General features: G+C 63.3%; 55 protein-coding genes (1 of these 55 running past the window's edge). 14 read left to right on the forward strand and 41 right to left on the reverse strand.

Going from position 1 to position 55,616, the window contains the following annotated elements; genetic code table 11:
• The 6 genes from ACTNAU_RS06780 to hprK form a co-directional block, all read right to left on the reverse strand.
• A partial coding sequence (locus ACTNAU_RS06780) for a DNA polymerase III subunit alpha (RefSeq protein WP_441097951.1) occupies positions 1-3,242 on the reverse strand: 3,242 nt, incomplete at its 3' end.
• Positions 3,232-4,167, reverse strand: a complete 936-nt coding sequence (gene whiA / locus ACTNAU_RS06785; protein WP_441097952.1) for a DNA-binding protein WhiA — start codon at positions 4,165-4,167, stop codon at positions 3,232-3,234. The genes whiA and ACTNAU_RS06780, both read right to left, overlap by 11 nt.
• A gap of 3 nt (positions 4,168-4,170) precedes the next feature.
• Positions 4,171-5,031, reverse strand: coding sequence for an RNase adapter RapZ (gene rapZ, locus ACTNAU_RS06790; protein WP_185915327.1), 861 nt, complete (start codon positions 5,029-5,031; stop codon positions 4,171-4,173).
• 79 nt (positions 5,032-5,110) lie between these two features.
• Positions 5,111-6,016: a UDP-N-acetylmuramate dehydrogenase gene (gene murB, locus ACTNAU_RS06795; protein WP_185915177.1), complete on the reverse strand. Its 906-nt coding sequence runs from the start codon at positions 6,014-6,016 to the stop codon at positions 5,111-5,113.
• A gap of 31 nt (positions 6,017-6,047) precedes the next feature.
• Positions 6,048-6,770: a phosphatase gene (locus tag ACTNAU_RS06800; protein WP_185915178.1), complete on the reverse strand. Its 723-nt coding sequence runs from the start codon at positions 6,768-6,770 to the stop codon at positions 6,048-6,050.
• Between the two features lie 63 nt (positions 6,771-6,833).
• Positions 6,834-7,796 carry an HPr(Ser) kinase/phosphatase gene (gene hprK, locus ACTNAU_RS06805; protein WP_185915179.1) on the reverse strand — a complete coding sequence of 321 codons (963 nt, stop codon included), beginning with the start codon at positions 7,794-7,796 and terminating at the stop codon, positions 6,834-6,836.
• A 183-nt stretch (positions 7,797-7,979) separates the two neighbouring features.
• Between hprK and ACTNAU_RS06810 the strand changes: the two genes are divergently transcribed.
• Positions 7,980-9,140 (forward strand): glycosyltransferase, encoded by a 1,161-nt coding sequence (locus ACTNAU_RS06810; RefSeq protein ID WP_185915180.1) that lies wholly within the window; start codon positions 7,980-7,982, stop codon positions 9,138-9,140.
• Positions 9,141-9,360: 220 nt separating this feature from the next.
• Positions 9,361-10,740 carry an NAD(P)/FAD-dependent oxidoreductase gene (locus tag ACTNAU_RS06815; protein ID WP_256135646.1) on the forward strand — a complete coding sequence of 460 codons (1,380 nt, stop codon included), beginning with the start codon at positions 9,361-9,363 and terminating at the stop codon, positions 10,738-10,740.
• Between the two features lie 139 nt (positions 10,741-10,879).
• Here the strand turns inward: ACTNAU_RS06815 and ACTNAU_RS06820 are convergent, their stop codons facing one another.
• Genes ACTNAU_RS06820 through ACTNAU_RS06830 form a run of 3 tightly spaced genes read right to left on the reverse strand, consistent with a single transcriptional unit; the run spans position 10,880 to position 14,301 of the window.
• Positions 10,880-11,728 carry a hypothetical protein gene (locus tag ACTNAU_RS06820; protein WP_441097953.1) on the reverse strand — a complete coding sequence of 283 codons (849 nt, stop codon included), beginning with the start codon at positions 11,726-11,728 and terminating at the stop codon, positions 10,880-10,882.
• Entirely contained in the window at positions 11,712-12,824 is a 1,113-nt protein-coding gene (locus tag ACTNAU_RS06825) for a GerAB/ArcD/ProY family transporter (protein ID WP_441097954.1), read from the reverse strand. Before ACTNAU_RS06825 ends, ACTNAU_RS06820 begins: the two co-directional genes overlap by 17 nt.
• Positions 12,817-14,301 carry a spore germination protein gene (locus ACTNAU_RS06830; RefSeq protein ID WP_441097955.1) on the reverse strand — a complete coding sequence of 495 codons (1,485 nt, stop codon included), beginning with the start codon at positions 14,299-14,301 and terminating at the stop codon, positions 12,817-12,819. Before ACTNAU_RS06830 ends, ACTNAU_RS06825 begins: the two co-directional genes overlap by 8 nt.
• An 87-nt stretch (positions 14,302-14,388) precedes the next feature.
• Between ACTNAU_RS06830 and ACTNAU_RS06835 the strand changes: the two genes are divergently transcribed.
• Together ACTNAU_RS06835 and ACTNAU_RS06840 are read left to right on the forward strand one after the other, a co-directional pair.
• Complete coding sequence (locus tag ACTNAU_RS06835; protein ID WP_185915185.1) at positions 14,389-15,063, forward strand: DUF421 domain-containing protein; 675 nt, start codon at positions 14,389-14,391, stop codon at positions 15,061-15,063.
• Between the two features lie 63 nt (positions 15,064-15,126).
• Positions 15,127-15,504 carry a DUF4363 family protein gene (locus ACTNAU_RS06840; protein WP_216401223.1) on the forward strand — a complete coding sequence of 126 codons (378 nt, stop codon included), beginning with the start codon at positions 15,127-15,129 and terminating at the stop codon, positions 15,502-15,504.
• A gap of 111 nt (positions 15,505-15,615) precedes the next feature.
• On the opposite strand, the gene nrdR is transcribed toward ACTNAU_RS06840, so the two are convergent.
• From nrdR to ACTNAU_RS06890, 10 genes are all read right to left on the reverse strand, one after another.
• The gene (gene nrdR / locus ACTNAU_RS06845) at positions 15,616-16,077 is read right to left on the reverse strand and encodes a transcriptional regulator NrdR (RefSeq protein WP_021659088.1); all 462 of its coding nucleotides are present in this window, start codon (positions 16,075-16,077) and stop codon (positions 15,616-15,618) included.
• A 28-nt stretch (positions 16,078-16,105) separates the two neighbouring features.
• Positions 16,106-16,360 carry a DUF6514 family protein gene (locus ACTNAU_RS06850; RefSeq protein WP_216401222.1) on the reverse strand — a complete coding sequence of 85 codons (255 nt, stop codon included), beginning with the start codon at positions 16,358-16,360 and terminating at the stop codon, positions 16,106-16,108.
• A 531-nt stretch (positions 16,361-16,891) separates the two neighbouring features.
• Positions 16,892-17,863 carry a protein translocase subunit SecF gene (secF, locus tag ACTNAU_RS06855; RefSeq protein WP_216401221.1) on the reverse strand — a complete coding sequence of 324 codons (972 nt, stop codon included), beginning with the start codon at positions 17,861-17,863 and terminating at the stop codon, positions 16,892-16,894.
• The gene (gene secD / locus ACTNAU_RS06860; protein ID WP_185915189.1) at positions 17,853-19,268 is read right to left on the reverse strand and encodes a protein translocase subunit SecD; all 1,416 of its coding nucleotides are present in this window, start codon (positions 19,266-19,268) and stop codon (positions 17,853-17,855) included. The genes secF and secD overlap by 11 nt, the downstream gene beginning before the upstream one ends.
• Positions 19,269-19,928: 660 nt before the next feature.
• The gene (locus ACTNAU_RS06865; RefSeq protein ID WP_441097956.1) at positions 19,929-21,227 is read right to left on the reverse strand and encodes an aminotransferase class I/II-fold pyridoxal phosphate-dependent enzyme; all 1,299 of its coding nucleotides are present in this window, start codon (positions 21,225-21,227) and stop codon (positions 19,929-19,931) included.
• 306 nt (positions 21,228-21,533) lie between these two features.
• Positions 21,534-22,928: an asparagine--tRNA ligase gene (gene asnS / locus ACTNAU_RS06870; RefSeq protein WP_216401220.1), complete on the reverse strand. Its 1,395-nt coding sequence runs from the start codon at positions 22,926-22,928 to the stop codon at positions 21,534-21,536.
• A gap of 121 nt (positions 22,929-23,049) precedes the next feature.
• Positions 23,050-24,279, reverse strand: coding sequence for a class I SAM-dependent rRNA methyltransferase (locus ACTNAU_RS06875; RefSeq protein ID WP_441097957.1), 1,230 nt, complete (start codon positions 24,277-24,279; stop codon positions 23,050-23,052).
• A complete protein-coding gene (locus tag ACTNAU_RS06880) occupies positions 24,276-25,022 on the reverse strand; it encodes a 2-phosphosulfolactate phosphatase (protein ID WP_441097958.1) in 747 nt (248 codons plus the stop codon). The genes ACTNAU_RS06875 and ACTNAU_RS06880 overlap by 4 nt, the downstream gene beginning before the upstream one ends.
• Positions 25,023-25,156: 134 nt before the next feature.
• On the reverse strand, positions 25,157-26,161 hold the full coding sequence (locus tag ACTNAU_RS06885; RefSeq protein ID WP_185915193.1) for a carbohydrate kinase family protein: 1,005 nt from the start codon (positions 26,159-26,161) through the stop codon (positions 25,157-25,159).
• Positions 26,162-26,379: 218 nt separating this feature from the next.
• On the reverse strand, positions 26,380-27,336 hold the full coding sequence (locus ACTNAU_RS06890; RefSeq protein ID WP_441097959.1) for a hypothetical protein: 957 nt from the start codon (positions 27,334-27,336) through the stop codon (positions 26,380-26,382).
• A gap of 182 nt (positions 27,337-27,518) precedes the next feature.
• On the opposite strand from ACTNAU_RS06890, the gene ACTNAU_RS06895 reads away from it, so the two are divergent.
• Positions 27,519-28,193 (forward strand): HAD family hydrolase, encoded by a 675-nt coding sequence (locus ACTNAU_RS06895; RefSeq protein WP_441097960.1) that lies wholly within the window; start codon positions 27,519-27,521, stop codon positions 28,191-28,193.
• Positions 28,194-28,255: 62 nt separating this feature from the next.
• On the opposite strand, the gene ACTNAU_RS06900 is transcribed toward ACTNAU_RS06895, so the two are convergent.
• The 4 genes from ACTNAU_RS06900 to ACTNAU_RS06915 are packed head-to-tail and all read right to left on the reverse strand — an operon-like array spanning position 28,256 to position 33,036.
• A complete protein-coding gene (locus tag ACTNAU_RS06900; RefSeq protein ID WP_441097961.1) occupies positions 28,256-29,086 on the reverse strand; it encodes an alpha/beta fold hydrolase in 831 nt (276 codons plus the stop codon).
• Positions 29,083-31,473 (reverse strand): homocysteine S-methyltransferase family protein, encoded by a 2,391-nt coding sequence (locus ACTNAU_RS06905; protein WP_441097962.1) that lies wholly within the window; start codon positions 31,471-31,473, stop codon positions 29,083-29,085. Before ACTNAU_RS06905 ends, ACTNAU_RS06900 begins: the two co-directional genes overlap by 4 nt.
• A complete protein-coding gene (locus tag ACTNAU_RS06910; protein ID WP_441097963.1) occupies positions 31,454-32,155 on the reverse strand; it encodes a vitamin B12 dependent-methionine synthase activation domain-containing protein in 702 nt (233 codons plus the stop codon). Before ACTNAU_RS06910 ends, ACTNAU_RS06905 begins: the two co-directional genes overlap by 20 nt.
• Positions 32,152-33,036: a methylenetetrahydrofolate reductase gene (locus ACTNAU_RS06915; protein ID WP_441097964.1), complete on the reverse strand. Its 885-nt coding sequence runs from the start codon at positions 33,034-33,036 to the stop codon at positions 32,152-32,154. Before ACTNAU_RS06915 ends, ACTNAU_RS06910 begins: the two co-directional genes overlap by 4 nt.
• 216 nt (positions 33,037-33,252) lie before the next feature.
• On the opposite strand from ACTNAU_RS06915, the gene ACTNAU_RS06920 reads away from it, so the two are divergent.
• The 9 genes from ACTNAU_RS06920 (at position 33,253) to ACTNAU_RS06960 (ending at position 38,257) form a co-directional block, all read left to right on the forward strand.
• A complete protein-coding gene (locus ACTNAU_RS06920) occupies positions 33,253-33,429 on the forward strand; it encodes a hypothetical protein (RefSeq protein ID WP_185915200.1) in 177 nt (58 codons plus the stop codon).
• Between the two features lies 1 nt (position 33,430).
• The gene (locus tag ACTNAU_RS06925; protein ID WP_256135633.1) at positions 33,431-33,565 is read left to right on the forward strand and encodes a hypothetical protein; all 135 of its coding nucleotides are present in this window, start codon (positions 33,431-33,433) and stop codon (positions 33,563-33,565) included.
• A 115-nt stretch (positions 33,566-33,680) separates the two neighbouring features.
• Positions 33,681-34,142, forward strand: coding sequence for a VanZ family protein (locus tag ACTNAU_RS06930; RefSeq protein ID WP_441097965.1), 462 nt, complete (start codon positions 33,681-33,683; stop codon positions 34,140-34,142).
• A 64-nt stretch (positions 34,143-34,206) separates the two neighbouring features.
• The gene (locus ACTNAU_RS06935; protein ID WP_185915202.1) at positions 34,207-34,377 is read left to right on the forward strand and encodes a hypothetical protein; all 171 of its coding nucleotides are present in this window, start codon (positions 34,207-34,209) and stop codon (positions 34,375-34,377) included.
• Between the two features lie 161 nt (positions 34,378-34,538).
• Positions 34,539-35,333 carry a MerR family transcriptional regulator gene (locus ACTNAU_RS06940; protein ID WP_441097966.1) on the forward strand — a complete coding sequence of 265 codons (795 nt, stop codon included), beginning with the start codon at positions 34,539-34,541 and terminating at the stop codon, positions 35,331-35,333.
• The gene (locus ACTNAU_RS06945) at positions 35,334-36,206 is read left to right on the forward strand and encodes an ABC transporter ATP-binding protein (RefSeq protein ID WP_441097967.1); all 873 of its coding nucleotides are present in this window, start codon (positions 35,334-35,336) and stop codon (positions 36,204-36,206) included.
• A complete protein-coding gene (locus ACTNAU_RS06950; protein ID WP_441097968.1) occupies positions 36,203-36,925 on the forward strand; it encodes an ABC transporter permease in 723 nt (240 codons plus the stop codon). The genes ACTNAU_RS06945 and ACTNAU_RS06950 overlap by 4 nt, the downstream gene beginning before the upstream one ends.
• A gap of 165 nt (positions 36,926-37,090) precedes the next feature.
• Positions 37,091-37,762 carry a DUF2238 domain-containing protein gene (locus ACTNAU_RS06955; protein WP_256135628.1) on the forward strand — a complete coding sequence of 224 codons (672 nt, stop codon included), beginning with the start codon at positions 37,091-37,093 and terminating at the stop codon, positions 37,760-37,762.
• A 135-nt stretch (positions 37,763-37,897) separates the two neighbouring features.
• Positions 37,898-38,257 (forward strand): hypothetical protein, encoded by a 360-nt coding sequence (locus ACTNAU_RS06960; RefSeq protein WP_441097969.1) that lies wholly within the window; start codon positions 37,898-37,900, stop codon positions 38,255-38,257.
• Between the two features lie 70 nt (positions 38,258-38,327).
• Here ACTNAU_RS06960 and ACTNAU_RS06965 read toward each other — a convergent pair whose 3' ends face one another.
• The 18 genes from ACTNAU_RS06965 to ACTNAU_RS07050 all read right to left on the reverse strand — a co-directional run.
• Complete coding sequence (locus ACTNAU_RS06965; protein WP_441097970.1) at positions 38,328-38,894, reverse strand: flavodoxin family protein; 567 nt, start codon at positions 38,892-38,894, stop codon at positions 38,328-38,330.
• On the reverse strand, positions 38,891-39,535 hold the full coding sequence (locus tag ACTNAU_RS06970; RefSeq protein ID WP_441097971.1) for a TetR/AcrR family transcriptional regulator: 645 nt from the start codon (positions 39,533-39,535) through the stop codon (positions 38,891-38,893). Before ACTNAU_RS06970 ends, ACTNAU_RS06965 begins: the two co-directional genes overlap by 4 nt.
• A gap of 435 nt (positions 39,536-39,970) precedes the next feature.
• A complete protein-coding gene (locus ACTNAU_RS06975; RefSeq protein WP_441097972.1) occupies positions 39,971-40,828 on the reverse strand; it encodes a TIGR03915 family putative DNA repair protein in 858 nt (285 codons plus the stop codon).
• Positions 40,807-42,114: a putative DNA modification/repair radical SAM protein gene (locus tag ACTNAU_RS06980; protein ID WP_441097973.1), complete on the reverse strand. Its 1,308-nt coding sequence runs from the start codon at positions 42,112-42,114 to the stop codon at positions 40,807-40,809. Before ACTNAU_RS06980 ends, ACTNAU_RS06975 begins: the two co-directional genes overlap by 22 nt.
• A 1,257-nt stretch (positions 42,115-43,371) precedes the next feature.
• On the reverse strand, positions 43,372-44,307 hold the full coding sequence (locus ACTNAU_RS06985; RefSeq protein ID WP_441097974.1) for an alanine-tRNA synthetase second additional domain-containing protein: 936 nt from the start codon (positions 44,305-44,307) through the stop codon (positions 43,372-43,374).
• Between the two features lie 89 nt (positions 44,308-44,396).
• Entirely contained in the window at positions 44,397-44,714 is a 318-nt protein-coding gene (locus ACTNAU_RS06990; RefSeq protein ID WP_021659889.1) for a DUF4387 domain-containing protein, read from the reverse strand.
• 24 nt (positions 44,715-44,738) lie between these two features.
• Positions 44,739-46,097: an acyclic terpene utilization AtuA family protein gene (locus ACTNAU_RS06995; protein WP_441097975.1), complete on the reverse strand. Its 1,359-nt coding sequence runs from the start codon at positions 46,095-46,097 to the stop codon at positions 44,739-44,741.
• A 12-nt stretch (positions 46,098-46,109) separates the two neighbouring features.
• Positions 46,110-47,360, reverse strand: coding sequence for a methylaspartate ammonia-lyase (locus ACTNAU_RS07000; RefSeq protein WP_441097976.1), 1,251 nt, complete (start codon positions 47,358-47,360; stop codon positions 46,110-46,112).
• A 53-nt stretch (positions 47,361-47,413) separates the two neighbouring features.
• A complete protein-coding gene (locus ACTNAU_RS07005; RefSeq protein WP_216401201.1) occupies positions 47,414-48,865 on the reverse strand; it encodes a methylaspartate mutase subunit E in 1,452 nt (483 codons plus the stop codon).
• Positions 48,849-50,237: a methylaspartate mutase accessory protein GlmL gene (glmL, locus tag ACTNAU_RS07010; RefSeq protein WP_441097977.1), complete on the reverse strand. Its 1,389-nt coding sequence runs from the start codon at positions 50,235-50,237 to the stop codon at positions 48,849-48,851. Before glmL ends, ACTNAU_RS07005 begins: the two co-directional genes overlap by 17 nt.
• A gap of 15 nt (positions 50,238-50,252) precedes the next feature.
• On the reverse strand, positions 50,253-50,666 hold the full coding sequence (gene glmS / locus ACTNAU_RS07015; RefSeq protein ID WP_185915216.1) for a methylaspartate mutase subunit S: 414 nt from the start codon (positions 50,664-50,666) through the stop codon (positions 50,253-50,255).
• Between the two features lie 212 nt (positions 50,667-50,878).
• Positions 50,879-51,862, reverse strand: coding sequence for a GntR family transcriptional regulator (locus ACTNAU_RS07020; RefSeq protein WP_441097978.1), 984 nt, complete (start codon positions 51,860-51,862; stop codon positions 50,879-50,881).
• A 28-nt stretch (positions 51,863-51,890) separates the two neighbouring features.
• Positions 51,891-52,454 carry a Fe-S-containing hydro-lyase gene (locus tag ACTNAU_RS07025; RefSeq protein ID WP_185915218.1) on the reverse strand — a complete coding sequence of 188 codons (564 nt, stop codon included), beginning with the start codon at positions 52,452-52,454 and terminating at the stop codon, positions 51,891-51,893.
• 1 nt (position 52,455) lies between these two features.
• Entirely contained in the window at positions 52,456-53,295 is an 840-nt protein-coding gene (locus ACTNAU_RS07030) for a fumarate hydratase (protein ID WP_216401198.1), read from the reverse strand.
• Between the two features lie 243 nt (positions 53,296-53,538).
• Positions 53,539-53,862 (reverse strand): hypothetical protein, encoded by a 324-nt coding sequence (locus ACTNAU_RS07035; RefSeq protein WP_441097979.1) that lies wholly within the window; start codon positions 53,860-53,862, stop codon positions 53,539-53,541.
• A 124-nt stretch (positions 53,863-53,986) separates the two neighbouring features.
• Positions 53,987-54,202 carry a DUF3006 domain-containing protein gene (locus ACTNAU_RS07040; RefSeq protein ID WP_441097980.1) on the reverse strand — a complete coding sequence of 72 codons (216 nt, stop codon included), beginning with the start codon at positions 54,200-54,202 and terminating at the stop codon, positions 53,987-53,989.
• 4 nt (positions 54,203-54,206) lie between these two features.
• On the reverse strand, positions 54,207-55,181 hold the full coding sequence (locus ACTNAU_RS07045; RefSeq protein WP_441097981.1) for a ComEC/Rec2 family competence protein: 975 nt from the start codon (positions 55,179-55,181) through the stop codon (positions 54,207-54,209).
• Positions 55,127-55,616, reverse strand: partial view of a YgiQ family radical SAM protein gene (locus tag ACTNAU_RS07050; protein ID WP_441097982.1) — the 3' portion only. Its footprint extends 1,457 nt past the window's final position; 490 of the gene's 1,947 nt are visible here — the last part of the coding sequence; the start codon falls outside the window, past its right edge; the stop codon is at positions 55,127-55,129. Before ACTNAU_RS07050 ends, ACTNAU_RS07045 begins: the two co-directional genes overlap by 55 nt.

A 55,616-nucleotide genomic window follows, 5' to 3' on the forward strand; every position in this document is an offset into this window, starting at 1 on the left:
CCTCTGGGGGGCGGCGGGGATCCGGCCTCGGCGGGGGACTGCACGTACTCGCAGATGAGCTTGGGCGCCTCCTCCTCGCGGATGGAGAGGTGCCCGCCGATGACGACAATGGCGTTTTCCCGCAGCAGGGGCCTGTACTGCTGGAGGGTGGAGGGAAAGACCAGCATCTCCATGGTGCCGGTGCGGTCCTCCACGTCGGCAAACATCATGGTGGTCTGGCTCTTGGTGATTTTGGTGCGGGCGGCGGTGACCACCACCAAGAAGCGGACGTTGAGGCCGTCCTTGCTGTCGTCCAGTTGGAGCATGGAGGCGATCTGCGGGAACTTGCCCCGCTCGATGACCTCCCGGTACTCGTCCAGGGGGTGGGCGGACATGTAACAGCCGATGATCTCCTTTTCCATCTGCAGCTTTTCCCGCAGGGGGTAGTCCTCCACCGCGGGGAGGGTGAAGGGCTCCTCCTCCCCCTCCTCCCCGCCGCCGAAGAGGTTGAGCTGGCCCTCCACGTTGCGCCGGTCCCGCTCCTCGATGTAGTCGAAGAGGCCGTCGATGGCCTCCACCTGGGCGCGGCGGTTGGGGTTGAGCTTGTCCAGACAGCCGCAGCGCACCATGTTTTCAATGGCCTTTTTGTTCAGCTGCCGGGTCAAGATCTTCTTCATCCGGTCGACAAAATTGTAGAGGGAGGTGAAGGGCCCGCCCTTCTCCCGCTCCGCCACGATCTCTGCGATGACCCCCTCCCCCAACCCCTTGATGCCCAGGAGGCTGTACTGGATGGCGTCCCCCGACACGGTGAAGCGCTGGTAGCTCTCGTTGATGTAGGGCGGCAGCACCGGGATCTTCATCTGGTCGCACTCGGCAATGTACTCGGCCACCTTGTCGGTGTTGCCCAGCACGCTGGTGAGGAGGGCGGCCATGAACTCCTTGGGGTAGTGGCATTTTAAGTAGGCCGTCTGGTATGCCACATAGGCGTAGGCCGCCGCGTGGGACTTGTTGAAGGCGTAGGAGGCGAAGGAGGACATCTCGTCGAAGATGTCGTTGGCCGTCTTCTCGTCGATGCCGTTTTTGATGCAGCCCACGCACTGGCTGTCAGGGTCCTCGTCGCCGTAGAGGAAGCGCTGGCGCTCCCTCTGCATCACGTCGGCCTTCTTCTTGCTCATGGCCCGGCGCACCATGTCGGCCTGGCCGTAGGTGAATCCCGCCAGCTTGCGGCAGATCTGCATCACCTGTTCCTGGTAGACGATGCAGCCGTAGGTCACGTCGAGGATCTCCTCCAGCCAGGGGTGCTTGTAGGTGATGAAGGCGGCGTTTTTGCTGGCCTTTAAATAGCGGGGGATCGAGTCCATCGGCCCCGGGCGGTAGAGGGAGATGACGGCGATCAAGTCCTCGATGCGGGTGGGGCCCAGGTCGGTGAGCACCCGCTTCATCCCCTCCGATTCAAACTGGAACACCCCCCGGGCGTCGCCCGAAGCCAGCATCTCAAAGGTGGCCCGGTCCTGCTTGTCGATGGCCCCGATGTCAAAACCGGGCTCCCGGCGGCGAACCATCCGCTCGGCGTCGCTAATGACCGTCAGGGTGCGCAGGCCGAGAAAGTCCATCTTCAGGAGGCCCAGTTCCTCCAGGGTGGTCATGGTGAACTGGGTGACGATCTGCCCGTCGGTGCTCTGCAACGGCACGTACTCGTAGACCGGCAGCCGGCTGATGACCACCCCGGCGGCGTGGGTGGAGGCGTGGCGGGGCATCCCCTCCAGCTTCATGGCCATCTCCAGCACTTCGTGGGCGGTCTGGTCGCTGTCGTAGAGCTGCTTGAGGTCGGAGGAGATCTTCAGCGCCTCGGCGATGGTGATGTGCAGCTGCATGGGGATGAGCTTGGCGATCTGGTCGCAGGTGGAGTAGGCGATGCCCAGGGCCCGCCCCACGTCCCGCACGGCGGCCCGGGCCGCCATGGTGCCGAAGGTGATGATCTGGGCCACGTGGTCGGCGCCGTACTTTTCAATGACGTAGTCGATGACCAGCTGCCGCTTTTCATAGCAGAAGTCGATGTCGAAATCGGGCATCGAGACCCGCTCCGGGTTTAAAAACCGCTCGAAAATCAGGTTGTACTCGATGGGGTCGATCCCGGTGATGCCGATGCAGTAGGCCGCCAGGCTACCCGCGCCCGATCCGCGCCCCGGCCCCACTGGGATGTCGTGGCTCTTGGCGTAGTTGACAAAGTCCTGCACGATGAGGAAGTAGTCCACATACCCCATCTGGGTGATGACCCCCAGCTCGTAGGAGAGCCGGTCCTGGATCTCCTGCGGGCAGTCCTTCCCGTAGTGGTTCCAGAGCCCCTGCCAGCAGAGATCCTCGAAGTAGGACTGGTTGTCCCCGGTGGGCGAGGTGAAGTAGGGCAGCTTGGTGACCCCGAACTCAAAGTCCAGCTGGCACATGTCGGCAATTTTGCGGGTGTTGGCAATGGCCTCGGGCAGGTGGCCGAAAAGGGCCTCCATCTCCTCCCTGCCCTTGACGTAGAACTCCTCGGTGGAGAACTCGATGCCGGTGTCCTCGTCCACCGTCTTTCCCAGCTGGATGCAGGTGAGCAGGTGCTGCATCTTGCTGTCCTCCCGGCTCAGGTAGTGGCAGTCGTTGGTGCAGACCAATCCGATATCCAACTTTTTGGCCAGGGCCACCAGCTTGGGGTTGACCTCCGCCTGCAGATCCAGGCCGTGGTTTTGCAGCTCGATGTAGTAGCGGTCCTTGCCAAAGAGGTCGCGGTAGAAGCGGGCGGTCTCCTCCGCCCCCTTGTCGTCCCCCTGCAAGAGCAGGCTGGGCACCTCTCCAGCAATGCAGGCCGAGAGGGCGATGAGCCCCTCGCTGTGCTCCTGCAGCAGCTGGTGGTCGATGCGGGGCTTTTTGTAGAAGCCGTCGATAAAGGCCTGGCTGACCATGTAGATGAGGTTTTGGTAGCCGGTGTAATTTTCGCAGAGGAGGACCAGGTGGTGGTTTTGCGAGTCGAGCCCGTGCACCTTGTCGGTGCGGGCGCGGCTGGCCACATAGACCTCGCAGCCGATGATGGGCTTGACCCCTTTGGCCTTGGCGGCCTTATAGAAGTCGATGACCCCGTACATCACCCCGTGGTCGGTGATGGCCACCGCGTCCTGCCCCAGGGAGAGGACCTTGTCCATCAACTGGTTGATGCGGCAGGCCCCGTCGAGCAGGCTGTACTCGGTGTGCAGGTGCAGGTGGACAAAGCCGTTGTCATTGGCCATTGCTTCCTTCCTCCTCTCGCAATTTTTTTGCCAGCTCCCGAATTTTTGCCAGCCGCCGGTTGAGGCTGGAACGGCTGATCCCCGGCGGGCAGACCTCCATCAGCTGGTTGAGGGATGCCTCGGGGTTTTCCAGCCGCAGCCGGGCGGCCAACAGCAGGTCCTCCCCCAAAAAGTCCGCCCCCCTCTTCTCCAGTATGTATTCGATGTCCGCCGTCTGCCCGGCCGCGGCGGTGGCGGTCTTGTCGATGTTGGCGGTCTCGCAGTTGGTGAGGCGGTTGACCTGGTTGCGGATGTCCTTGTAGATCTTGACGTTCATCACTTCCAGCGACTTCATCGGCGCGCCGACGGCCACCAGCACCTCCTCGATCTCCTTGCTGTCCTTGAAGTAGAGGAGGTTGACGTTCCCCCGGCGGGAGACCTTGGGCTGCCAACCGATGCGGCGAAACTCCTCGGCCAGATCCCCCATCAGCCCCCGGCGGGAGGAGGTCAGTTCCAGGTGGTACTCCTTTTGGGGGTTGGTGACCCGCCCCATGCTCAAAAAGGCGCCCGCCAAAAAGTGGCGGCGGCACTCGGTGCAGACAAAGCACTGGCGCTGGATCCGCAGGCTCACCTCCTGCCCGGCATGGCCGTAAAAGAGGAGGATCTGCTGGATGTCGTCGGGGTCCACGATGCGAAAGGAGTAGAGGCTGTGCCCGGCGGCATTCTGCCGCTCGATGCTGTAGGTGCGCATCATCTCGCCGAAGATGCGGCGGGTCAGCCCCTTGGCGAACTGCACCACCGCCTTTTTCTCCGATACCAGCTCGATGGAGGCAGCGGAAAAAGACCTGCCGCCGAGCAGCAGGCCATACAGCATGGCCGCCGCACAGCAGCGGGTCTCCGGCACATTTTTCATGATCTCCGTCTTGACCGAGGTGGAAAATGACATGGCCTACCTGTCCTTTAAGATGTCCCGGTGGGTGACCTTGGCCTTGAGCCCCTGGTCGGCAAAATGGCGGTTGAGGGTCTCTGCAATGGCCACCGAGCGGTGCTTGCCGCCGGTGCAGCCGATGCCGATGACCAGTTGGCTCTTGCCCTCGTTTTTGTAGTAGGGGACCGAAAAATCCAGCAGGTCAAAGAGCTTTTGCACGTAGAGCCCCGTCTCCTTCTGCCCGAACACGTAGTCGTAGACCGGCTGATCCAGCCCGGTCTGGTGCTTGAGTTCAGGGATGTAAAAGGGGTTGGGCAGGAACCGCACGTCAAAGACCAAGTCGGCCTCCACCGGAATGCCGTACTTGAAGCCGAAGGAGAGGGTGTCGATTTGGAAGAAGGAGGAGGCGCTGTCGGCAAAGATGTCGATGATGCGCTGCTTGAGCTGGGTGATGGAGAGGAGGGTGGTGTCGATGACGTAGTTGGCCTGCTCCTTTACCGGCTTGAGGATCAGCCGGTCGGCGGCCACCGCCTTTTCCAGCGAACCGGCCACATCCAGCAGGGGGTGGCGGCGGCGGGTCTCCTTGTAGCGGCGCACCAGCACCTCGTCGGCGCAGTCCAAAAAGAGGATCTTCACGTCGACCCCGGTGGCCTTGATGCCCTCCACCTCTTCCAGCAGCTTGTAGAAGAAGTCGCCCGAGCGGGCGTCGGCCACCACCGCCACCTTGCGCAGCTTGCCGTCGGTCTGTGCACAGACCTCAAAGAAGCGGCCGATCAGGGCCGGCGGTATGTTGTCGATGCAGTAGTAGCCCATGTCCTCGATGACCCGCACCGCCTGGCTCTTCCCCGCCCCCGAAAGGCCGGTGATCACCAAAAGCTCCATCTTCGCGTCCATTTTTACATCCCCCTCGCCAACTGCCCGGACGGGCAGTTTGTCTTGTTTGGTCGGTGGGAGACAGCTCTCACTGCTCCCCTAAAAAGCGCACTTCCGGCTCCAGGGAGAAGCCGGTCTTTTCGCGCACGATCCGCTGTACCTCGGCAATCAGCCCCAGCACGTCGGCGCAGGTGGCGCCGTCGGCGTTGACCACGAAACCGCAGTGCTTCTCGCTCACCCGGGCCCCGCCCACCGAAAAGCCCCGCAGCCCGCACTCGTCGATGAGCTTGGACGCATAGCTGCCCTGGGGGCGTTTGAAGGTGCTGCCGGCGCTTGGCTGCTCCATGGGCTGCTTGGTGTAGCGGCGGCCCAGCAGGTCGTCCATCTTCTCCTTGATGGCCCCCTTCTCCCCCGCCCGCAGGGCGAGGGAGACCCGGGTGATGAGGCAGTTCCGGTCGGAGAAATAGCTGTGGCGGTAGGAAAAGCCGCACTCCTCCCGGGAGAAGGTTGTTTCCTCTCCCCCCTCCCAGAAGGTCACGGAGGAGAGGACGTCCTTCATCTCGCCGTCGTAGGCGCCGGCGTTCATGTAGGCCGCCCCGCCCACGCTGCCGGGGATCCCCCAGGCAAATTCCAGCCCGGAGAGACCGTGCTGGTAGGCGCTGTAGCAAAGCCTCGCCAAGGAGACCCCGGCGTCCACCTCCACCGCCTCGCCGTCAAAGGAGAGGTGTCCGTATTTGTTGGCGCTCTTGAGCACCACGCCGCGGTAGCCCCCGTCCCCCACCAGCAAGTTGGAACCCCGCCCCAGCGGGAACCAGGGCAACCCCTCCTTCTCCAACAGAGTGTAGAGCTCCCCCGCCGCCTGGGCGGTGTGGGGGACGACCATCCAGTCGGCCGTCCCCCCGATGCGAAAGGTGGTGTGGCGAGAAAGGGGTTCATCGCGCAAGATGTCGCAGTCCTTGGTCTTTGCCTCTTGAATAAAGCGGTCGTAGTTCAAAGCGTTCCTCCTGCCAGTGCAGTATTTCCGGTCACAGGGAGACCGGGACGCGCCGGTTGGCCAGGGCCTTTTCAAAGCGGCCCAGGTCGGCGTTGACGATCAGTTCTTCGGGAAAATCGGCGGCCGCGAGGATGTCGGTGGCCTTTTCAAATTCCCCCACCCGAAAGGGGGAGTGGGCGTCGGTGTTGACGATGACCTCCACCCGGTGCTCCTTGCAGAGTTTGGCGATGGTGAACATGTTTTCGGCCGCCCCCTCGCGGAAGGTCACCGACGAGGCGTTGAATTCGATGTACTTGCCGCTGTCCTTGAAGAGGGGCACCACCCGCTCGTAGTCAAAGCGGTAGCAGTTGGCCCCGGGGTGGCCGAAGACGTCCACATAGGGGTTTTTCAGCAAGTTGAGCACCGCCTCGGTGTTCTCCTCCACGCTGCCGGGGGCGATGACCTCGGGGTGCATCGAGCAGACCACCCACTCCATCTTCTGCAAAAAGTGTTCGTCCAGGTCCACCTTGCCGGTGCAGTCCATCAGGTTCAGCTCACACCCCCGCAGCACCCGCACCCCTTCGATGACCGGGGGGAGCTGGTGGAGGTTGCCAAAGTGCCAGAGGTCGGGCGAGTCGGGCATGGAGGGGGCGTGGTCGGTCATCCCTAAGACGGGAAGCCCCTTTTCGGCGGCGCCCCGGGCCATCTCGATGACGGTGCCGTAGGCGTGGGTGGAGGCGATGGTGTGGGTGTGGGTGTCTGCAATCAATCTCATGCTGTTTTTATCTCCTTCGGCGTTACACTATTCACTCTATGTGGCCGGGCGGCCGTTCATCCCCTAAAAGAGGTCGACGTCCTGCTCCTCGGCCTTTTTCACGTCCTCGATCATTCCCAGGTTGGTCAGCAGCTGGCGGGCAGCGTTGTAGCCCATCCTCTTCTGGCGGTTGTTCATGGCCGCCACCTCGATGATGATGGCCAGGTTCCGCCCGGGCTTCACCGGGATGGTGAGGGAGGGGATCTTGATCCCCAGGATTTCGGTGTGGGTGTTTTCCAGACCGATGCGGTCGTAGTTCTTGTCGGCCTCCCAGGGCTCCAGGTGGATGATCATGTCCACCTTCTCGCTCATCTTGACCGAGCCGATGCCGAAGATGCGGCGGACATTGACGATGCCGATGCCCCGCAGTTCGACAAAGTGGCGGATGTTGTCGGGCGAAGTGCCCACCAGGGTGGTGGTGGAGGTCTTGCGCAGCTCCACCGCGTCGTCGGCGATGAGCCGGTGGCCCCGCTTGACCAGCTCGATGGCGGTCTCGCTCTTGCCGACGCCGCTCTCCCCCAACAGCAAGATGCCCTCGCCGTAGACCTCGACGAGCACGCCGTGGCGGGTGATGCGGGGGGCCAGTTCGATGTTGAGCAGGGAGTTGAGCCCCGACATGAAGGTGGAGGTGGGCTCGCTGGTGCGCAGCAGGGGGACGCCGTTTTCCTCGGCGTAGCGGATGGCGGACTCGAAAATTTCCAGCCCGCGGGTGAAGATGACGGTGACCGGTTGGGTCTTGAAGAAGCGGCAGAGACTTGCGTCCCGCGCTTCGTCGTCGAGGTCCAGCAGGTAGGAGTACTCTAAATTGCCGATGAGCTGGATGCGGGAGCAATCAAAAAAATCGTGATGGCCCGCCAGGTAGAGGCCGGGGCGGTTCAGGTCGCCCACGGTGATGGCGATCTCGGCGGGGTCCTTGGGCATCACGATGGGTTCCAGGCCGAATTTGTGTACGATGGTGGCAAGACTTACGCTGAATTTTCCTTCCATATTTGCAGTCCCCCTTAATGTATCTTAAGTATATATGAAAAATGGCCGCCTTTCAACTGACATTTAGCCGGAAGCGTTTCTTTTAAAAAACGATTATGGTATACTGGGTGCAAGCAAGACCGGCCGGCCCTTCCCTCTGCAGACAGGGGCCTGCCAAACCAATACAGAGGAGTTCTTTGGATTATGAAAGTAGCGCTTTTCGTCGAGACCTATCTGCCGTACATCAACGGTGTGGTCACCCACGTCCACTCGCTGAAGACCGGTCTGGAGATGCTGGGCCACCAGGTGCTGGTGGTGACCGCCGACCCGGAGGTGAAGCGCCACACCCTGAAAGACGGGGTTCTCTACTGCCCCTGTAAAAAGCTCAAGCGGATCTACGGCTATGGCCTGGCCGCCCCCGTGAGCCGGGTGCGGGAAAAGCTCATCGACAACTTCGCCCCCGACATCGTCCACGTCCACCAGGAGTTTGGCATCGGCCTCTTCGGCTACCAGTACGCCAAGCGGCGCAAAGTCCCCATGGTCTACACCATGCACACCATGTACGACGACTACCTCTACTACGTGGTGCCCAAGCACCTGATCCCCGCCGCCAAACAGGTGGCCGGCCGCTACTCGCGGATGTTTGTCAAGGCCGCCGCCCAGGTGACCGGCCCCTCGAAAAAGGTCGAGAGCTATCTGCGCAGCCACGGCATCAAAAAGCCGGTCAACGTGGTGCCCAACCCGGTGGAGCTAGACACCTTCAACCTGGAGCACGCCGACATGGAGAAGGTCGCCGCCCTGCGGGAGCAGTTTGGCTACGCGGCCGACGACTTTGTCACCGTCTTCGTCGGCCGGGTCGGGAAGGAGAAAAACATCGACCAGCTGTTGGACTTCTGGGCCGCCTCCCAGTTGGCAAAGGAACCCCGCCTCAAGCTGATGGTCATCGGCGACGGGCCGGAGCGGGAAGCGTTGATTGCCAAAGCCGCGGCGCTGGGCCTCTCGCCCCAGGTGCAGTTTATCGGCAAGGTGATGCACGACCAGCTGCTGGAATACCTGGTGGCCTGCGACGCCTACGTCACCGCCTCCCTCTCGGACACCAACTCCATCTCTATGCTGGAGGGGATGGCGGTGGGCCTGCCGGTCTTTCACATCCACGACCCCCTGAACAAGGGCCAGGTGGTGGAGGGGGTCAACGGCTTCATCTACAACAGCGCCGACGAGCTGGCGGAAAAACTGCTGGCCTACCGGGATTTGGAGGACAAACAGCCCCTCAAGGAGTCGGTGGTGGAGTCGGTGCAGCACTCTGGCGCCAAGACCCTGGGCGAAAATCTCGAAAAGATCTATGTCAAGGCCCTGCGCTCTTGACTAACGCAAATTTTGTGATATACTATCGCATCGGGCGGAAGGGATACAGCTGTCCTCGAAATGTGGACATTTCCCCCTCCCTGCCCCTGTGTACGATACGGAAATGACTGCGGCCCGACCTGGGTCGCCGCCTGCACTTCAAATGGCGCGCCAAATCCCCCAGCCAAAGCGGGGGCGCGTCATTTTTTGTGGCGCAGAGAAGAAAACGGAGGGTACCACGGTGAAAAAACAACACTACGACATTGCCATTATCGGCGGCGGCATCGGCGGCATCATGGCCGCTTACCGGATCGCGGAGAACGCCCCGGAGAAATCGGTGGTGCTGGTGGAAAAGGGCCATGCCATCGTCAAGCGGGTCTGCCCCATCGTCGCCAAAAAGGTGCAAAAGTGCATCAAGTGCGAGTCCTGCGCCATCATGGAGGGGATGGCTGGCGCCGGCGCCTTTTCCGATGGCAAGTATGTCATCTCCACCGAGTACGGCGGCTGGCTGACCGACTTTTTGGCCCCCAGCACGGTCATCGACTACATCGAGCAGGCCGACAAGATCCTGGTCTCCTTCGGCGCCACCACCGAGCGGTTCATGCCCAACAACGACCTGAAAAAGCTCTGCCTGCAAAACGACCTGCACATGGCCCAGGCTCAGCTCAAACACCTGGGGACCGACGCCAACTTCGACACCATGCGCAAACTCATCGAGGAGATCAGCTCCAAGGTGGAGATCGTCACCGACACCAACGTGATTGACGTCAACCGCGAGAGCCACGAGATCTTCACCGAGGACCGCAGCGGCACCGCCTCCTTCAAGGCGGACGAGATCATCTTTGCCGTGGGCCGGGCCGGCAGCCGCTTCTTCTCCGAGTGGTGCGCTCAAAACCAGATCCCGCTGGAAAACAACCAGGTGGACGTGGGGGTGCGCGTCGAGCTGCCCTCCATGATTTGGGACGACTTCTCCAAAAAGATCTACGAGCCCAAAATCTGGTACCGCTCCAAAAAATACGGCGACGTGACGAGGATGTTCTGCTTTAACGAGCGGGGCCAGGTGGTGACCGAGAACACCGACGGGGTGCTCACCGTCAACGGCCACGCCTACCGGGATGAGGCCAAGAAGAGCCAGAACTCCAACTTTGCCCTCCTCTCCACCATCCGCTTCACCCAGCCCTTCAACCAACCCATCGAGTACGCCCGCCACGTGGCCCGGCTGGCCAACCTCATCAGCGGCGGCAGCGTGCTGGTACAGCGCCTGGGCGATTTGGAGAACGGCCGCCGCACCGACGAGGCCCGGCTGCGCCAGTCCACCACCCGCCCCACCCTGGACGCGGTGGCCGGCGATCTCTCCCTGTGCATGCCCAAGCGCCAGCTCGACAGCATCCTGGAGACCCTGCACGCCCTGGACGCCATTGCCCCCGGCACCGCCAACCACGACACCCTGCTCTACGGCATTGAATGCAAATACTACTCCGCCCGCCCGGCGGCCGACGACTTTGCCATCAGTGGCTGCAAGGGCATCTACGCCCTGGGCGACGGGGCCGGCTTTACCCGTTCCCTCTCCCAGGCGGCGGCCAACGGCCTTTACGTGGCCGACAAGCTGACCAAGAAATAGCCTTCTTTCCCCTTTGCGAAAGCGGCCAGACCGAGCGATTCGGCCTGGCCGCTTTTTGGCGTGCGCAGCAAAATGAAATGCCCGATCCGCCGGCAATTGCGCAAGCGATTGCTAACAATCTCTCAGAATCTGGCAATGGTCACAAAACTTCCTGAAAAGAGTCCCCATTTTTCTGCTGTACCGAAACCTGAAACACCTCGTCTTGCAGCAGGTCAACGGGGTTGCAGCGCCGATCCGCACAGAGCTTTTGATAACTTGCGACGGCCTCTGTCAGCTCTTTTTCAGTCACCTGCGGAGAAGTGCGAACAGACACCGTGACCACACTCTCCTCTCTCCCCTCCCCGGGCTGAATATAGGGGGCGGCACTGGCAATCAGCCCCCACTCGCTCTTGTAGCCGTCCAGCCGTCGATTGAGGAGGAGATAGCCCAAATACTCCTGGGCCCCCAGGGGATAGGAGCGCTCCTCCTCCGCGCGGAGGGCCCGCACTGCGCCCGCGCCCAGCGGCCCCGCTTCAATGATCGGCAGGGTGACCCTCGCGTCGGCCAGGTCGCGGATCTCGGCAAAGCCGAACTGGCCGTTTTCCTCCCGGGTGAGGCCCATCCACTCCTCGCTGTATTCGCCGGTGTAGGCGTAAATTTTGGCGCTCGGGCGGATGCGCAGCTGCTCGATGAAGAACTGCCGCAGCAGGGGCAGGTTGCCCCGATAGACCAGCTCGTCGGAGACAAAGACCTGGTCGGCGCTGTCCAAAAAGACCTCCCGCTGGGAGAGCTGGCGCTGCAAATCGCCCAGGTCCTCCCCCCGCAGGGCGAGGTACTGGTTCTCCTCCGGCTGCAGGATGCAGAGGACCGCCGTGTAGCCGCGCTCGTCCCCCTGCAGCGCCAGGGCGCGGACGATCTTGCGGCGGCTGATCTGCTGCCCGTCGGCACAGCCGGTGAGCAGCAACAGACAGCAGAGCAGAGCTGTCGCCACACTAGTGAACCGCTTCACCGCGGGCACCTCCTCTCGTCTTTCCCCCTCTGCCCACTGTCCGCTTGTAAAACACGTAGAGCAGGGGCAACAGCGCCAAGGTCAGGGGGGCAAAGCACCCCTTGACCAGAGCGGTGAGCCACTCGTACAGTCGGCTGCTGGCCCCCACCGCCGCCGAGAGGGCGGCCACCAGGGACAAAGCCGTCCAGACCCCGCTGTTGTAGCGGCGATCGGGCAGCACCCCCTGTAGGGCGGTGCAGAGGGCGAGCAGCAGGGCGGTCACCCGCACAAAGGAGATGAGCACCCAGATGACCAGGTAAAAGGAGTCCAGCCGCTGAACCACCGACAGGTCGGAGGAGACGGCCAGGGCGTAAAAGGGGTACTGCTGCATCTGGGCGTAGTTCCCCAGGGCCAGTTTCACCAGCAGGGAGAGCCCCACCGACCCGCCGGTGGCCAGCCAGAAGTAGCCCTGAAAGACCGAGGGGGTGCGCTGCGCCAGGTGCTTGACCAGGGTGAAGAGGAGCAGGAGCTCCACATTGGACTGCAAGACGGCGACAAAGGTCCCCCAGAGCCCGGTCCACCGCACCTGCGAATAGGCCCGCAGGGCCGACGGCGCCACGTTCCCCACCGTGCCGAAGAAGATGAGGGCGACGGAGAGGGCGGCGCAGACAAAAATCACCGAAGCGGTGCGGGCAAAGCTCTCGATCCCCACCACCACGCCGAAAATCAGCACCCCCAGAAAGGGGATCAAAAAGACCAGATAGCTGCTCTGGGGAAAGATCTCCCGGTTGAGAAAGCGGACGAATCCGCAGATGGAGTGGGCGGCGGACAGCCCCAAAAAAGCCGCCAGCAACCCGTTGTAGAGCCGCCCTAGGGGCCGGTTGTAAAAGAGCATGAAGTCACAGAGGTTCTTGCCGGTGCCGTCCTCCAGCGCGAAAAAGAGGACGCCGATCCCCCAGACGGCCAGGTTGCCCAAAACCAATCCGGCGATGCTGGAGCCAAACTCCACCTGTCCGGCAGAGGCGCGGGGGTAGTAGGTCAGGTAGCTGAAGAGGTTGGAGAGGACCAGCAGCAGGACAAACTGCTTGCGGCCGATATACTGTATCCCCTTATGCATCGCCGTGCCCCCCATCGCTCTGCACCGAGGAGCCGGGCAGGTCCTGCACGATGCCGCTGCGGCTTTTCTGCAGGGTGGGCCAGCTGGCCCGCACAAAGACGTCGCGAAACGCCGCCTTGCCAAAGGGGGAGATGGGGCTGGTGTAGGGGATGCCGAAAGTGTTGATGGAGCAGAGGTTGAGCAGCAGCGCCAACAGCCCCAGGGCGATGCCGTAGAGCCCCCAAAAGCCCCCCAGCAGGATAAAGGCGAACTTGAGGATGGTCACCGGCTCGTAGAGATTGGGCACCACAAAGGAGCTGACAGCCGTCAGGGCCACGATCAGCACCATGGGGGTGCCGATGAGGCCGGCCGAGACCGCGGCATCGCCGATGACCAGGGCCCCGACGATGCTGACTGCGTGCCCCACCGATTTGGGAAGCCGCAGCCCCGCCTCTCTCATGATTTCAAAGATGATGTGGATGATGAGGGCCTCCACCATCAGCGGGAAAGGCGTTCCCTGCTGCGCCTCGATGATCTTGACCAGCAGCTCCTTGTGCAGCAGCTCCGGGTGGTGGGTCACCACCGCCACATAGCCGCCGGGGAGGAGGAAACTGATTGTAAAGGCCAAGAACTTTAAGCAGCGGATAAAGGTCACGTAGTAGGGTCGCTGGGCGTAATCGTCCAGCGACTGAAAGTTTTCGCTGAAGAGATAGGGCGCCACCAGCACAAAGGGGGTGCCGTCGATGAGGATCCCCACCCGGCCCTCCATGATTTTGCCGCAGAGGGTGTCCGGGCGCTCGGTGTACCCCACCCCGGAGAAGAGGGAGGCGTTCTTCTTGTCCAAAAACGGGGTCACATAGCCGCTGTCCAGGATGGCCTCCAGGCAGATGGTGCCCAGCCGCTCCTTGATTTCCGCCAGCACCTTGGCGCTGACCTTGTCGGTCATGTAGACCAAAAAGACATCGGTCTTACTCTCGCTGCCCAGGTTCATGTATTCAAACTTCAGGTGGGGGCTCTTCATCCGCCGGCGGATCATGGTCAGGTTGATGCGGGCGGCCTCCACAAACCCCTCCCTGCTCCCCCGCATGTTCTGCTCGTTCCCCGGCTCGGAGATGGAGCGAAAGTTGAATCCCTGCACCCCCAAGGCCAGCCCCTTTTCGCAGCCGTCGATGAGCAGCACCGCAAAGCCGGACATGGCAAACTGCAACACCTCCTCCCTGGTGAGGACCACCTTCTGGTCGGCGGCCAGAAAATCGGTCCGCCCCAGGGTCAAAAAGAGCTCTTCCGGCTCTTGGATGCAGGCGTCCCGGTACTCGCGCAGGGGCTCGATGATCAGCTCCGCCAGGGTGCCGATGCCGATCATCCCCTCGCAGAAGACCAGCTCGCACCGGTGCCCCGCCAGATGGATGGATTTATTCAAAAAGTCGGAGCTGTTTTGCACCAGCGCCCGCAGGGCGACGATGTTCTCCGTCAAATCGGCGCACAGTCTCATTTCCATCACCTCTCTCTGGCCTATTCTGGCCTTTTTTCCACCGCTTCATACATAATAGAGGCGGCTGACACCATACTAGCGACAGGTGATGTTATGTTAGTTTTGATTGTGCGCACGACGATACTTTACGCCATCGTCGTCATAGCCCTGCGACTGATGGGAAAGCGACAGATCAGCGAGATGCAGCCCTCCGAACTGGTGACCACCATCCTCATCTCCAACATTGTCTCCCTCCCCATCGAAAACACCGATATCCCCATTTTGGCCGGCATCCTGCCCATCTTTTTGATCATCTGCTACGAGGTCTTCCTCTCCTTTTTCTCCCTCAAGAGCAACCGCTTCCGCAAGATGGTCACCGGCACCCCCATCGTGGTGGTGCGGGAGGGGAAGATCGTGCAAAACGAGCTGGAGAAACTGCGGATGACTGTAGAAGACCTGCTGGAAGAGCTGCGCCTCAAGGACATTTTCTCCCTGGAGGACGTCTACTATGCCATCGTCGAGACCAACGGCAAGCTCAGCGTGCTCCAGCGCTTCTCCGCCTCCACCGTACAGAATAAGGACATGCAGATCGCGGGCACCGACCCCACTCCACAGCTGGTGGTCATCAGCGACGGCAAATTGATGGAACAAGCCCTGCGCGACTGCGGGATCACCCGCCAATTCGTGGAGGACAAGCTGGCCGCCAGCCACTGCCGCATCCCCGACGTCTTTCTCATGACCTGCGACAGCTACCGCAACATTCGCATTGTAAAAAAAGAGGGGAACTGAGCCCCTTTCCAGCCATTTTTTCTGAAAAGGCATATCACTTTACAGCATAAAGGAGGCAGTTTTGTGAAGCGCGTCATCCTCGCACTGAGTATCTTCGCCCTTTCTGTGGCCCTGGCCGTGACCTCGACCCATATTCTCACCAACTGCTACAACGACATCAATGGCAGGCTCAACGAGGTCATCTTGCTGGCCACCGATGGCAGCGAACAGCTGCCCGAAGAAAACGAAAAGCTGATGCAGTCCTGGGAAGACAGCAAACAGCTCATCAACCTGTTCACCAACCGCAAAAACGTAGAGGACATCGGGGTGTCCATCTACAAGATGCAGGGCTATTTGGAGAAGGGGGACCTCTCCCTCTACCTGGGTGAGTGCTACGGTGTCCGCTCCAACTTGGAGCACATCCTCAAGGGCGACAATATCACCTGGGAGATTTTGACCTAGTCACCTGTGTTCACAGCACACAAAAACGACAATGGGGCGCTCGAGAATCTCGTTCTCGGGCGCCCCATTGTCGCCTTGACTGGCAAGGCTTTATTGCATGTGGGAAAATCGCTACTTTCCGTCCTTTTGCAGCAGCCGTTTGAGCTCGTCCATAAAGGAGTTGATGTCCTTGAACTCCCGGTAGACCGAGGCAAAGCGCACATAGGCCACCTCGTCGATCGCCTTGAGCTCCTCCATCACCTTTTCGCCAATTTCGGTGGAGGTGACCTCCCCCATCAGGGAGTTGAGAAAGGACGACTCGATGTCGGCCGCCAACTCCTCCAGCTGGCTCAAGGGGATGGGGCGCTTCTCGCAGGCCCGGATCAGCCCGCCCAGCAGTTTGTCCCGGTCGAACAGCTCCCTCGACTTGTCCTTTTTGATGACGATGAGGGGCAGGTTTTCAATCACCTCATAGGTGGTGAAGCGCCGCCCGCAGCTGAGACACTCCCGGCGACGGCGGATCTTCTCCCCCTCTTCAGTGGGGCGGGAATCGACGACTTTGCTCTCTGTATAGGAACAAAACGGACATTTCATATAGCTCTCTCCCTCTCTGCACCCGCCTTTACAGCAGGTCCTCCAAAACATATTGGAGCTGAAACGGCGCAACCCGGCAGTCCACCAGCAGCTGAAAGACGCTCTCAGCCCGCTGGGGCAGTGAAGTGAAATCGGCAATGCGGCGCGACTCCCCGCTCTTACAGGCGGTCACCTCAAACCCGTAGCCAAGGTAGTAGACTTCGTCCAGCTCTCGGTACTCCCCAATCAGGTCGTAGCGAACTCTCTCTTCAAAATCTTCTGTGTAGGCTGTCTTCACAATCATTTCGATTCCTCCATACATATAATATGAAAAATTATACGTTGGATTCCAACAAAAGACAACCAAAAACATTCGACAAATTTCTCGTTTGCTAAGCAAATGCTTATAAATTTACTGTTTTCACAGATTTGGCTCACATCTGAACAATTTGCCATTTTCCCTGCCCAGCAGAGAAAATCCTCGCAGCGGCCCCTCCGGCAGCGGTGCAATCGGCGGGCCCTCCTGTTGGGTGAAAAGGGACATTCCCCGCCTGCCGGCCTTTCTGTCGCCCCTCGCCGCAAGTGACAAGGGGCGGGGCCCATTGGCCGCCATCCCCAGAAGTCTGTCCTTTCTCTCCGCTCGCCGCCGGCGAGTGCGGGGAACTTTAGGAGCCAGCCTGAAAGGGTACAAAAAAGGGGGCTCCCCTTTTTTCAGGCGCTTTTTAGTATAGGGGATTTCTTGATAAATTGCAACTCTGTGCAGGTCAAAAAAATACCGCTGTCCCATCGGACAGCGGTATTTTTCAAACGCAGGGAACGGAGGCTCGAAGGGCCCTTACTTCTTCTTTTTGGTCTTGGAGGCCTTGGGAGCCTTGGCGGCTTCGGCCTTCTTTTTGGCCTTGTGCTCCTGCCAAACCACCCACAACGGGCCGCTGATGCAGAGGCTGGAGTAGACGCCGGAAATCATGCCCACGATCATGGGGAAAGCGAAGGTCAGGATGGAGGTGACGTTGAAAATCAGCGCCACGATGCAGACCACGCTCATGGCCATAACGGTGGTGATGGTGGTGTTCATGGTGCGCACAAAGCTCTGGTTGATGCTCAGGTTGACCCGTTCGGCCACCGGCATCGAGCGGTGCAGCTGGGTGTTCTCGCGGATGCGGTCGTAGATGACGATGGTGTCGTTGATCGAGTAGCCCAAGATAGTCAAAACGACGGCGATGAAGTTGTCGTTGAGGGGGATGCGGCAGAGGGTAAAGACCGCAAAGACCATGACCACGTCGTGGAGCAGGGCCACCACGGCCATAACGCCCGCCGACCAGCCGCCGATTTTGCGAAAGCGCAGGGCGATGAAGAGGATCATCAGCACGGCGGCAAAGACCACAGCGGCAATGCACTTGAGGAAGAATTCGCCCCCCATGGTGGGGTCGACGCTGTCGATCGACTCCTGGGTCAGCTCGTTGGCGGCAAACTTTTCATCGAGCATCGACTGGATCGAACTGACCTTATCGATGGAGATGGTGCCCGAATTGGGCAGGGAGATCACCACATTCTGTTTGCCGGTCGCGCTGTTTTGCGAGTACTGCAAGTTGAGGTGCTGGCCGTCCAGCGCCGCTTTCATCTCGCTTTCAAAGGAGGATTTGTCCAGCTCACCCTGATAGGAATAGGTGATGATAGCGCCGCCGGTGAACTGGATGTCCCGCTTGACGCCGAAGATCACCGAGACCAGAATGGTCACTGCCACAATGGCCAGAGAGATGGTGAAAAAGATTTTTCGCTTGCCGACGATATTCATGTTACTCTTCATCTTTTTTACCTCCGTACAGCCATTTGGAGCCAAAGCACTTGAACTTGGAGACGGACTTGAGCATCAGCCGTGAAGCGCCCATGCCCATGACAAAGTTCATGAGCACACCCACCAGCAGGGTGTAGCCGAAGGAGTAGATCGAACCGGTGATGGCCGAGGGGAAGAACTGGAAGATGGGTTTGAGCAGGGTGGCAAACATGCTTGCCGGCGGGCCGAAGGCCCCCATGAGGATGATGGCCACGATGATGACGGTGATGTTGCCGTCAAAGATGGCGGAGAAGGCGCGCTTGTAACCGGACTGGATGGCCGCATTCACCGATTTGCCGGAGCGCAATTCTTCCTTGATGCGCTCGGCGGTGATGACGTTGGCGTCCACCCCCATGCCGATGGCGAGGACGATGCCCGCGATGCCCGGCAGGGTGAGGGTAAAGCTGGGGAAGGGGGCAAAGTAGCCCGAGATGGCGGCGATGGCGCCGGCTGTCTGCCCCACCAGGGCAATGGAGGCGACAGCGCCCGGCAGCCGGTAGACGATGATCATGTACAGGCAGACCAGCAGCAGTGCGATCCCGCCGGCCAACACCATGGCGTCTTTGGCGTCCAGCCCCAGGGTTGGGTTGATGGTGTTGTAGTTGTCGGCCGTCAGGGCAAAGGGCAGGGCGCCGGCGTTGATCTTGTCGGCCAGCTCCTTGGCGCTCTCGGCGTCAAAGTTGCCGGAGATGGTGGCGATCCCGTCGGTGATGTGGTCCTTTACATTGGGGTAGCTGATCATCTGGTTGTCCAGCCAGATGGAGATGATCCCGTTGCTGGGGGCCAGCTTGGCGGTGGCCTCTGAGAACTTCTCCTTGCCCGAGTCGTTGAGCTCCAGCTGCACCACAAACTGGGCGCTGCTGCCGCTCTGGCCGCTGGTCTGGCCGGCCTTGGCGCTCTTGACGTCGCTGCCGGTCAGGATGATGTTGGTGGCCGTCGTCCCGGTCGGGGCGCCGGTGCTGTCGGTGCTGTTGCCCTCGCGGAAGGTCAGCTCGGCGGTCTCCCCCAACTCCTTGATGGCGTTTTCGGGGTTGAAGTCGCTCTCCCCCTCTTTCCAGGGGAAGCGGACGATGATGCGGTCGTTTTGGTAGTCGGTGTAGACCTCGCTGTCGGTGATATTCTGGGACACCAGGCGCTGTTTGATGACCGACTCGGCGGCGGACATCTCGTCGTCAGTCGCCTCCACATCGGCAGGCGGGGTAAAGGTCACGTCTACGCCGCCACGGATGTCGATGCCCCACCGGATGCTGTCAACGCCCTTGATGATGATGTTTTCCACATCGCCATACCGGGTGCTGATGCCCGCAATTGCGGTATAAGCCAGCAACACGATGAGTGCAAAGACAACGAAAAATGTGATTTTTCCTCTCTTTTTCACCGGTGAAACTCCTCCAGTTGCAATTTTGAGCGGTGCAGTTGAAAAGCGGCGGAACCGGTCTGCTCCAACCGGCGCTCCCCCGCTCACAAAAGGCACCGTACACATACCGTTCATTATAGGCAAAAAGAGGGGAAAAGTCAAATATTCGGGCGAGGGCGCGCCGAGTCAAGAGCCGATTTTTCCGACAAAGAAGCAGGGCCCCTTCTCCCCTTTCCGCGCCCTTGGGGCAACAGGCGGCCCTGTCCTTCCGGCAGGCGATCCGGGCGGCGGTTGGCAGCTGTCTCTGTTTGCCCTTCTCTCCTGTGGGTCCCGACCGGGCCCTCCCGCAAAAGCCGGCCCTCATCGGCCCTCTCTCCGCTGCCAAAAGCGCAGCGATCCCGGCCCCGACAGTTCTTTGACCGGCCTCTTGACAGCCGAACGGATGGAGCGTCCATCCCCGCCAAAAGACCCCTTTGGCCGCAATGGAGACGACCGGCCATCGCTCTGGAGACCAGAGAGCCCCTTCATTCTGCCCCCCCCTATCCTTGCGGTGTCCGCCGGGAGCATGCGGCGCGCGGTTGCGGCCCCTCTTTTGCCGCCCCCTGTACAAAAAAGGGCAGACGCCTTATCGGCGTCTGCCCTTGGGGAGAGGTGAGGTCACCTCTCCGCCCTCTTCTCTTTTCATGCGGCCTTTTGCTCCAGCCGCTTTTCCAGCGAGGCGATGCGGGTCGCCAGGCAGAGGATGGAGATGGCGCTCTCCAGCTCTTCCAGCGGCGGGTAGGTGGGGGCGATGCGGATGTTGGCGTCATCGGGGTCCTTGCCGTAGGGGTAGGTGGCGCCCACTGGGGTCAGTTTGACCCCCGCCTCCTGGCAGAGCTGCTCCACCCGTTTGGCACAGCCGGGCTCGGTGTAGAAACTGATGAAATAGCCCCCCAGAGGCTTGGTCCAGCGGGCGATCCCCAGGCCGCCCAGCTCCCGCTGCAACATCTGCTCCACCAGTTCAAACTTGGGCCGCAGGATGTCGGCGTGTTTCTTCATGTGCTCGGCTATCCCCTGGGCGGAGCCGAAGAAGCGGACGTGGCGCAGCTGGTTGATCTTGTCAAAGCCGATGGTCTGGGGGACCGTCAGTGCCTTGATGCGGGCCATGTTCGCCCTGGAGGCGGCGATCACCGCCACCCCGGCGCCGGGGAAGGAGATCTTCGAGGTGGAGGCAAAGACGATGGGCCGGTCGGGACAGCCCGCCTCTTCGCAGCAGCGCAGAATGTCCAGCACCCGGTCGCGCCGGTCGGGATAGAGGTCATGCACCATGTAGGCGTTGTCCCAGAAGATGGTGAAGTCCTTGGCGGCGGGCTTCATGGCGGCAAAGCGCCGCACCGTCTCATCGCTGAAGCTGGTGCCCTCGGGGTTTTGGTACTGGGGCACACACCAGACCCCTTTGATGAGAGGATCGGCCGCTGCCAGCGCCTCCAGCCGGTCCATATCCGGCCCCTGCGGGGTCATGGCCACCGGGATCATCTCGATGTCCAGCGCCTCGCAGATGCCGAAATGGCGGTCATACCCCGGCGCCGGGCAGAGGAATTTGACCTTCTTCTCCTTCCCCCAGGGGCGCTCGCTCCCCAGGGCGCCCTTGAGCAGGTACTTGGCGATCACGTCGTACATCAGGTTGAGGGAGGAGTTGCCGCCAATGAAGATCTGATCCTCCCCCACCCCCAGCAGTTCGCCGAAGAGGCGCTTGGCCTCGGGCAGGCCGTCAAAGAAACCGTAGTTGCGGCAGTCGCTGCCGTCTTCGCTGAAGTAGTCCCCCTCCCCCCGCAGGACGTCGTACATCTCCATCGAGAGGGCCAACTGCTCGCTGCAGGGCTTGCCCCGGGACATGTCCAGGGACAGCCCCTTTGCAGCTGCCTCCCGATATGCCGCCCGGAGGGAGGACAGCTCTGCCGCCGCCTCTCTCAGCCCCATTTCCCCGTATTTCTTTGCCATCTTTCCTGCCTCCCACAAACTCTCTCTAACAGAAAAAAGCTGCCCTGTATTGCAATTTCAAAAATGAAAAACTTGCAATTTGCAGGTGCTTTCTCAAACTTTTATCTTTGTCGATTATTATATACCCTTATTTTATCGGCTGCAACCCCCTTTCATACATTTATCCAGTTATATAAAAGTGCAAGTTAAAAAGTTACATTTCTTCAAATTTCTCACAACTGCCAGCGCCTTCTCTCCCGGTCTTTTCCCAAAAAAGACACCGGGCAAGCCCTTTTGGGGCCTGTCCGGCGCTCGCTTTTCTCTTTTTTAGAACTCTGCCGAGCCCGTTGTCCGGGGGAAGGGCAGCACGTCGCGGATGTTGGGGATGCCGGTGATGTACATGATCAGCCGCTCAAAGCCCAGGCCGTACCCGGCGTGTTTGGTGCCGCCAAAGCGGCGCAGGTCCAGGTACCACTCGTAGTCCTCTTCCGCCAGGCCCAGTTCGGCCATCCTCGCCGTCAGCACATCCAGCCGTTCCTCGCGCTGGCTGCCGCCGATGATCTCGCCGATGCCGGGCACCAGCAGGTCGCAGGCCGCCACCGTCTTGCCGTCGTCGTTGATGCGCATGTAGAAGGCCTTGATCTCCTTGGGGTAGTCGGTGACAAAGACCGGCTTCTGAAAGACCTTCTCGGTCAGGTAGCGCTCGTGCTCGGTCTGCAGGTCGCAGCCCCAGAAGACCGGGAACTCGAACTGGTCTTTGTTTTTCTCCAGCAGCTCGATGGCCTCGGTGTAGGTGCAGCGGGCAAAGTCAGCGCTGGCCACCCCTTCCAGCCGCTCGATGAGGCCCTTGTCAAAGAAGTTGTTGAAGAAGGCCATCTCGTCGGGGCAGTTGTCCAGCACATAGCGGATGGCGTATTTGAGCATCGCCTCCGCCAGGTCCATGTTGTCGTTCAAATCGGCAAAGGCGATCTCCGGCTCCAGCATCCAGAACTCGGCCGCGTGGCGGGGGGTGTTGGAGTTTTCCGCCCGAAAGGTGGGACCAAAGGTGTAGACCTTGCCAAAGGCCAGGGCCATGCTCTCGGCGTTGAGCTGACCGGAGACGGTGAGGCTGGTCTTTTTGCCGAAGAAGTCCTTGCTGTAATCCACCCGGCCGTCCTCGGTGCGGGGCGGGTTCTCCGCGTCCAGGGTGGTGATGTGGAACATCTCCCCCGCCCCCTCGCAGTCGCTGCCGGTGATGATGGGGGTGTGGGCGTAGACAAAGCCGTTTTCGTTGAAGAAGCGGTGCAGGGCAAAGGCGGCCACCGAGCGCACCCGGAAGGCGGCGTTAAAGGTGTTGGCCCGGGGGCGCAGATGGGCGATGGTGCGCAGATACTCCATGGAGTGGCGCTTTTTCTGCAGGGGGTATTCCGGGCTGCTGGGGCCCTCCACCGAGATGGAGGCCGCGTGGATCTCCAGCGGCTGCTTGGCCTCGGGGGTGAGGACCACCTCCCCCTCCACCGAGAGGGCGGTGCCCACGTTCAGCTTGGCGATTTCCTTGAAATTCTCCACCTGGCCGTCCTGAAAAACCACTTGGAGATTTTTAAAGCAACTCCCGTCGTTGAGCTCGATAAAGCCCAGCGCCTTGGACGAGCGCAGGGTCCGAACCCAGCCGCAGACCGTCACCGTCTTGCCGCCATAGGCTTCGGCCTCCCGGAAAAGCTGTGTCAGTTCCAATCTCTTCATAGTGCAGTAGCCTCCAAAAATCAGTTGATAGCTTTATTAGTATAGTACAAAATTCCGCCCAATACAACAAAAAGGGAGATCCCGCCAAAGAAAGGCGGCTTCTCCTCTCCCCTCGCGACCCTCACACCACCTGAAAGAGGTAGAACTTCAGGTAGTCGGTCTCGGGCACATTCCAGAGGATGGGGTGATCGGGGGCCTGCTGGCGGGCCTCGATCTGCCGGAGGGACACCTGGGCGTCCGCCGCGGCGCTGACGAGCATCTTGCGAAAGAGCTCGTCTCTCATAAAGTGGGAGCAGGAACAGGTGGCCAGATACCCGCCCCGGGGCAACAGCTTCATGGCCCGGTAGTTGATTTCCTTATAGCCCCGCTCGGCCCCGTGTACCGTGTGGCGGGATTTGGTGAAGGCCGGCGGGTCGAGGATGATGAAGTCGTAGGTCCCCCGCCGCTCCTTGGCTAAGGCCGGCAGCAGGTCAAAGACATTTGCCACCGCGAAGCCCATCTTTTCCTCCAAACCGTTGCGGCGGGCGTTCTCCCGCGCCATCTCCACGGCGGAGGCGGAGACGTCCACCGCCTCCACCCACTCGGCCCCGCCCTTGGCGGCGTTGAGGGCAAAGCTGCCGGTGTGGGTAAAGCAGTCCAGCACCCGCCGACCAGCCGCCAGTTTCGCCACCGCCTGGCGGTTGTACTTCTGGTCCAAAAAGAAGCCGGTCTTCTGCCCGTTTTCAAAGTCCACCTGGTAGGCGATCCCATTTTCGACGATTTCGGTCCGGGTCTGCGCAGGGGGGACGACCCCGTCCAGGGGGTAAAATCCCCTGCCCTCTTCCATCCCCTCCAAACGGCGGATGGCCACGTCGTTTCGCTCGTAGATGCCGTCGATTTTCTGGCCGTCTCCGGTCAATATCTTGTAGAGCAGCGAAAAGAGCAGCCCCTTGCGCCGCTCCATCCCCAGCGAGAGGGTCTGGGCCACCAGGATGTTGTCGAATCGATCCACCGTCAGCCCGGGAAAGGCGTCGGACTCGCCGAAGATGAGCCGACAACAGCGGATGTCTTCGCCCATCACCGCCTTGCGGTAGTCCCAGGCATAGCGCAGCCGCCGCTCCCAAAACGCCTCGTCAAAGCGGTCGTTGGCGTTGCGGGAGAGCAGCCGGATGCGGATTTTGGAGTGGCTGTTGTAAAAGCCTGTCCCCAGGTAGCCGCCCTTGGGGCCAAAGACGTCCACCAGTTCGCCGTCCAGGCAGTCCTCCCCCGCCTGGCGCACCTCGGTGTCGTAAATCCAGGGGTGCCCCCGCAGGATCGACGCCTCTGCCTTGGGGCTCACCGCTGTGGCCGGATAGGGCCTGGTCTCTTTCATCTTGTCTCCTCCTCTTTTGGCGCCAAAACCACCTGCCCGTTTTGGCAGACGGGGACCGATCGGCTGATGTTTAGCTGGATGCAGTAGGCGATGTCCTCTGCCAGGTCGTTTTTGAGCATGGTGCCGTAGTGGCGGGTGGGGCGCAGCAGCCCGTCCATATCCGCCCCGTAGCCCTCGAACATCTTCCAGGCGGTGTAGCCCAGGTCGTTGCAGGCGACTTCGCCGCCCCCCCACAGCTTTAGGTAGTGGATCATCGCCCCGGCGCTCACCACGTCCTCCAGGGAGAAATTGCCCTTGGTGCCCGCACAGACGATCTGCACGTCCTCCCCCCGCCGCCAGAGGCGCCTTGCCACCGCCTCGGCGTTGTTGAGACAGCCCAGGTAGATGGCGCTGGCCCGCTCGGCCTTGGCCATCGCCTTGGTGCCGTTGGTGGTGGAGAGGATGAGCACCCGCCCCCCGATCCGCGCCCGGGTGTATTCCAGGGGGGAGTTGCCGCAGTCAAATCCGGGGATGATCTGGGTCTTGCGCTCGCCCCCCAGCAGGGCCTCCCGGTAGGCGGGCACCTCCCTGCGCAGGCGAAAGGCGTCCTCCTTGTGGGCGACCGGGATCACCGCCGCGCAGCCGTTTTCCAAAGCCGCTGTGACGGTGGAGGTGGCGCGAAAGGTGTCGATCACCACCGCTGTGCTGCTGGCCAGCTGCTGCGGGTCGACAAAGTCGTGCTGGGCGTATACTGTCACTTGCATCTCGTCAGATCACCTGTCCTTCTCTTGACTCCGGCTTATTATACGGCATCTGCCCCCATTTGAAAAGGGGCGGTCCCTCAAACGGCAAAAAAGGGCCCGGCCACCAAAAGCGGCCAGGCCCCTGTTCGCTCCCGTCAGCGGATATAGGGAACGTCCTTCATAAATTTCTCAATGACCTCCCGCGGCGGGACGGTGCGCGCCCCCTTGTGGGAGATGGTGTAGCAGGCGGTGGCGTTGCCCCAGTCCACGCAGTCGCGCAGGGGGAGACCCCGGGCCGCCGCCGAGATGAAGCCGGCGTTGAAGCCGTCGCCCGCGCCCACCGTGTCCACCACCTCCACGTCAAAGGTGGGCAGGAAGCCCTCCTCCCCGTCGGTGTAGTAGTGGACGCCGGCCGCCCCCGCGCGGGAGATGACCACCCGGTCGGGGGTCACCAGGGAGCGGGCCGCCTCTTCCGGGTCGCCCTTGCCGGTGAGGGGCATGTACTCCTCCACCCCGGAGCCCAGCAAAAGGTTGGAGATGTTGACGATCCGCATCACCCTCTGCCGGAACTCCTCGGTGAGGGGGTTGGTCTCGATGCGCAGGTTCAGGTCAAAGGAGACCAAAATCCCCGCCGCCGCGCACTTTTCCATAAAGCCGATCACCGTGTCGGCCGCCGGGTTCTCCCGCAGCATAAAGCCGGTGGTGTGCACCCAGCCGATTTGGGGGATAATCTCGTCCGGCAGGTCCTGCGGCCGCAGCTGCAGGTGGGAGGGGTTTTCCGGCGGGTAGACGTAGATGACCCGGTTTTTGTCCTCCCCCACCACCGCCATGATGATGACGGTGGGGATGTCGGGGTTGAGGGTCAGGTAGCGGGTGTCCACCCCGTCTTTTTCAAAGTCCTCTTTGATGAACTGGCCAAAGGAGTCGTGGCCCGCCATCCCGGCGAAAAAGACCGGCATCCCCAGCCGCCCCAGGCCGGAGGCGGTGTTGCCCACCGAGCCGCCGCCCTGCACGGCGATCTCAGGGCGGGGGCTGTTGACGTCGGCCTCGCCCCGGGCGACCGCGTCCATGATCTGGCGGGATTCGCCGTAGGGCAGGATGATGTCGGGGTTTACGTCCCCCAGGCAGAGGATGGGTTTCTCTGTTTTCAGCTGTACCATGTTCGCGCGTCCCTTTCTGTGGCATATATTTCGCCGCGTTCGGCGCAGTTTCCGTCCCCATTATAGCACGGGCCCTGCCGGAGAAGCAATTGAAAAGGCGATTCCCCGCCGCCAAAATCCGCCGCGTTTGGCGGCCCGCTTTTGCGCGGCCGATGAAAAGGACGCCCTTTTTTCGACAATTGGGCGATTTGCCGAAATGTCCCCCTTTCCCCAGCGGCTCACCCCCGCCGAAGCCCCAGCCAGAAAAAGAGGAGGACGCACAGCGGCAGGCAGACGCAGAGGATCCGGCAGGTCAGGAGCATCGCCTCGCTGCGCTCCCTGCGGCGCAGCAGCCGCAGACACCAGAAGAGGGCCGCCAGGGCATAGAGGCAGAGCAGCCAGAGCAGCAGGGCGGACGCGTCAAAGCGGTAGACGCTCTCCCCCCGGCAGGCCAGGTCCGACAGGGGGAGGGCCAGCAGCCCCATCCACCCCAGGCGAAGCAGAAAGGGGGCCAATCGGGCACTCTCCCCCCGCCGCACCAGCTTCCCCCAGCAGACGGCCGCCGGCGCCGAGAGGGGCGCCCCCAGAAAGAGAGCCGCCCACAGAGGGGATGCCGCCCCCTCCCCCAGCAGATGGGAGAGGCCGCAGCAGAGGAAGAGACCGCCCAAGAAGGCCGCCACCGCCAGCACCCCCACCCGCCACCAGAGGCGGGGCCCCCGCAGCGGGCCGTCCGCCAGCGCCCGGGCAGGCGGTCGCCGCAGCTCCCGCCGGTAGGTCAGCTCCACCCCGCCCAGCAGCAGGAGGACCGGGGTCAGCGCCCCCACCGGCCCCAGGGGGATGTCCATTCCAAAGGCGGGCAGCAGCACTACCGCCCCACAGCCCCCCAACAGGCAGAGCACCCGGCGGCCGCTGACACCCCCCCACGAAAAGGCCGTCTCCAGCGCCGCCAGAAGAGCGCAGCCCCCGGCGGCCGCCCAGAGCAGCAGCGCCCCGCCCACGCCTCCCAAAGCCAGGTCTGCCCGCCGGGACCACCCGGCGCAGAGGGCCGCCCCCCAGAGGGGCAGGGCGGCGGCTGCCGCCATCCAGGCCGTGGGCTCCCCGCCGCGGGCCCGCCCCCACAGCTCCCCGTAATAGGCCAGCTTTACGGCGGTGTACATCTCCCCCACCGCCGCGGCCAGCGCCAACATCCACCACATTGTCCCCTCTCCCCTTTTCCTCTCGTGTCGCCCTCCCTCCGGGCGGACGCCTCTCTATCCCTATGCGTGGACGGGAGAAAAAAGAGCGTCCATTCCCTCCCGTGTCGATGGAAACGTTTTTCCTTTTTGTGGTTTTGTGCTATACTGGGAAAAAGAGATTTTTTCAAGGGGGTATATTCACAGTGAAGTGCAGAGCAGACTTCCCCGTCAAAGGGGCCATTTTCGACATGGACGGCACCCTGCTGGACTCCATGCATCACTGGCGGGTGTGGGACTTCGCGGCGCTAGAGCCGTGGGGCCTCACCCTCACCGAGGCGCAAGAGGAGGAGGCGAGGGCGCTGATGACCGACAAAAAGCTCATCGACCGCGCCCAGTACCTCGTCGACCGCTACGGCCTGAACGCCACCGCGCAGGACGTTTTTGACCGCTGGCTGCTGCGCATCGGCGCGGCCTACGAGGGGGAGATCGAGTGCAAGCCCATGGTCCCCCAATACCTGCAGGCCCTGCATCAGAGCGGCGCCAAGTTGGGCATCGCCACCATGACCGGGCGCGACTTCTCCCGCGCCGCCCTGGAGCGGCTGGGCCTCTGGGACCAGCTGGACTTCTTCCTCACCGCGCAGGAGACCGGCATCAGCAAGAGAGACCCCGACATCTTTCTGCGCGCGGCCGAGTGCATCGGCCTCCCCCCTGCCCAGTGCACCGTCTTTGAGGACAGCCTCTACGCCATCGAGACGGCCAAAAAGGCCGGGTTTCAAGTCTGCGCCATCTTCGACGAGACCGCCAGGGAGGACTGGCCGCAGATCTGCGCCCTCGCCGACCGCCACATCGAGTGTTTTGCCGAACTGCTGGAAGACTAAACCGCCATTCAAAGGGGCCCCCGCCGGACGATCTGTCCGACAGGGGCCCTTTTCTCGTTCCCCTATTGCTGTGGGCGCTCGCTCTCCCATTTTTTCAGCCAGCAGCGGGTCATGGCCACAAAGGCCTCGGGCTGGTCGATGGCCAACTGGTGCCCGGCGTGTTCCAGCAGGGCCAGGGTGGCCCGGGGGTAGTGGGGTAGCAGCTCGAGCATCTCCTCATACCCCACCACGTCGTCCTGCCGCCCCAGAAAGAGGAGGGCCGGGGCGTCGACGGTCTTCCCCTCTTCCGGCAGCCGGGCATAGCCGTAGCCGGTGCGCACGATGGCGTCCAGATAGCCCGCGTCAAAGCGGTCTTTCACCCCGTCGATCTCCCGCTGCCAGGCGGCATAGCTGCGCTGGTTTTGCACCGCGATCGCCCCGCCGTAGGCCTCCCTCTCGGGCTGGGGAAGGGCCTGCACAAAGGCCGGCTCCTCCACCAGTGGCACGAGGGGCGGCAGGATGCGCTGGGCGTGCACCGGGTTGGCCACCGGGCAGAGGAGGATGCCCCCGGCCGCCCGGCTGTCCTCTGCCGCCAGCAGTCCCCGCACCAGGTACCCGCCGTAGGAGTGGCCCGCCACCAGATAGGGGGCTTTCTCTCCCACCACCCGGTCGATGAAGGCGCGCACAAAGGCCAGCATCTCGTCGGTGTTTTGCACCCGCGCACAGGGCGGGGTCTCCCCCATCCCCGGCAGGTCCAGGTAGATGCGCCGGTAGCCCGGCAGGTCGGCAAACACCGGTTCCAGGCGCTCGGTCATCTGCAGGCAGCAGCCGGTCCAGCCGTGGATCGCCACCAGGGGCATCCCCTCGCCCCGCTCCTCATAGGCCACCGGCGTGCCCCATATCTCCGCCTTCATCCTCTCTCCTCCTCTGAAAACAGCTTTTTGGCGATGTCGGCCGACTGCTTGGCGTCCCTGGCGTAGTAGTCCGCGCCGATTTTTTGGGCGTATTCGGGGGTCAGCACCGCGCCCCCCACCATCACCCGGCACTCCGGCAGGGCGACTTTGAGGGCGGCAATGGTCGCCTCCATGCTGCCCAGGGTGGTGGTCATCAGGGCCGAGAGCCCCACCAGCTTGACCCGGTGTTCCCTGGCCGCGCGCACCACCTCTTCCACCGGCACGTCCCGCCCCAGGTCGATGACGGAAAACCCATAGTTTTCCAAAATCACCTTGACGATGTTCTTGCCGATGTCGTGGATGTCCCCCTTGACGGTGGCCAGCACGATCCGCCCGCCGTCGCCCTGGTCGCTGTCCGCCGCGGCGATGGCGCCCTTGACCGCGTCAAAGGCCCGGCCCGCCGCCTCGGCCGACTGGATGAGCTGGGGCAAAAACAGGGTCCCCCTCTCAAACTCCTCCCCCACCCGGTCCAGGGCGGGGATCAAGAAGCGGTTGACGATCTCCAGGGGCGGATGGGTCTCCAGCAGGGTCAGGGTGCACGCCCGGGCCCGCTCCCCCAGCCCGCCGCGGATGGCCTCGGCCACCGCCTCCTCGGCGTTTTCCGCCGCGGGGACGCCCGCCTGGGGGGCGTCCTCTCTCTCCCCGCCGTAGGCGGCAATGAAGTCGGCCGCCCCCGCGTCCAGGTTGGCCAGCACCCGGTAGGCCCGCACCGTGTCCATCATGGCCGCGGCGTTGGGGTTGAGGATGGGCAGGTCCAGCCCCCTCTGCAGGGCCATGGCCAGAAAGGTGCGGTTGACCAGCTCCCTGGCCGGCAGCCCGAAGGAGATGTTGGAGACCCCCAGCACCGTTTTGACCCCCAGCTTTTCCTTTACCAGGGAGACGGCCTTCAGCGTCTCCATCACCCCGTCCTGCTGGGCCGAGGCCGTCAGCACCAGGCAGTCGATGTAGATGTCCTCTCGGGGGAGGCCGTACGCCAGGGCCGCCTCCACGATCCGCTCGGCCACGGCCAGCCGCTCCTCCGCCCGGCTGGGGATGCCCGCCTCGTCCAGGGTCAGCCCCACCACCGCCGCGCCGTACTTTTTACACAGGGGCAGCACCCGGTCGAGGGAGGCCTTCTCCCCGTTGACCGAGTTGACCAGCGGCTTGCCGCAGTAGACCCGCAGCCCTCGCTCCAGCGCCGCCGGGTCGGTGGTGTCGATCTGCAGCGGCAGGTCCAAAATGGCCTGCAGCCGCTTGATCGCCTGTTCCATGGCGGCGGGCTCGTCGATGCCCGGCATCCCCACGTTCACGTCGAGGATGTCGGCCCCGGCCCGCGCCTGGGAGATGCCCTGGGCCAGGATGTAGTCCCAATTCCCCTCGGCCAGGGCCGCTTTGAACCGCTTTTTCCCGGTGGGGTTGATCCGCTCGCCGATCACCCGCGGCCGGTCCACCGCCACCACCCGTGAGGGGGAGCAGACCGCACTGACGCGCGCCGCGGTCCGCCGGGGCGGGGTTTTCCCCTCCACCAGCGCCGCGATCTGGCGGATGTATTCGGGGGTGGTGCCGCAACAGCCCCCCAGCAGGGTGACCCCCAGCTCCAAAAAGGGGGCCAGGTCGGCGGCGTACTGGCCGGGCGATACGTCGTAGCGCCCCGCCTCCAGGTTGGGCAGCCCGGCGTTTGCCTTGACGATCAGGGGCAGGTCGGTCCAACCGGCCAACTCCTTGGCCAGGGGGTAGATGTCCCGGGGGCTCAGCGAGCAGTTGATGCCCAGCGCCTGCACCCCCAGCCCTTCCAGCGTCAGGGCCATGGCGGGGATCGAGACCCCCGTAAAGGTGTGCCCGCCCTTTTCAAAGGTCATGCTCACCCAGACCGGCAGGTCGCAGACCTCTTTGGCCGCCAGCACCGCGGCCTTGGCCTCCAACAGGTCGGTCATGGTCTCGATCACCACCAAATCGGCCCCGGCGGCGGCCCCGGCGCGCACCTGTTGGCGAAAGAGGTCCACCGCCTCCTCAAAGGGGAAGCTGCCGCTGGGCTCCAGCAGTTCGCCGATGGGGCCGATGTCCAGCGCCACCCGGCAGCCGCTGCCGTCGGCCGCCCGGCGGGCGCAGCCCACCGCTGCAGCGACCACCTCCTCCACCCCGTGCCCACAGCCCGCCAGCTTTTTGCGGTTGGCGCCAAAGGTGTTGGTGTAGATCACCTGAGCCCCCGCCTCGATATAGCGGCGGTGCACCCCCTCGATCAAGTCCGGCTGGGTCAGGTTCAGGAGTTCCGGCCGCCCGCCCAGGGGCAGCCCCGCATCCTGCAGCACGGTGCCCATGGCCCCGTCCAGAAGGACATAGCGGTCCTTTTCATCCCAATTTTTCTGCACAGTGCAGTCCCTCCCGTCTGTAGACACAATTTTTTTGCAGGGCGCAGCCCTCACAGCCCCGCCGGGGCCCTTCCCTCGACGGCGCGCCCACCCCGATGATGGCGCTGACCGACTTCTCGGGCACCATCATCAGCTGTGGGGTAAGGGTCAGTCCGATCTGCCGGGGCGCGTCCAGCAGCCCCAAAAAGTCCCGCTGGCAGACAAGCGGCAGGTCGCCGTACCCGGGGCTAAAGCGCCAGGTACAGCTCTTCCCCTCCGCGGCGGCCGCCCGGCGGATCTCCTCCCCCGCCAGGTCGCAGAGCGCCTCGATCGCGGCGGTGCCCAGGGCGTCGAGGACCACCGCCCGGGCCATCTGCTCCACCTGGGCGCGGCGGATCAGCCGGTCCACCTCGCCCCCCAGCGTCGCCCCCAAAAGCGCGCAGCCGTCGCAGCCCTCCAGCAGCGCGGCGACCTGCCGCCCCGGGAGCAGGGCCCCGCTCCCGGTGAGAGCGAGGGCCTTCCCCCGCCGCTCCAACCCAAAAAAGCGGTGGCAGTAGCGGGGGCGGGCGACCGACCGCAGCTCCTCCTCGCAGCTCTTTAGCAGCGCCTCCATCTCCTCTGTCAGGGGGCCGCCCCGGTGGCGCAGATAGCGCAGCGTCTCCTCTCGGGAGATGGGCAGCGAGGCGGCGTCCACCGCCCTCACGCTGCCCCGCCCCCGTTGACACAGTCCAGAGCGGTGGCGATGTTTTCACAGATCCGCCGGGCGACGGCGGGGTTGTTCATGGTGTAGATGTGAATGCCCTCCACCCCGCTGCCGATCAAGTCGATGATCTGCTCGGTGGCATAGGCGATCCCCGCGTCCCGCAGGGCGGCGGGGTCGCCCTCGAACCGGCTGAGCATCCGGGCAAATTTGGGAGGGATGCTGGCCCCGCAGAGGGTAACGATCCGCTCGATCTGCCGCTTGCTGACGATGGGCATGATCCCCGCCTCGATGGGCAGGCAGACCCCTGCGATCCGCGCCTTCTCGACAAAGTCGTAGAAGCAGCGGTTGTCAAAAAACAGCTGGGTGATCAGGTGGGTGGCGCCCGCCTCCTGCTTGCGGCGCAGATTTTGCAGGTCGTGAAGGGCGTCGGGCGCTTCGCAGTGGCACTCGGGGTAGCAGGCCCCCACCAGATTGAACCCGCCCCGGCGGGCGATCCGCTCCATCAGCTCGTTGGCGTGGCGGTAGGGGCCCTCCTCGGCCCCCTCCACCCGGTCGCCCCGCAGGGCGAGGATGTTTCGCACCCCCGCCTCCTCCAATCGGTCCAGAAGTCCCAGCAGGGTCTCCTCGTCGGAGTTGATGCAGGTCAGGTGGGCCAAGGGCTCCACCCCCCGGGCGCGGATGGCGCCGGCCAGCTCCACCGTCAGGTTGTCCTTGACGCCGGTGCCCCCCGCGCCAAAGGTCACGCTGATAAAGTCCGGTCTTAGGGCGCACAACTCGTCCAGCGTGCGGTAGATGCTCTCCACCCCGCTGCTCTTTTTCGGCGGAAACACCTCAAAGGACAGCACGCACTTTTTTTGTTGGAACAACTCACACAGATCCATCCCTCTTCACTCCCCTTCCCCCCTGTCTCGCCGCCCTTTGGCGCGGCTGCAGAGGCAAGCCCATCCCCGCCCATCCCCGGCGGAGGGCTTTTTGGCTATTATAGCATTCCTCCAAAATGCACACCAGCTTTTTGTCAGCTTTTTCAAATCTTCTTTTGTCGTCAGACGGGGCATAGTGGGTCCGCCCGCCGGAATACTAAGGGGGAGGTGAGCCAAATGAACCAATCTTACAACTGTCTGTCCGACCTCCTCTCCGGCGACGCCGAGGCCAGAGACGCATTTGCCCAGCTGCCCGGCTACGTGCAGGAGACCATCCGCCAGCGGGGCGATCATGTCTGCACCCGCGATGCCCTGCTGTCCTACGCCGACAAACTGACCCGGGGCGACGACTGAGATGGGCCCCAACCAGTACGGGGTGGCCCCCTTGAGCGAGGATGCCTGCCGCATCCTGCGGGAGGCGGAACAGGCCATCTGCCATTCCTGCGGTCAGCCGGTGGTGCTGGTCGCCTATCAAAAGGACGGGGAGTGATCCCCGTCCTTTTTTCATCCGTTTGCATTTTTTCGCCCCCCCTTTTATAATGAACTGGCAGTGGTCGGCCGCCGGCAAACGGCCTGGCCAAATTTCTTGTACAGGGGGTCTTTCCATGTCGATCCGCCGCCGCAGGGCGCTCTTCACCGCCCTGCTCATCCTCTACACCCTCTTTGTCTTTTCCAACTCGCTGGACATGGGGCCCAGCTCCTCCTCCAAAAGCGGGGCGGTGCTGGCCCTCGTCAACGGCTTTTTTGAATCCGTCGGCCTCCCCCTTCACCTCAGCGAGCACTTTGTCCGCAAGGCCGCCCACTTTGCCGAATACTTCGGCCTGGGGGCGATGGCGCTAGCCACCCTTCGCCAGTACACCGCCCGCTGGCAGCCCCACCTGGCGCTCCCCTTCTTTTACTGCCTGTTCATCCCCCTGTGCGACGAGAGCATCCAGCTCTTGGTGCCCGGGCGCTCCGGGCAGATCAGCGATGTCTGGCTCGACTTTGCGGGCGCCCTCACCGGGCTGGCCGCGGCCGCCCTCCTCCTCTGGCTGTGGCGCCGCCGGGCAAAAAGCCGCCAAAATTGACGTCATTTCCCTCTGATCATCTCCCCTCGCCCTGCAAACACTCTCTGTGAGGGGGAGATTCAACATGTCCGAATCCGTTCATCTCTGTTTGAGCGACCTCATCGACCAGGACCTGACCAGCTACGAGTACTTTCACTCCCTGCCTGCCGACGTGCGCCAGCAGGTGGAGGAGAGCGATGTGCGCACCTTCTCCGAGCTGCAGGCCTGCGCCGAGGAGTACCGCCAAAACAGATAGATTCCCGCCCCGGCATCAGCGCCGGGCAGAAAAGGGATGGGGCCGCCGAAAAATGTCGGCGGCCCCATCCCTTTTTTGCTGGAAAATGCAGAGAATTTGCAAAAGGGGTTGCTTGTGACCTTGCGTCACATAGTATAATACCCTCAAAGAGGTGATTCGACATGGAGCGAAGCGAACTGCTCACCGTGGGCCAGCTGGCCGCGCAGATGGGGGTCACGGTGCGCACCCTGCAGTACTACGACAGAGAGGGCCTGTTAAAGCCCTCGGCCAAGAGCCCTGGCGGGCGGCGGCTCTACACCGAAAAGGACGTCGTCCGCCTCCACCAGATACAGTCCCTAAAATACCTGGGGTTCTCCCTGCAGCAAATCAGGGAGAATCTCCTTTCCCTGGACACCCCCCAGCAGGTGGCCCAGGCCCTGGCCCACCAGCGGGAGGTCGTCGGCCGCCAGATCGCCGAGCTGCAGCAGGCCCTGGACGCCATCACCGCCCTGGAAAAAGAGGTGGTGCAGATGCAGGCGGTGGACTTTAAAAAATACGCCGAGATCGTCACCCTTTTGCAGCAGAAAAACGAGGGGTATTGGATCGTCAAGTTCTTCGACGACTCGCTGATGGAGCACATCAAAGACCGCTTTCGCGACCGGCCTGAGCAGGGGCTTGCCCTCTTTGACACCTGGAAAGCCCTCTGCGATGAGATCATCGCCATGCAGGAGGCGGGGGTCATCCCGGACGGGGACACCCTCGCGGACATCGGCGGCCGCTGGTGGGCCATGGTGACCGAATTCACCGGGGGCGACCTCTCCCTCCTCCCCCAGCTCTCGGCCTTTGCCGACAGCAAGTCCCAATGGGGCGACGAGTTCCGCCAGCGCCAGGAGCGGGTGACCCCTGTTCTGGAGCAGGCCCTGAACGCCCATTTTCAAAAGGCGGGTATCCGCCTGCCCGAACAGGAGGAACACTAGATGAGCAAGAGCGCACTCACCGTCCAAAACCTCTGTAAGCGTTACGGCGAAAAAGAGGTGCTAAAGGGGGTCTCCCTCACCCTGAAGGAGGGGGAGATCGTCGCCCTGCTGGGCCCCAACGGCGCCGGCAAGACCACCGCGCTGGAGTGCATCGAGGGGCTGCGCACCCGAGACAGCGGCAGAGTGGAGATATCTGGCCAGCTAGGGGTGCAGCTGCAGTCCTCCTCCCTGCCGGCCACCATCCGCCCACAGGAGGCGCTGGAACTCTTCTGCCGCTGGAACGGCGGCGAGCGCGACCGGGAGGCGGAGGCCGAACTGGGGATCGACGCCCTGGGCAAGCGCCCCTATCGGTCCCTCTCCACCGGCCAAAAGCGCCGCCTCCACCTGGCCCTGGCCCTCATCGGCCGACCCTCCCTCCTCTTTTTGGACGAACCCACCGCCGGGCTCGACGTGGAGGGGCGGGCCGCCCTACACCGGCAGATCGGCCGGCTGAAAGAGCGCGGCTGCGCCATCCTCTTGGCCAGCCACGACATGGCCGAGGTCGAGCGCCTCTGCGACCAGATCGTCCTCCTCAAAGGGGGGCGGGTCGCCTTTTCTGGCAGCCCTTCCGAACTGCTCTGCCAGGGCGAGACGGGGGCGCAGATTGGCCTCAAAACCGGCGTTCCCCTGGACGCGGCAGCGCTGCGCAACTGCCGGTTCACCGGCGAGCATCAGGGCTATGCCCTCTACCAAACACAGCAGCTCGGCGAAGGGCTGTGGGAGCTGCTCTCCCTCGCCCGCAGCGCCGGCGTGCGGGTGGAGGATGTGCGGGTGGAGCACCAGAGCCTGGAGGACCGATTCTTGGACTTTGCACAGCAGGAGGAGACGAAATGACCGCTTTTTTCTATCAGGCCGTTCTCCAGTGGAAACTGGATCTGCGCAACCGCGACGTGCTGCTCACCTACTATCTGGTCCCCCTGGTCTTCTTCCTCTTCATGGGGGGCATCCTCACCTCCCTCGACCCCGGCGCCAAGGAGACGGTCATCCCCGCCATGTCGGTCTTTGCCGTGAGCATGGGGGCCTTTCTCGGCGCGCCGGTCCCCCTCACTGCCCTCTACGGCAGCGAGATCAAAAAGGCCTATCAGGTGGGCAGGGTCCCCCTCTGGGCCCCGGCGGCGTCCAACTTTCTCTCCGCCTTTGTCCACCTCTTTCTCGTCAGCCTTCTCATCCTCCTGCTGGCCCCGCCCCTCTTTGACGCCAGCCTCCCTCCCCATCTCCCCCTCTACCTGGGGGCGATGGCCCTCTTCCTCTTTTCCTGCCTCTGTCTGGGGACCGCCCTCGGCCTCTTCTTCCAGACCAGTTCCCGGCTGACCATGGTCACCCAAATCTTCTTTCTCCCCTCCATCATGCTCTCGGGGGCCCTCTTTCCCGCCGCTTTTCTCCCCGATCCCCTGCGGCTCGCCGGGCGCCTCTTCCCCGCCTCCTGGAGTTACTCCCTCCTCACCGGCGAGGGGGGGTGGCAGGCAGTCTCCGCCCTCCTGCTCATCTCTCTTGTGGCCCTGGGCCTCTGCGGGTGGCGGCTTTCAAAAAGGGGCGGGCTCCTGACCCGCTGACACCTGCCGTTTCACGCGTGGGCGCTGTCATTGACAGCGCCCACTTGCTGTTTTGAGGGACAGCCGAAAGAAAGTTGAAACAAATTTGTAGGGAGATGGGGACTGCCCAATTTCTCCCCTCTGTTGTATACTAAAAGGGCTACAAAAACAAATGGGAGGGATTTGATGCAGCCCCTTGTCAACCAGTGCGGCGGCCGCGCCGCCATCGCCGCCTACCTCGCCGGCACCCTGTCCATCGGGGTGGTGGATTTTTTCTGTTTTCCCTGGCCCTACCTGTTGGTCACCGCCGCCGCCCCCCTCTTTCTCCTCATCCCGCCGCTGGCCTACCGCCTCCTTCGCCTGCGGCCAGTCCCCGCCCTCAGCCGGGCCGTCGCCCTCTTCGCCTTTCTCGCCTACGGGGTGGGCATCGCCATGAAGGGCTACCACTGGTTTCCCTGGTTTGACAAATTCGTCCACCTCCTCTCCGGCGTTCTCTTTGCCCTGCTGGGCCTCTGCCTCTTTGCCTACCTGAAGCGAAATCGCCCCCTCGCCGGGGAGGACGCCCCCTTCGCCTTTTACTTCGCCCTCTCCTTTCCCATGCTCGTCGCCGCCTGCTGGGAGATTGCCGAGTACGCCTGCGACTTTGTCTTTCACACCGACCCCCAGCGCGTACTCACCACCGGTATCCACGACACCATGCTCGACATGATCGCCTGCCTGCTGGGGACCCTGCTGGTCCTCTGGGCACTCTGGCGGTTTCACCGCCGCCGAAAGGCAGGCCCCCTGATGCGCGTCTTTCTCGATTTTTGGCGGGCCAACGCCGCCGTTTCCGCCCCTCTCGAGAGCCGCGCGCACTGACGGGCGAAAGATTTTCTAAAAAGGAACCCCCTCTCCCCCTTTGCGCAAAAAGATGGCATAATGGAACTGGAAAAAAGCTGTTTTGAGCGGGCGGGTCGCTTTTGCCCGTCCCGGTGTGAAAGGGGTGGGCCGACTGTGAAAAAGGCCAGGTATCTTCCCCTGCTGCTCGGGTCCCTCCTCTTGACAGCCCTCTTGGGCTGCAAGGAGGAATCCCCCCGGCTTTCGCTGAACATCCTCCCGGGCAACGTCACCATGGAGGTGGGGGAGACGCGCACCCTCCCCTTTGAGGTCCAGTCGCCGGTCTACCTCTCTGGCAAGAGCTGCCGCGTGAAGAACGCCGATGTGGTCCATGTTCACTCCGATATGTCCGACGCACTCACCGTCGAAGCCCTTTGCGAGGAGGAGGCGACCGTCCCCCTGGAAGTTGCGTACCAAGGGGAGCAAAGCACCGGACAGCGTCGATGTCCTGGCCGTCCCCCGTCTAAAGGGGACTAAACACCCCCAACCGCGCAGAACCCCCCAGGGCCCGTGAATGGGCTCTGGGGGGTTTTACAGGGCAGCTCTCTCACTGCCAAAAGCGGCGGATCTTTCTCTCCAGCGAAGGGGGCAGCTCCCCCCGCCCCTGTGCGCCCGCAAAGACGACCCGTCCCATCCGCCTCATCCCCGCCGTGTGAAAAAATTCCTCCATGGCGCGGATGGCCCCCCGGCTCTGCCCGCAGAGGTAATCAAAGGGGGCCGGGGTGTTGCAGGCGGTCAGCAGCAGGTACCGCTGGCGCGGCGACAGCCGGGGCTTGGGGAAGGTCTTGGTCTCCTCCATCGCGGTGCCGAGCAGCCGGTCAAAGAAATTTTTGACCGCTGCGGGCAGGTTGGCCCAGTAGGTGGGGGCGGCCAGAACGACCGCGTCGCACCCCTGCAGGAGCCGGGCGATCCTCTGCACCCCGTCCGGCACCACGCAGACCCCCGCCTCGATACAGGCGCGGCAGCCCCGGCAAAGGCCGATTTCCTCCCGGTAGAGCTCCACCCTGTCCACCGCCCAACCGGCCCTCTCGGCAGCGGCGACGGCGCACGCCAACATGGCCGCCGTCGAGCCGTCCGGGTGCGGGCTCCCCAGAATCGCCAACAGCCGTTTCATCTCGACCCCTCCCCTCTGGCAATGGCGCGGTAGAGGGTTTCAAAACCGCCCGCAAGAAACGCCTCTCGGGTGAGACCCATCGCCTTTTCGATGTACTTTTCCTTGCTGGCGGCCACCTGCATGAGGCCGGCCAGCATTGCCCAGAAGGCAAACACCGTGGGCAGGATTTCCAGGTCGGGGCGGAACGCGCCCGCCTTCATCCCCTCGCACAGAAAGCGGCCCATCAGGTCGTTTATCTCCTCGCCCACGGCAAAGATCTCTCGCTCTACCGGCAGGGTGTCGGGGCTCTCCCAATCGATGTTGATTTCCCGCAGGGCCAGGCCAAAAAGGAAAGGCGCTTCTCCCTGGTAGCGCTGGAGCGCCCCGCAAACGGCGTCGTAGCGGCCCCGCGCGCCCGTCCCCTCCGCGAGGACGGACGACAGACAGTCGCGCAATCGCCGCATACTCTCTAGGGTGAGGGCACCGACGATCTCCTCCTTGCCCTGAAAGTAGACATAGAGGGTGGCCTTGCTGTACCCCGCCTCCCGGGCGATTTCCTCCACCGTCACCGAATCCACACCCCGCTTGGCGAAAAGGGCGGCTGCCGCCTGGGCGATGCGGCCCCGGTGGGCCTCAGCGGGTTCCTTCTTTCTTCTCCCCATCGGCTCTTCCTCCTTTTATTAATTAAACTATTGGTTTAATTAATTTTACCACGGCTTTTTCCCTTTGGCAAGGGTAAAAGCAAGTGGGGCCTTTCAAACTTGTTCTTCTCCTCGGACAGCGGTTCCCCTCATTGGCTGCCAAAGACTGGTTGCCTGCCCCGTCAAACCACTTCCCCTTCCTTCCCCGGGGATATCTGTCGGCACTTCTCTACATCTTTCCGCGCAGAAGGCCGTCCGCCGGACACGAAAAAGGGAGGGGCAGACCGCCCCTCCCCGCTGTTTTTCTCATCTGCAGGCACCGGCCATCTCATCGAGTTTCTTCCTCACGGACACCGCGGCAAAAAGGGGCCCTCTTTTTCAAATGGCCGTCCACCGACTGGCGAGGCACCCTTTGAGAGAACGCTCCAAGCCGAATGATCCGCCCCGTCGGACAGGTCACTCCCCCGCCAGGCGATGGGGAGAACTTCTTTGTGGAGAGGAGGCGTCTCCCCGCTCCGGCCCCTGCAGACCGGCGGCTCTCGCCCCCTCTAAAGGAGGGGCAGACCTGTCCGCCATCTCGCACATCTCCCCCCAAAAGCGCTTGGGCATGTTTCCCCGCTGGCAGCGGGGGTTGACCCGGGCGGCAATGGTGGCGGACTGGTGGTACCCCCGCCACAACTGGCGGTAGAGCTGCTCCTGTGGGGTGTCGGGGGGGAGTTCCAACGCCTTGACCGAGATGATTTTGGCCCGGTGCGGGCGGTAGATCATGGCCATCTGGTGGGTCTTGTCGTGGATCATAAAGGTCTCCTCCGGGTAGCGGTCGCAAAAATGCTCCCGCAGGGCCGGCAGCACAAAGTGTTTGGGGGAGATTTGGGAGAGGAGGGCCCCGTCGTACTCGGCAAAGCGGACAAACCCCAGCAGCAGATGCGCCTCGTTCGACACCGAGAGGGCCATCTTCTGCACCCGGCTCACCGCCTCGTCCCCCAACATGTCGCAGACAGTGGGCCCATAGCGGTAGCCCCGGCAGAGGAAGCGGTAGAGCCAGAGATCCCGCCCCTCCTCCCCGAACAGAAAGGCCCTCTGCACCAGCTGGCGGGCCTCCTCCCCCATCCGCTCGCCGATGGAGCGAAAGACCCGGCCCGCCCGCGCCCTGTCGCTCTCGATCTCCCGCACGGCGTAGAGCCCGGTCTGGCAGTCCTCCCGGCAGACGATGTCCAGGGGCGCCTCCCTCCTGACAAAGCTCTCAAAGACGCAGCAGAGAAAACCGGCAAAGCTGCCGTCGTGCAGGTAAATCAAATCTGGCCGGTCAAACAAGAGACCACATCCTCTCGGGTCACCGGCAGCTCGTCGAATAGGGAGAGCTGTTCCGGCCGGTTTTGGGGGAGCATGGCGGCGCTGCGCTCGGACACCAGGGCGCGAAAGGCGGCCTCCGGACTGATTTTCAGCCCCACCGCCGTCTTCCCCGAACAGGTGATAAAGTACTGGGCCCGCTTGAGCACCACCCCGATTTTTTTGAGCCCGTCAAAGTGCAGGGGGCCCAGCCGCCGGGCCTTGGCGATCCGCTGGGCGCTCTTGACGCCGATGCCCGGCACCCGCAGCAACATCTCGTAGGGGGCGCGGTTGACCTCGACGGGGAAGTGCTCCATGTGGTGGATCGCCCAGTTGCACTTGGGGTCCAGGTAGGGGTTAAAGTTGGGGGCCCGCTCGTCCAGCAGTTCCCCCGCGTCGAAGCCGTAAAAGCGCAGCAGCCAATCGGCCTGGTAGAGGCGGTGTTCCCGCAGCAGGGGCGGCTTAGTGGTCAGGGCGGGCAGGAGGGCGTCGCTCTGCACCGGGGTGTAGGCCGAAAAGAAGACCCGTTTGAGGCCGTATTTGCGGTAGAGGCCCTGGGTCAGCCGCAAGATCTGCAGGTCGGTGTCCGGGGTGGCGCCGATGATCATCTGGGTGCTCTGCCCGGCGGGGGCAAATTTGGGCGCGCCCCGGTAGCGCACCAGGTCGGTCTGGTTCTGGGCGATCCCGCTGGAAATCAGACCCATGGGGCGAAAGATGTCCGCCTTCGACTTGTCCGGCGCCAGCCGCCGCAGGCTCTGCTGGCTGGGCAGCTCGATGTTGACGCTCATCCGGTCCGCCAGCATCCCCAGCTGGGCGATGAGCCGGTCGTCCGCCCCGGGGATGGCCTTGGCGTGGATGTAGCCGCGAAAGCCGTACTCCTCCCGCAAGATCTGCAGGGTCTCGATCATCCGCTCACAGGTGTAGTCGGGGTTTTTGAGGATGCCGGAACTCAAAAACAGCCCCTCGATGTAGTTGCGGCGGTAAAACTGAATGGTCAGGTCGGCCAGCTCCCGGGGGGAAAAGGCCGCGCGGGGGGTGGCGTTGGAGCAGCGGTTGACGCAGTACTTGCAGTCGTAGGCGCAGATGTTGGTCATCAACACCTTTAAAAGGGAGACACAGCGTCCGTCGGCGGTAAAGCTGTGGCAGATGCCCGCGGCCGCCGCGCTCCCCAACTGCCCCTTCCTGCCGGCCCGGTCCACCCCACTGGAGGTGCAGGCCACGTCGTACTTGGCCGCGTCGGAGAGGATCTCCAACTTTTCCAGCAGCTCCATTTCCTGTGTCCCCCTCGCTCTAAAATAAACATTTGTTCTTTTTTATTTTACCCTTCCTCCCCTCAAAAGTCAACCGCTCCGCGCCAAAACGGCCCTGCCACCTTCTTCCTGCCCCTCCTTCTTTTGGAAGGGACAGCCTCTCGCCCTCTTCCCGCAAAAAATCGCAACCAGACAGGGGCGCAAGAGGGTGAGTCCTCTCCTTTTGAACTGCGCGAGACTGACAAAACAGGGGGCAGTCCCTCTCTCCTCCGGCACTCCCTCCCAGCGCCTCACCTGCGCAGGCGCCAGGAGAAAAATTCCCCCTTTTCATTTTTCACAAACGCGAGTAGGCCTCCATCGGCGCAGCTGGTGGTCCTACAAATGCGAGCAAAGCCCCCTATTCTCAAGCTACAACCGGAGGCGCTGATGCGGTTTGCCACCGGCAAAAGACCGCTACTCTGCAGCCCGCAAACCGGTGCATGGGTTCTTTGTGTGTCATTCGGTCTGCCAGTTGGTCTTCCCTGAATTGATGCTGGATACCCCCCTATCTCCTTTGCATTCCCACCTGCAGTGCCGGCGCAGTACCCCCTGACGCTCAAACTGCCGATTTCCATATTTGCAACTTGCACTTCAAACTCGCGCACCGCTCAAAAACAATTCGACCACCTTTTCCCATTGAAAAAATCCCAAAAAACTGGAACCGCTCATTTCAGGTCAAATCCCTGCAAGCATATGGCTCTGGCCGGAGAGCACCGCTGCCTCCACAACTGTTCTCTCTTTTCCCTTGCAAACCTCTCGCATTTTCCCTCTCTGCTCTGTTTTCCCCGCAAGTCGCCTTTCCGCAGTACAAGGAGCCTTCAGTCCTTTTGCGCCGCCCAAGTTCTTTGGGAGCACCCCACATGACCAGATGTTTTTTTCTAAAAAAGGCAAGTGACAAGGCAGACGCCTTGTCACTTGAGTTGCCCCCGATTTACAGTCAAATCGCAGCCGCTAAGAGTTCCTTCCACAGGAACGCGACCCACTCTCTCTTACCGGCTTCCCCTCACAGACAGGGGCCCACACATAGCGTCAGCCATCCCTGCACGAGGGCGCCGCCGGCCCTCCAGAGGGCCACGCGCCGCGGCAGAGAACCGGAAAATTGGTCCCGCATCCGCCCGCAGCAATCCAGCCGCACAGAGGCGCGCCGCCCGCAGCGATCTTGCAGGCGGCGCGCTGGCCCCTTTGTGGGCCCGTCTCCCCGCAGGGAGGGCAGCCCCTGGGAAATACTCGGCCCAGGCGTCAAAAGACGATTTTGTTGAAGTCCTTGCCGCCGGCCTTCTCCCAGTCGCTGCCCACCAGGCCCACCAGCAGGTACCGCCCGGTCATGGGCTCCACCGGCAGGTCCTGCAGCAGGGCGAACTCCTCGATCTCGCCGGTGGTGCGCACGTGCATCCGCGGCCCGGTGCAGTGGTGCAGCTCGTCGCCGATGAGGATGTGCTCCTCGTCGCAGTAGGAGATGGGGATGTCTTTGGCAATCAGCTCGTTGACCTCGGTCTCCAGCCGCTTTAAGTCGATGTCCGGCTTTTCGGCAAAGCTGAGCACAAAGCCGTGCTTGACGTCGCCGTGGGTGTATTTGCCCTTGTACTTGCGCAAAATCAGGTGTTCGCAGAGGTCCTCCGCGGTGTGGGCCATCTTGCGAAAGCGGATGGAGCCAAAGACGATTTTGGTCAAATCCTCCGGCTCGGGGCCGAAGAGGTTGGGCCGGGTGATGATGACCTCTCCCCCCACCCCGATGAGCAGGTGGGCGTTGCGCCCCCCCAAAAAGGGGTAGATGAGGTCAAAGTGCTCCACAATGACCCGCTTTTTCTTCTCGATGGCCTTTAAAATGGCCTCGGCCAACACGTGCATCTGGGTAAAGGCCGACTCGAAGCGGATATCCAGGTGATAGGTGTGGGGGCTGTAAAAGCCCGAGTCGTCCTCGTCCACATCCAGGATGGGGAGGGGGCGGACGTTGACCCCCTCGTCGTCGTTGGTGAGTTCCAGCCCGGGGAACATCCCCTTGACCAGCATGCTCTTGCCCGAGCCCCCCTCCCCCACAATGCCGATGAGCAGGTCAAAGGGGCTGAGGTACTGCTGGGCGATCTGCATCCCCAAATCGGCCATCCGCACGTTGCCGCGGGGGGCGAAGAAGACGCTGTACAGGTGGTTTTTCTGCATTCGATCGGAATAGGGCATGGGGCGCTCCTCCTCTGCAAGACGGCAGGCGCCCCTCACGCGAAGCGCCTGCCGCCATAGCCCGCCGCTGCGGGCCCTCTCTTATTTTTCTACCAGTCAAACTCCAAGTCCAGCAGCGGGGCGTGCTGCTGGGCGCCGTAGACGTCGGTCTCCCCCAGGTCGCCCGAACAGATGGGGCGCTGGATGGTGATCTTGATGGCCTTGGCCGGCTGGAACTCGATGATGTTGATGATCTTCTCCGGGGGGATGTGGTAGAGACGGCAGACCACGTCCTCGTTGATGATCTTCTTCTCACAGGCCTTTTCAAAGCTGGCAAAGTCCTTGAACATGATGTCCAGCGTCAGCTCGTAGGGGCCGGAATTCTTGCTGCGGATGATCTCTGCGAGATCGGTCAGTTTCTGTTTCACAGCTCTCTCCTCCTCATTCTACCATTACAGGTCCACACAATCAACGGCAAAGGGGGCGACGGGGTCGTCGACAGCAATGACGTGATAGATGCTGAACACATAGACTTCGCCGGCGTGAAAATCGCTGGGCGAGTAGGGGAACGCCAGGTTGCCCGCAGTGGCTCGGCGGCCCTCGTAGCCGTAGTGGAGCATGGTGGAGCGGGCGAAGGCGCAGATGGTGTCGGCCTGTTTCTGGGTGTCGGCCACCGCCTCGATGACGATGCCCAGCTCGTGGGCGCCCTCGGTGGTGGGGGTGGGCTCCAACTCCGCCATCACCCCGTTGCGGCCGTAGATGTTGAAGTGCAGGTAGTAGTGGAGGTCGGCGTCCCGGAAGTTGTCGGCCACCCGGGCGCGCACCCCCTCGAGCACCTCGTCGATCTTCTCGATCATGATGGGGTCTCTGGCCCCGGCGATGGAGACGGTGCGGTAGCCGATGCAGCGCGCCCCCTCCAACTTGACGGTGTATGCATCGGGCACAAAGCGGCTGCCGCTGACCCGGACGATGTTCTCCGTCTCCTGCTCAAATTTGCAGTCGGTCAAATCCAGGTGGCCGCCCGGCCCCGGCAGGATGTAGGGGTTGGTCTTTTCGTAGAGGGTGTGGGCCGCCACCGAGAGGGTGGTGCAGCGGCGCAGGGGGCTCAAGGGCTCCACCCGGAAGTAGTCCTCCCCAATATAGCCGAACATGCAGTCCGAGCCGCTGCCGGGGGTGGCGCAGATGGAGGCGCACTCGAGGATCTTGCCCAGGTGGATGGCCAGCCCCTTGTCGCAGCCCGCCCGCACTGCCGGGGCGGCAAAGACCGACGGGTCGTAAGTGCGCCCGGCCAAAACGACCTGCGCCCCCTCGTCCAGGGCCTTGATAAAGGGCTCCATCCCCATCTGGCCCACAATGCGGGTGGTGGCGTCCACCGCCTCCTCGGTCAGTTCGGGCGCCGGGGCAAGGGGTTTCACCTTCCCCGCCCGCAGGGCCGCCTTGACATCCTCTTTTGCAAACTCGGCGTGGATGACCGCCAGCTTGAAGTGGAGGTCTTTCTCCCGGGCGATCTCCTCCACGATCTCGCGGCACCAGTTCAGGTGGGGCTCGCCGCCGCTGCCGCCGGCGGTACCGATGACCACCGGAATGCCCTCCTTGACCCCGGCTTCCAGCATGATCTCCAGATCGCGCTTGACCGCGTCCCGGTCGGTAAAGGAAACCCCCGCCCCCAGGTAGTAGGGCCCGGGATCGCTGGAGCCCGCGTCCACGGCGATCAGGTGGGGATGGCGCTTCATCCCCTCTTCAAAGCTCTCCTTGGGGAAACCGTACCCCAGGATGGCGGTGGTGGACAGAATGCGAAATTCCTCTTTCATCAAAAACCCCTCCTAGCGCTCGGCCTGGGCTCTGCGCAGGGCCAGGATGCGCTGCATCTCGTTGTAGACGATCATGTACCCCTCGTCGACCCCCATGCCGGGTTTGGCGAGGATCTGGTCGGGGCAGGTGGCCATGGCCAGGTTGACGCAGACCTGGGCGCTGCGGTCGGTCTCGTTGCAGGTGCCGCCCTGGTAGGCACCGATCCCCTTCTCCTTGCAGTAGAGGACCGCCTCCACCACGTTGTTGATGCCGCCCAGGTCGGGGGTCTTGATCTGCACCATGTGCCCGGCCCGGTTGTCGGCAAAGTAGCGGATGTCCTCCAGGGTGTTACACCACTCGTCGGCCACCAGCTCCACCGGGATGCCCCGCTCGTCCACCAGGCGGGTCAGCTCCTTGAGGGCGAGCATCTGTTTCTCCCGGTCCTCCACGTCCATGGGGCCCTCGATGCGCAGGTGGAAGGGGGCGGCGATCTTGGCCAGCTCGGCCAGGTAGTCGGCCATCCCCTGGTAGTTGTCGTTCCCAAAGGCCGCGCCGATGGTGCCGTAGACGTCGATGTGCAGCACCGGGGCGTAGTTTTCGTCCAGCCGCAGCTTGCAGATGCGCTCGCGCAGCCAGCCCACGTACTCGGCCAGCTTTTCGCCCTTTTGGCCCAGCTTGGTCTCTACGTTGTTGATGAGGGCGTGGGGCAGCACCTGGGCGCCCTTCATGATCATCTTGTCGGTGTTCTCATAGCGGTTGTCCCCCGACTGGGTGAAGATGGGGATCTCCCGGTCGGTGACCTGGGTGTGGTACTCGTCGGCCACCACCTCGCACATCAGCCGGTGGGAGGCCTTGGCCACCGCGTCGAGGATGGCCTGGGTCACCCCGTAGCGGATGGCGGTGTGCAGCTGCTTGCCGCCCACCTGCAGCCGGTCGATCTCCTCCGCCAGGGCGCGGAAACTGTCGGCCTCTCTGCCCACCAGGCGGGGCTTTATCTCCCGCTCGATGACGGGGATGAAGTCCTCCGCCAGAAAGAGGGGGTCCCTGCCGCCCGCGCCGCTGTACTGGACCGCCGCGCAGTCGCCGTAGGCCACCTGCCCGTCCTCCAGCACCAGCATCACCGAGATGGCCTCGCCCGCCTGGCGGACTGCCGAAAACCCAGCGGTGGCGGTTTTGCCCAGATAGGCCGCGCCGTCCGACTCGGCCCCCAGCTTGATGGCCCGCTGGTCGTCAAAGAAAAATCCGGTGCGCCCCTTGGCGCAGACCAAATCAACAATTTTCACAGTATATTCCTCCTGCTCTCAGCTGTCTGTCGCGTTTTTTTGCCCGCTCTGCCCTATCTCCAGGGGCGGCCCACCAGCCGGCCTTTGGAGATGGCGTAGACGTCGTCGATGACCATCTGAAAAGACGCCTTGCGCTTTTCAAAGGCCGCCCGCTCCTCGATTTTTTTGCGGTTGTAGTCCACCAGCTCGGGCGAGAGGGGGACGGCCCCCGCGTCCAGGATGCGGATGGCCCCGTCATTGTCTCGGGCCGAGAGCATCTTGCCGGCGTTGAAGCGGCTGGGGGCAAAGGGGACGTCCAGCACCCCGGCCTGGAAGGCGCGCACCGCCCCCAGGGCGATGTCTCCCCCGCCCAGTTCAAAGCACTTGTCGACGATGCAGCGGGTCTCGGCGGCGATGATCTGCTTTTCCTCCTCCAGCCCGGCGGCGGTGAGGGTCTGGTCGCTGAGCATCGAGATGACCTGCTTGGTGCAGCGCAGCCCCTGGGCGTTTGCCTCCATGGTGGGGATGCCCATGGCCTCGTGCGGGGTCTTGACGATGACCTTGGTGGCCTTGGCCAGGGCCGCGGCCGCGCTCCCCCAGGAGATGACGCCAAAGGCCTTGGCCTCGTCCTGCGGGAAGCCGCCCATCCACTGGTGGAGGACGGTGGTGACCTCCACATCGGTGTAGCCGTACTTCTCCAAGTACTCGTCGGTCAGCTCTTCCAGGGTGCGGATGGCGGCCACGTCCTGCACCAGGTTGCCGCACTGGCCGTAGCCCACGGTGATGTTCTTGACCCCCTGTTCGGCGGCCAGCAGGCTCTCGATGATGGCCACCGCGTGGGAGATGCAGGGGGGCACCAGGGTGCCGGTGAGGGGGCCGTAGGGCTCTCGGTTGATGGGGATGCCCGCCTCCTCGTAGAGGCCGGTGAGCCGGTCGCAGTACTGCCAGTCGAGGATGGTGCGCTCCAGCGGCACGTTCTTGGCATAGGGGACGTTGTAGGAGATGCCGCCCCCCTCGTAGCTGGTGAAACCGGCGGCGTAGCAGATCTCGGTGAGGAGGCGGGCGTCGGGGGTGCCGTGGCGGATCTGCACCGGGATGTCCAGGCTCTGGATGATCTGGCGGCAGCCGGCCACCCCGTGGTTGACCGCCGGCAGGCCGTTGAGCATCGACTTCTGGCTCTTGGCCGACTCGACGATCCCCTTCTCGGCGTCCTCATAGCGGTTTTGCCGGGTGTAGCTGTCGATGGTGGTGGGGAGCAGGTCCGCCTCCCCCTTGTCCTGCAGGTAGGTCAGCAACTCGATGTGCTCCTTGATGAGAGCGACCCCCGCCCGGGGCTGGATGAGGGTCTTCCCCTCTCTTTTGGCCTGGCTCAACTTGCGGGAGAACACCTTGCTCTCGGGCAGCTGGCGGTGAAAGTCAAAGGCCTCCTGCAAATCCACCTCTTTGCCGGTGGGCCACTGGCCCAGCACCTCTTGGCGAATTTGCTGAAAGGCGCCGTCTTCGATTCGCTTATTTTGAATTTCCATCGCAGGTCAACTCCCTCTTCATCATCTGTAAAGCGGCTTTGGGGTAGTGTTCGGCCAACAGGCCCATGGCCGCCAGAATGTAGTGTCTGTCCACCCACACCTGCGCCTGTTTGGGCCGCAGGGAGATGGGGTCGGCCGGGCTCCAAAGGGCGTGCCGCACCGCCTCCTCCGGCCGGGGGGCGTGGATGAGGGCGCCGCCGGTGGCGATGATCCGCCGCACGTCGCTTAAGTCCTTGCCGGTCTGCACATAGGTCAGCCCCACCGGGGTGTAGGTCTGCTCGATGGTGCCGGCGTGGCGGGCCACAGCGGTCTCCACCGCCAGGGATGCCAGGGCAAAATCGAGCTGTCGGCCCGCCGCGCTGTCGGGCAGTTTGTCGGTGTGTGCGGCCAGGTCCTCCACCATCTGCCGCACCGTCTCGGGGGGGAGTTCGGCTAGCTGGGCCACCCGGTCCAGTCCGGCGGCCTCGAGGATGCCGTGAATGCTGTAGCGCATGCCGATGTCCCCCTCCACCGTCCGCTTGGCGTAGGGCTCGGGCAGCCCCTTGTAGACGGTGTCCAGCTGCTTGGGCATCCCGCTAGCAATGGAGTAGACGTCGGTGGTGGCGCCCCCCAGGTCGACCGCCAGCAGTTCGCCGATGCCGGGCTCCCCCTCAAGGCCGTCGGCCAGCAACGTCATGGCGGCCAGCATTGCCGAGGGGGTGGGCATGAGGATGCCCGAGACCAGCTCCGAGGCCTGGGAGAGCCCCTTGGCCCGGATGATGCGGTCGAGGAAGATGTCGCGGATCTTCTGCTGCGCGGGCTCGATGTTGAGCACCCCGAAGCGGGGCATCACATTTTCGCACAGCAGGGTCTCCTTTTGGGCCAGCAGCCGCTGGCAGCCGCGGGCGGCGGCCCGATTCCCCGCCACCACCACCGGGAAGTCGCCGGGGACCCCGGCCAGCATCTCCGCGTTGTGGAGGATGCAGTCCCGGTTTCCCCCGTCGGTCCCCCCAGTGAGGAGGACAATGTCGGGCCGGGCGGCGGCGATCTCGTCTAAGTCGTCCTCGGTGAGCTGGTAGGAGTAGACCCCCACCACCTTGGCCCCCGCCCCCAGGCTGGCCTGCTTGGCGGCCTCGGCCGTCAGTTCGGGCACCAGCCCGCAGGTGACCATCCGCAGTCCGCCGGCGGCGGAGGAGCAGGCGTAGCGCTCGGCGTAGTCCAGCTTGCCGGTCTGCTCTTCCAACTGTGCCACCGCCCGCGCAAGCCCCTCCCCCACGTCGGTCTGCACGGTGGTGTAGCTGGAGGCGGTGCCCAGCAGGGCGGGCGCGTCCACGTCAACGGCGGTCACCTTGGTGTATGTACTTCCAAAGTCGATCAAGAGGATCGGTCGCATCGCTCCCTCACCCTCTCACTGGACGCCCAGGTCTTTTTTGAGGGAGGCGATAGTGGTCTCCGGCGAGGTGCCCGGGGGAAAGACCCGGTCAAAGCCCATGGCCAAAAACCGGCGCTCCACGTCCTCAAAGGGCTGCTTGCCCACCACGATGTTTCCCCCCACGTAGAGGAGGATGCCCTCCAGCCCCGCCTCGTCGCACTTCTGGCGCAGGCCCCGGCAGTCCAGCTCCCCGTGCCCGTAGAGGGAGGAGACCACGATGGCGTCTGCGTCCGACTCGATGGCGGCGGCAATGTACTCCTCCTGCGAGACCATGACCCCCAGGTTGATGACATTGAACCCCGCGTCGGTGAACGCGTGGTCGAGGATCTTGATGCCCACGGCGTGGACGTCCGCCCCGATCACCCCGATGACCAAAGTTTTCTGTTCCATTTCGCACCCCTTGCTTTCGCAAATTTGATTTGAACTATATCTATAATATATATTGTTATATATCATAAATCAACCAAATCACCTCCCTTTTTCCGGAGAATAAGGGAGAAAATCCCGGCTTTCTTTTGGCTAATTTGGATGTTTCTCCATCTATACGCAAAAAAAGAGGGAAATGAACTAGTTCATTTCCCTCTTTTTCTTTAAAACCGTCTTTAGCGGCCCTTTTTGCCCCGGCGCACCTCTTCGATCTGCTCCTCAATGGCGAGGAGGGAGCCGCCGTCCACCAGGTAGTCGTAGCGGATGACCGTCTGCCCGGCCCGGGCGGCGGCGCGCACCCACTCCCCCTCCTCCTTTGAGCAGAAGCGGTTGTAGTTGGGGGGGAGGATGAGGACGGGGTGTCCCTCCACAAAGGTCCGCACCCCCTCCTCCCCGAAGAGGCGGGCGTCCACCCGGCCGCCGTCGATCCCCAGGGCGGTGCAGCTGCGGCGGATGATCCGCCCGAACTTGTCGCTGGCGGTAAGGATGCCCACCCGCCCCTCCTCCGGGGCGCGGGCCAGGGCGGTCAGGGTCTGGTTGGAGGGGGAGAGCACCACCCGCACCAGCCGGCAGCGCCCCCCCACCGCCTGGGAGAGCTGGTGGAAGTGGGTGGAGGTGGTGATGACCAAATCCTCGTGGTCGCCGATTTTGTAGGGGGCGCCCAGCACGTCGTCCAGCAGGAACTGGTAGACGTCCACGTCCGCCACTCGGGAGAGCTGGTCGGCCATCTGGGAGAGGGCCTCGGTGTTGCAGTCCACCAGGGCCAGCCGCACCTGCTCATACCCCTCTTCCCGCTCCCGCAGCTTGAGGGAGAAGAAGATCTCGCTCTCCCGGCTGGAAAAGCCCAACTCCTCCATCCGGTCCAGCAGGGCGTCGATGGCCGCCATCGCCAAATCCTTGCGGCCGCCAGAGGCGCTCTCCTCCCGCCCCCGGACAAAGGTCCCCCGGCCCTGCACCATCTCGATGAGCCCCTCTTTTTCCAGCTCGTCGTAGGCGTGCTTGACGGTCCCCTGGGCCAGGCCGGTCTCCTCGGCCAGCTGGCGGACGGTGGGCAGCTTGTCGCCGGGGGCCAGCTGGCCCTCGGCGATCTGGCCGGTGACTGCCTCGGCGATCTGGCGGTAGACGGGGACCTGGCTCCCCTGCTTGAGCTCTATCTCCATGGGCGTCCTCCTCCCCCTTTTCGCTGTCTCACTTTCCGTCGCGGGCGGCCAGGTACTCCGCCCGCCCGGTCTCGTAGAGGTTTTTGCCGGTGGAGTCGATGACCACCACGGCGGGGAAATCCTCCACCTCCAACCGGCGGACGGCCTCGGCCCCCAGGTCCTCGTAGGCCACGATCTCGGCCTTCTTGACACAGCGGGCCAGCAGGGCCCCCGCCCCGCCGATGGCCCCAAAGTAGACCGCGCCGTGCTCCTTCATGGCGGCGATCACCTCGGGGCCCCGCTTCCCCTTGCCGATCATCCCGGTCTCGCCCAGGGCGATGAGGGTGGGGGAATAGGCGTCCATCCGGTAACTGGTGGTGGGGCCAGCCGAGCCGATGGGGCGGCCCTCCTTGGCGGGGGTGGGTCCCACGTAGTAGATGGTGGCGTTTTCGATATCAAAGGGCAGGGGGGCGCCCTTCTCGGCCAGCTCCACCAGCCGCTTGTGGGCGGCGTCGCGGGCGGTGTAGATGACCCCGCTGATGAGAACGCTCTCGCCGCAGCGCAGCTGGCGGGCGGCCTCGCGGGTCAGGGGGGTGGTGATTTTCTTCTCCATCTCAAAGCACCTCCGTCTTGTGGCGGGTCACGTGGCAGTTGATGTTCACCGCGCAGGGCAGCCCGGCAATGTGGGTGGGCATGGTCTCGATGTTGACGGCCAGGGCGGTGGTCTTGCCCCCAAAGCCCTGGGGCCCGATCCCCTTTTGGTTGATTTTTTCCAGCAGCTCCTCCTCGAGCCCGGCGTAGAAGGGGCTTTGGCTGCGCTGGTCGAGGGGCCGCATCAGGGCCTGTTTGGCCAACAGGGCGGCCTTGTCAAAGCTGCCGCCCAGCCCTACCCCCACCACGATGGGGGGGCAGGGGTTGGGGCCGGCGTCCTCCACCACCTGCAGCACGAAGTTGCGCACCCCGTCCAGCCCGTCGGAGGGCTTGAGCATCTTGATCTGGCTCATGTTCTCGCTGCCAAAGCCCTTGGGGGCCACGGTGATTTCGATTTGTTCGCCGGGCACCAGCTCGCAGTAGAGGAGGGCCGGGGTGTTGTCCCCGGTGTTGACCCGGTCCAGCGGGTCGCGCACCACCGATTTGCGCAACCGCCCCTCGGCGTACCCCTGGCGCACCCCCTCGTCCACCGCCGCGCGCAGGTCGCCGGCAATGTGGACCTCCTGCCCGATCTTCAAAAAGACGCAGGCCATGCCGGTGTCCTGGCAGATGGGCACCCCCTCGGCCCCGGCGATCTCGTAGTTTTGGATGATCTTGTCCAGGATGCCGCAGGCGGTCTCCCCATCCTCGCAGGCGCGGCAGGCGCGGATGCGCTCCTGCACATCTTCCGGCAGACGGCAGTTGGCCTCGATGCAGAGGCGCTTGACCACCTGGGTGATCCGGGCGGCTTCGATTTCTCTCATAAAACCCCATTCCTTTCGCTGCGCCCCGGCGCAGACGGCAGGGCGGCCCTTCCCTTTTCTGGGCTGCCTCTGTCGAAATGATATAGTTCAATTTACCTCTATGGTATCACAATCTTCCCCCATTGCAACCCCCTGGCAAAAAAACAGGGAGAAGAAAAGAGCCGCCGGCTCTTTTTTTGAAAGGCCGACGGCGAGAAATTCTTTTTTCCGTTTGCTCCCACCGCTCCGCCCTCTCCCCTCTTTTCAGTGGGCCAGGGCGATGCAGAGGGCGGCCAGCGCCACTGCCAGAAGCAGGGCGGGCAGCCGCAACACCCGGGGGAGAAGGGGGATCTTCAGGCCGTACCGGGCCTTGGCGACGGCCGCCAAAACGCCGTAGAGCACCAGCATCCCCGCCAGGGGAACGGCGAGGTAGAAGACTGTGGACAGCGACCACTCCCCGCCCCGCAGCAGCAAGACGGCGGCGGCCCCGCAGGCGGCGACCAGCCCAAAAAAGGGGGCGCCCGACACCCACCTGGCAAACTGCAAAAAATCTCCGTCCGGCTGTTTTTGCAGCGGTTTTCTCTCCATCTGAGCCGCCTCCCCTCTCCCTTTACAGACCGCGGTCCCTTTCCCCTTTCATTATAGCACCTCTCCCGGTAAAAGCCAGCGGCAAAAAGGGAGGGAGCAGAAAACCTGCTCCCTCCCACATCCGCTATTTTCCGGCCAGCCGGTCCAGCAGCGCCTGCAATTCGGCGCGGCGGCGGTCCCGCTCCTCCGGGGCGGGGCGCCAGCTCTCCCCCTCCCGGCAGAGGACGTCCCCCTCCCGCAGACTCTCCGGCAGCTCCGCCAGGGGGACGGCGCGGTTTTCGCCCTCGTCGTCCTGCAAGACGGCGAGGGGGCCCTCAATGCGGTCCACGCTGTAAAACATCCCCTCACTCCCCCTTCTGGCAGATGACCTGCAGGCTGCTGCCGTCGGTGGAGAGGACGACGGTGCCGTTTTGGTCGGTGCGCAAAAAGCGGACGCCCCGATTGGCCAGCAGGTCCACCGTCTCCTGGTGGGGGTGGCCGTAGGAGTTGCCCGTCCCCACACAGGCCACGGCGATTTCGGGGTCCACCCTGTCCAAAAAGGCCGCCGAGGTACTGGTGCTGCTGCCGTGGTGCCCCAGTTTGAGCACCTGGGCCCCAAGCTCCCCGGCCCCGTACTCCTCCAGCAGGTCCTTTTCGGCCTTTGTCTCCATGTCCCCGGTAAAGAGGAAGCGCTGGCTGCCGTAGCGAAAGAGGACCACGGCCGAGGTGTCGTTCAGGTCGTCATACCCCTCCAGCGGCCCCAGCACCGTTAGCCGGCCGTCGCCGTAGGTGAGCTGCTGTCCCGGCTCGCTGTACACCACCTTGACCTGGCTCTCGGCCGCCTGGGTGAGCAGGTCTTTGTAGGTCTTGGTGGTGGGCAGCTGTGTCTGGGGCAGGCGGGGCATCAGCAGGGTGTCGGTGGGGATGGCGGCCATCACCACGTCCAGCCCGCCGATGTGGTCGGAATGGGGATGGGTGGCGACGATGAGGTCGAGCCTTTCCACCCCCTGGTTTTTCAGGTAGTTCACCACCGTGTCGCCCTTGTCGTTTTCGCCCCCGTCGATGAGGACGGCGTGCCCGTCCACCAGGATGAGGGAGGCGTCCCCCTGCCCCACGTCGATGAAGTGGACCGAGGCCTCCCCCTCGGGGATGGAGATGTCCGAGAGGCCGAGGCTGGTCAACAGGTCGTTCCCGCCGGGGATGGTGCCCAGCCACTCCGGGTCCACCCCCAGCACCACCAGCACCAGGGCCACCAGGCTGACCAGCACCCCCAACAGGGCCTTTTTTATCTTTTCTTTTTGCTTTTTGCTCGTCCTGCGGACGGTTTTGCGCTGTGCCACGGCTCACGCCCTCCCTTCTGGCGGCCGGACGGCCGCCTGCTCTGGCCCCGCTTCTCCCCCTGGGCCTGCCGGCGCGCCCGCAGGGCGGCGGCGGTCTTGGCGTCGGGCTTGACCAGGCACTCGGGCCCAAAGCCGATGAGGTCCCAGCGGCCCGCCCGCTTGAGCGCCTCCAGCACCAACTGCTGGTTTTGGGGCAGAAAATACTGGATCAGCGCCCGCTGCATGGCCTTCTCGTGGGGGTCAGTGGCCACGTAGATCTCCTCCAGGGTAAAGGGGTCCATCCCGGTGTAGTACATGCAGGTGGAGATGGAGAAGGGGGTGGGGTAAAAGTCCTGCACCTGCTGGGGGCGCAGCCCCTCCTCCTTCAAAAAGAGGGCCAGGTCGATGGCCTCTTTGAGCCCGCTGCCCGGGTGGGAACTCATGAGATAGGGCACC

This window comes from Bittarella sp. HCP28S3_D9, from assembly GCF_052065655.1.
Taxonomy (GTDB): Bacteria; Bacillota; Clostridia; order Oscillospirales; family Ruminococcaceae; genus Bittarella; species Bittarella massiliensis.

What these genes read in the sequence shown, in the direction of transcription:
- ACTNAU_RS06850 (WP_216401222.1), bottom strand. Translation starts at nt 16,360, where the DNA reads ATGATTGTGAAGACAGCCTACACAGAAGATTTTGAAGAGAGAGTTCGC.
- ACTNAU_RS06920 (WP_185915200.1), top strand. Translation starts at nt 33,253, where the DNA reads ATGAACCAATCTTACAACTGTCTGTCCGACCTCCTCTCCGGCGACGCC.
- ACTNAU_RS06900 (WP_441097961.1), bottom strand. Translation starts at nt 29,086, where the DNA reads ATGAAGGCGGAGATATGGGGCACGCCGGTGGCCTATGAGGAGCGGGGC.
- ACTNAU_RS06810 (WP_185915180.1), top strand. Translation starts at nt 7,980, where the DNA reads ATGAAAGTAGCGCTTTTCGTCGAGACCTATCTGCCGTACATCAACGGT.
- ACTNAU_RS07030 (WP_216401198.1), bottom strand. Translation starts at nt 53,295, where the DNA reads ATGAGAGAAATCGAAGCCGCCCGGATCACCCAGGTGGTCAAGCGCCTC.
- ACTNAU_RS06925 (WP_256135633.1), top strand. Translation starts at nt 33,431, where the DNA reads ATGGGCCCCAACCAGTACGGGGTGGCCCCCTTGAGCGAGGATGCCTGC.
- whiA (WP_441097952.1), bottom strand. Translation starts at nt 4,167, where the DNA reads ATGTCATTTTCCACCTCGGTCAAGACGGAGATCATGAAAAATGTGCCG.
- ACTNAU_RS06800 (WP_185915178.1), bottom strand. Translation starts at nt 6,770, where the DNA reads ATGAGATTGATTGCAGACACCCACACCCACACCATCGCCTCCACCCAC.
- ACTNAU_RS06825 (WP_441097954.1), bottom strand. Translation starts at nt 12,824, where the DNA reads ATGCATAAGGGGATACAGTATATCGGCCGCAAGCAGTTTGTCCTGCTG.
- ACTNAU_RS06945 (WP_441097967.1), top strand. Translation starts at nt 35,334, where the DNA reads ATGAGCAAGAGCGCACTCACCGTCCAAAACCTCTGTAAGCGTTACGGC.
- ACTNAU_RS07040 (WP_441097980.1), bottom strand. Translation starts at nt 54,202, where the DNA reads ATGTTTTACAGCGTGGACCGCATTGAGGGCCCCCTCGCCGTCTTGCAG.
- nrdR (WP_021659088.1), bottom strand. Translation starts at nt 16,077, where the DNA reads ATGAAATGTCCGTTTTGTTCCTATACAGAGAGCAAAGTCGTCGATTCC.
- ACTNAU_RS06930 (WP_441097965.1), top strand. Translation starts at nt 33,681, where the DNA reads ATGTCGATCCGCCGCCGCAGGGCGCTCTTCACCGCCCTGCTCATCCTC.
- ACTNAU_RS06865 (WP_441097956.1), bottom strand. Translation starts at nt 21,227, where the DNA reads ATGGCAAAGAAATACGGGGAAATGGGGCTGAGAGAGGCGGCGGCAGAG.
- glmL (WP_441097977.1), bottom strand. Translation starts at nt 50,237, where the DNA reads ATGCGACCGATCCTCTTGATCGACTTTGGAAGTACATACACCAAGGTG.
- ACTNAU_RS06995 (WP_441097975.1), bottom strand. Translation starts at nt 46,097, where the DNA reads ATGAAAGAGGAATTTCGCATTCTGTCCACCACCGCCATCCTGGGGTAC.
- ACTNAU_RS06980 (WP_441097973.1), bottom strand. Translation starts at nt 42,114, where the DNA reads ATGGAGCTGCTGGAAAAGTTGGAGATCCTCTCCGACGCGGCCAAGTAC.
- ACTNAU_RS06965 (WP_441097970.1), bottom strand. Translation starts at nt 38,894, where the DNA reads ATGAAACGGCTGTTGGCGATTCTGGGGAGCCCGCACCCGGACGGCTCG.
- rapZ (WP_185915327.1), bottom strand. Translation starts at nt 5,031, where the DNA reads ATGGAGCTTTTGGTGATCACCGGCCTTTCGGGGGCGGGGAAGAGCCAG.
- ACTNAU_RS06950 (WP_441097968.1), top strand. Translation starts at nt 36,203, where the DNA reads ATGACCGCTTTTTTCTATCAGGCCGTTCTCCAGTGGAAACTGGATCTG.
- ACTNAU_RS06940 (WP_441097966.1), top strand. Translation starts at nt 34,539, where the DNA reads ATGGAGCGAAGCGAACTGCTCACCGTGGGCCAGCTGGCCGCGCAGATG.
- ACTNAU_RS06875 (WP_441097957.1), bottom strand. Translation starts at nt 24,279, where the DNA reads ATGAAAGAGACCAGGCCCTATCCGGCCACAGCGGTGAGCCCCAAGGCA.
- glmS (WP_185915216.1), bottom strand. Translation starts at nt 50,666, where the DNA reads ATGGAACAGAAAACTTTGGTCATCGGGGTGATCGGGGCGGACGTCCAC.
- ACTNAU_RS06885 (WP_185915193.1), bottom strand. Translation starts at nt 26,161, where the DNA reads ATGGTACAGCTGAAAACAGAGAAACCCATCCTCTGCCTGGGGGACGTA.
- ACTNAU_RS06985 (WP_441097974.1), bottom strand. Translation starts at nt 44,307, where the DNA reads ATGCCCTATTCCGATCGAATGCAGAAAAACCACCTGTACAGCGTCTTC.
- hprK (WP_185915179.1), bottom strand. Translation starts at nt 7,796, where the DNA reads ATGGAAGGAAAATTCAGCGTAAGTCTTGCCACCATCGTACACAAATTC.
- ACTNAU_RS06835 (WP_185915185.1), top strand. Translation starts at nt 14,389, where the DNA reads ATGTTAGTTTTGATTGTGCGCACGACGATACTTTACGCCATCGTCGTC.
- ACTNAU_RS07025 (WP_185915218.1), bottom strand. Translation starts at nt 52,454, where the DNA reads ATGGAGAAGAAAATCACCACCCCCCTGACCCGCGAGGCCGCCCGCCAG.
- ACTNAU_RS06970 (WP_441097971.1), bottom strand. Translation starts at nt 39,535, where the DNA reads ATGGGGAGAAGAAAGAAGGAACCCGCTGAGGCCCACCGGGGCCGCATC.
- ACTNAU_RS06880 (WP_441097958.1), bottom strand. Translation starts at nt 25,022, where the DNA reads ATGCAAGTGACAGTATACGCCCAGCACGACTTTGTCGACCCGCAGCAG.
- asnS (WP_216401220.1), bottom strand. Translation starts at nt 22,928, where the DNA reads ATGAAGAGATTGGAACTGACACAGCTTTTCCGGGAGGCCGAAGCCTAT.
- ACTNAU_RS06955 (WP_256135628.1), top strand. Translation starts at nt 37,091, where the DNA reads ATGCAGCCCCTTGTCAACCAGTGCGGCGGCCGCGCCGCCATCGCCGCC.
- ACTNAU_RS06890 (WP_441097959.1), bottom strand. Translation starts at nt 27,336, where the DNA reads ATGTGGTGGATGTTGGCGCTGGCCGCGGCGGTGGGGGAGATGTACACC.
- ACTNAU_RS07005 (WP_216401201.1), bottom strand. Translation starts at nt 48,865, where the DNA reads ATGGAAATTCAAAATAAGCGAATCGAAGACGGCGCCTTTCAGCAAATT.
- secF (WP_216401221.1), bottom strand. Translation starts at nt 17,863, where the DNA reads ATGAAGAGTAACATGAATATCGTCGGCAAGCGAAAAATCTTTTTCACC.
- ACTNAU_RS07035 (WP_441097979.1), bottom strand. Translation starts at nt 53,862, where the DNA reads ATGGAGAGAAAACCGCTGCAAAAACAGCCGGACGGAGATTTTTTGCAG.
- ACTNAU_RS06830 (WP_441097955.1), bottom strand. Translation starts at nt 14,301, where the DNA reads ATGGAAATGAGACTGTGCGCCGATTTGACGGAGAACATCGTCGCCCTG.
- ACTNAU_RS06935 (WP_185915202.1), top strand. Translation starts at nt 34,207, where the DNA reads ATGTCCGAATCCGTTCATCTCTGTTTGAGCGACCTCATCGACCAGGAC.
- ACTNAU_RS06915 (WP_441097964.1), bottom strand. Translation starts at nt 33,036, where the DNA reads ATGGATCTGTGTGAGTTGTTCCAACAAAAAAAGTGCGTGCTGTCCTTT.
- ACTNAU_RS07020 (WP_441097978.1), bottom strand. Translation starts at nt 51,862, where the DNA reads ATGGAGATAGAGCTCAAGCAGGGGAGCCAGGTCCCCGTCTACCGCCAG.